Below are 57,671 nucleotides of genomic sequence, written 5' to 3'. Positions count from 1 at the left end.
ACGATCACTTCCTGGTCCATCGTCGGCGGTCCGCCGGACTGGGAAAGCCATTTTCCGGTGGACGTGTCGATCAAATCCCACTTCAGGACGAACGCTTCCCGCTTGTTCCCCTCGTCGCTCTGGATCGGGGTTTTGACCTGTGCCCGGACGGTGATGGTCTCGCCGGGAGCCACATCCACCGGCTCCGTCGCCACCGTCCCATCACTTTTCACCGGTTTCAACTCGGTTTCCACCCGGTTCCCCCCGGTGGTCACGTCGGTGCCGTCCGGAAGGGTCCAGTGGTAGGAGAGTTTGACGTTGGTCCCGGACCAGGTGGTGGACGTGGTATTGGTGAGGGTCACGTCGACGGTGTAGGTGTTCCCCGGCACCATCCGCGACGGCGTGTACGGGGCGTGGTAGGTCCCCTGCGCCGGGGTGTCGGTGTAGTAGACCACCAGTTTCGGACTCAGCTCAGGTTCTTCGGCCTCCTCGCTCAGGAAGAGGACATACCCGTTCGGAGCGGTGGCCTCATCTTTCTTTTTGAGGAGGAAACCGTAGTTGTCCTTCTCCCCTTTCACCCAGTCCTGGACGATGGAAGTGGTGTCCCACACCCGCCACTTGGGATCGTTGGTGATGCCTGAAACGGTGTCGGAGGGCGTGCCGGCATAGTCGCCGCCGGGACTCGTCCAGCTCACGCTGCTGTCCGCCTGGTTCCAGGTGGCGGTCTTCTCCCCGAAGGCGCGGTTTAAAGGATAAACCTCCAGGGTGCCGGAGTCGCCGTATTCATACCAGGTCCAGAGATTGAGCTCCGCCAGGATGACGTTGGCGGTGTCGGGAATTTGGGAGGTGTCGAAGCGGATCAGGCTGCGGGTGGTGCCGTAGGTGGCACTGCCCGTCCCCGCCTGCAGCCAAGTTTCGTCCCCCCGGTTTTGTGTCGGAGCGCCGCTGGAAAGGATGGTGTCCGGAGCAGATCCCTGCAGAATCCGTTTGACAATCCCCGCCTTGGGCAGGCGCGTCAAAACCGAGTTGGAAGGAATATCCCCGTCCTTGGTCTTGACGACGATTTTGTAGTAATAGGCGTTGCCGTCCGGATCGTCGTTGTCCCAACGGGTCGGTTCGGCCGTCGTATCGGTAAAGGTCGTTTGGTTGACATCTTGGATGGGCGCCACCAAGGTGGAAGGCGACGGAGTGAAGTTTTGGTAAATGCTCCGGTGAACCTGGTATTCGACAAAGTCGTTGTCGGCATTGTCATAAGGGGTCCAGTGGAGCTCGGCGCCGGTGCCGTAGACGGTGGTCGGCTCCTCCAGGACCACGCCGGGTTTGCCGTAGACCAAGACCAGTTTGGGCCGGATGGCGTTTTCATCGAAGTTCTGGCTGGCCGCGTAGCGGACACCCCCCTGCCCCAGGGTTTCATCGCGCATCTTGATGAGGACCCCGTGGTTGGCTTGGGTGCCGTTGATCCAGTCCTGGGCCAGGCTGCGGATGCTGTAACGGTGCCAGGTGTTGCTCTGTTCTCGGTTCCAGGTAGCCGTTCCGTATTTGATGAAACGGACGGCGTCGGCGATCACGTAACCGTCGGCGTTGTCATTGAGAACAACGCTGTGGCTCGTTCCGGCGGAAAAGGAGTGAGATCCCAACTTATGCCACTTTCCGCCGCCCGACTGCTGGTTGACGGTATAGGTTTTGCTCCCCCCATTGTATCGGACGGTATAGGGGGCGTTGGTCGCCCGGTCGCTCGCCGACGTGTACCAGACATCGACCTGGTAAGTGCCGCTTTCCGTCAGACGGGGTACCCAGGTGTAGGTGTCGTCACCGCTCCCTTTGTCGTTGGGTTGGTAGTTGCTTCCGTAATAACCGGAAACATTGGTGGAATAGGGCCAGCTGCCGACATAGGCGGTTTGGCCGGGGGTGTCATTGTCCACGATCACTTCGTTGTATTCCAGATCCGATTTGAAGTCTCCACCGGGTTTGGACCAGGCTTCGCCCGCCCGGGCCTGATTCCAGGTCACCTCGGAGGCGTTCCAGTCGCGGGTGACGCGGTGCAGATCCATGGCCACCGTGGCGGGGGGGGTTGGACATGGTCGCGTCGAAATCCTGATCGTAGTACAGCTCCACCCGGGCGGCGTCCAGTTGGGTCCCCTTTTCGATTCCGGACAGGTTGAACTTGACCAGGCTGCGGGCGACATAGGTGCTGGTCGTCCCCACGGAAAGGCGCCAAGAGGTGTCAAAGTTGCTGTCGGCGTCCGCGCCGCTCAGGATCATCGCATCCTGGCTTTCGGTCGGCGTGGGCTGGATGATGATGGTGGGATCAATGGTGACTGGATATTTCCGTTTGGGATCCGTGAGCCACTCCTTGTCCGCTACGATGGTCAGGGTGAAGTTGGCTCCCTTTTGTTCGACGGTTTGCGTCACCTTGTCGCTCCATGCCTTGCCGTAGGGAGATTTGGGGTCGGGTTGGCTGTCCGTCATGAAGGGTTTGGGCATGACAAAGCGAACCTGTCCGTCTCCCTTGCCCACAAAGGCGATGGAACCGTCCTTTTGCGGTTTCGCTTCCACGCCCCCCCATCTTCAGGGTGAAGGTGAAGACGGGGTTGTCCGGCGCTTTTTTCAGGATGATGTCCTCTTTCAGAGATTTGGAGGTGATCGTATATTTCACGTCTGCATCGGGGAAGAGGTCCGAATATGTAACCGTGTTGCTCTTTACGACGGGCGAGAGATTTTTGTCCTCCGCTCCGTCGACGCCCAGTTGAATCAAATGCTTGTCCAGACGAAACTTCAGGAGTTTGTCCGCTTTTTTCCCGAAGAAAGTGTGGAAGTTGTTCTTTTTATTGCCGAAGGCGTATCCGGACTCATCGGTGGTGGTGACGGTGGGATCGATGTTTTGCCACTTGCCCTTGGCATCCTTGTAGTGGATCGGATCGGAGGCGATTTCCGCCTGGATGCGCCCGTCGGAGAGCTCGTAGAACTTGGCGTTCTTCGTCCGCTTCTCCGTCAGCTCGCGCACCTTCTTGGGAGAAGCCTCCTTTTTCCCGACAGGAGCTTTTTGGTTGGCGGGAATGGTGCTGTTTTCAAGGGATTGTTCTTGGCTCTTTTTGCTGTCCGATTTAAAGAGGCCGGTAAACGCGTCCAAAAGCCCCTTTTCATCCTCAGTGGATTGAATCAGAAGGGGGCTGATGCCGAGAATGCTTTGTGCGAAGGGCCTGGAGGAGGAGTCGGCCCGGGAAAGGGTGACTGCACCCTCCTTCAGCGCCTCGGCGGCATACAGCGGGGTCGGGAAAAGGCCGGTGGACAAGAATGTGATGAGGATTAAGTGAAGAAGGCCTTTCCGCATCCATTTTCCTTTCATCCTGGATTCTCCCCTTCCTTGGCACAATTGATGCCGGAAAGATGGCAATGGATATTATTCGGCGATTAATCAATAAATTCCTTCGAGTTTATAAAATAATTTGTCATTTCACCAATTTGTCATTTTTCGTTGTGTATCATTCGATCATGAGATCAATGATTTTTATTATCACTTTAAATCAATAAACTGATAACGCTCCCAGGAATAGGAGGAAATGCAAGCACTAAATCAGCCCGGGATAAACGGGGCTCTCGGGTTATTTTCCAGTGTCGGAAGAGAACGATTTTTCGCAGGGGGATTTTCCACTCTTTGGAGCGAAAGCAAAAACCGCCCCGGTCAATCCACCAGATTTAATTCCGATTTCCAATCCGGGGTTTCAACCAAAAAAGCCATTGAGCCCACGAGGGAGGATCCCTCATAGTCCCAATGGCTTTTCGATTCGATAGCGCCCGTCAGTCGAGGAGCTTCATCACTTTGCGGACCGATTCGGCCGACTTGTCCAGGGCCTGCTTCTCTTCGTCGGTCAGCTCCAGCTCGATCACCTTTTCCAGACCGTTGCCGCCGAGGAGGGTGGGAACGCCGAGGAACATGTCGTTGTACCCGTACTCTCCCTCCAGATAGGCGACGGCGGGCAGGATGCGCCGCTTGTCCTTCAGGATGGCTTCGGCCATCTGCACCAGGGAGGCCGCCGGGGCGTAGTAGGCGCTGCCGTTGCCCAGCAGGTTGACGATTTCGCCTCCGCCCTTGCGGGTCCGCTCGACGATGGCGTCGATCCGGTCCTTCGGCAGCCATTTTTCCAGGGGAATGCCGCCGACGTAGGAGTACCGCACCAGGGGCACCATGTCGTCACCGTGGCCGCCCAGCACGAAGCCGGTCACATCTTCCACCGAAACGTTCAGCTCCTGGGCGACAAAGGTGCGGAACCGGGCGGTGTCCAGCACCCCGGACTGACCGATGACCCGGTTTTTGGGGAAACCGGAGGTGCGGAACACCTCGTAGGTCATGGCATCCACCGGGTTGGTCAGGACGATGATGATGGTGTTGGGGGAATGCTCCACGACGGATTTCGTCACCGACTTCATGATTTTGGCGTTGGTGCTGACCAGATCATCGCGGCTCATCCCCGGCTTCCGGGCGACGCCGGCGGTGATGATCACCAGATCGGAACCGGCGGTGTCCGCATAATCCGTGGTGCCGACGATGTTGGAATCCACCCCCTGCACCGGCGTGGATTCCAGCATGTCCAACGCCTTCCCCTTGGTCGGCCCCTCCGCCTGGGGAATGTCCACCAGAACCACATCGCCCAACTCTTTCTGCGCCAGCATCAGAGCGGTCGTCGCTCCGGTGAAGCCGGCGCCGATGACGGAAATTTTCCTTCTCCGGATGGTCACTTCAACCTTCCTCCTTTTGGGGTCCCGTGTGACGAATCGGGTTAGGTCTCCTTCTCCGTGTTTCACAGGTGCCCCTCCCCGCGCCGGAATCCGGCGCGGGGAGGGGCGTGGCCTTTCATGCCCCAGTGTCGCGTGTGAAGACTTCACAGATTTTCGATCAACTTATTCCCGAACTCGGAGCACTTCACCTCGGTCGCCCCTTCCATCAGGCGGGCGAAGTCGTAGGTGACGGTCTTTTGGCTGATCGTCTTGCTCATCGAGGCGTAGATCAGGTCCGCCGCCTCCTGCCAGCCCAGATGCTCCAACATCAGCACGCCGGACAGGATGACCGAGCCCGGGTTCACCTTATCCAACCCGGCATATTTGGGGGCGGTGCCGTGGGTCGCTTCGAAGACGGCATGCCCGGTGTCGTAGTTGATGTTGGCTCCGGGAGCGATTCCGATGCCGCCGACCTGGGCCGCCAGGGCGTCGGAGATATAGTCCCCGTTCAGGTTGAGGGTGGCGATCACGTCGTACTCGGCGGGGCGGGTGAGGATCTGCTGCAGGAAGGCGTCGGCGATCACATCCTTGACGATGATCTTGCCGGCCTCTTCCGCTTCGGCCTGGGCGCGGTTGGCCGCTTCCTTGCCCTTCTCCTCCGCGATCCGGTCATACTGGGCCCAGGTGAACACCTTGTCGCCGAACTCCCGCTCGGCCAGAGCGTATCCCCAATTCTTGAAGGCGCCTTCGGTGAACTTCATGATGTTCCCCTTGTGGACCAGGGTGACGCTCTTCCGTCCGTGATCCAGGGCATACTGGATCGCCGACCGCACCAGCCGCTCCGTCCCCTCCCGGGAAACGGGCTTGATGCCGATGCCGGAGGTTTCCGGGAAGCGGATCTTCTTGACGCCCATTTCCTCCTGCAGGAAGCGGATCACCTTCTTCACTTCCTCCGACTCCGCTTCCCACTCGATCCCGGCGTAGATGTCCTCGGAGTTCTCCCGGAAAATCACCATATCCACCAGTTCGGGATGTTTCACCGGCGAAGGTACGCCGTCAAAATAGCGAACGGGACGCAGGCAGACGTACAGGTCCAGTTCCTGCCGCAGAGCCACGTTCAGGGAGCGGATCCCGCCGCCCACCGGCGTGGTGAGGGGACCCTTGATGGCCACCTTGTATTCGCGGATCGCCTTCAAGGTATCCTCGGGCAACCATTCGCCGAAACGGTTGTAGGCCTTCTCCCCGGCAAACACCTCAAACCAGGCGATTTTCTTCTTTCCTCCGTAGGCCTTCTCCACGGCGGCATCCAGCACCCGCTTCGCCGCCGCCCAGATATCGGGTCCCGTGCCGTCCCCCTCGATGAAGGGAATGATCGGATGATCGGGAACGCTGAGCTTTCCGCCTTCAACGACAATCTTTTCCCCGGATTGCGGTTCTCCCCATTTGAACGCTGCCATCCTGACACCCCTTACTGTATATTTATTCACAACAAAACAGGGGACAGGATCTCCCTCCCCTGTCTGAAGATGTTAACGCTGGTCGATCGGTACGTAGGATTGGTTCTTCGGCCCCACGTATTCCGCACGCGGGCGGATCAGGCGGTTGTTCGCATACTGCTCCATCACGTGGGCGGTCCAACCCGTCACCCGGCTCATGGCAAAGATGGGAGTGAACAAATCGCTGGGAATTCCGAGATAATTATAGACCGAGGCGGAATAAAAGTCCACATTGGGCTTGAGGCCCTTCTTCTCTTCCACCAGCGCCTCGATTTTCCGGGACATTTCATACCACTTGCTGTCTCCGGTGAGCTCGGCCAGCTGGCGGGACATCTCCCGCAGATGCTTCGCCCGGGGATCGCCGTCCTTGTACACCCGGTGACCGAAGCCCATGATCTTTTCCTTCCGGTCCAGCTTGTCTTGGATGTAGGACTCCACCCGGTCCATCGAACCGATTTCCTTCAACATGGCCATCACGCGCTCGTTGGCTCCGCCGTGCAGGGGACCCTTCAGCGTGCCGATCGCCGAGGTGATGGCGGAATACATGTCGGACAAAGTGGCGGTCGTCACCCGGGCGGCGAAGGTGGAAGCGTTCAGCTCGTGGTCCGCGTGCAGGATGAGCGCCTTGTCAAAGGCTTCCACGGCCACGTCTTCCGGATCCTTGCCGTTCAGCATGTAAAGGAAGTTGCGGGCAAATCCCAGTCCCGAACGGGGAGCGACCGGTTCCAGTCCGGACCGCAGACGGAAGAAGGAAGTGATGATCGTGGGTATCTTGGCCGTCAGCCGGATCGCCTTGCGGCGGTTGGCTTCCGCGCTGTTGTCGTCGGCCTCGGGATCGTACACCGCCAGCTGGGATACCGCCGTCCGCAGCACGGCCATCGGGTGCACATCCTTCGGATACCCTTTCAGCGAATTCAAAACCTCGTCCGGAATGGAGGCATTTTCGTCGAGGTCCCTCTGCAGCTCTTCCAGTTCCTCCTTCTTCGGCAGCCGCCCGTTCCAGAGCAGGAGGATCACTTCTTCAAAATTGGCCTTTTCGGCCAGCTCGTCGATGTTGATCCCCCGGTAGGTCAGCACGCCGTCGATGATCGAGCTGACTTCGGAAGTTACCGCAACTACGCCCTCCAATCCCTTGGCTACCGTCATATGATCTCTCCTTTGCTATCTGATCTGCGACCCAGGGCACGACCGGTCGGAGAGTGCTTTCAGCATTCGACTGAAAATACAGGAAAGACTTTTTCTTTCCCCTGGGGTGGTGACCCACTTTGTTCGGTGTTGCGCAAGATTCACAATCTTGGTCCGGGAAAGGGTCGCCGAAACCCGAGGTCCGCCCCGCGATTCCGACCATGACCGGATGTGCCCTTCTTATTCCGACAATAGTTTACCACAAAAACCGACGGATATCACCATGGTGCCGATCCGGATTGTGATTGAATTAACGTTCTATTATGTCCCTTCCCTTTTTTAAAACCGCTAAAAATGGTATAATGTCAGCGCCAAATAAACGGCGGAGGCGAAACAATGAATATCAGTTCATCTCAATGGATCGGAATCCTAATTCGTCTCGGGCTGCTGGTGTTGATCGGGGTCGCCACCTATTACGCCCTGTCGTTCGCCCTGCCGCTCCTCTATCCCTTTTTGATCGGTTGGCTGATCGCCATGGCCATCGAGCCCGCCGTCCGCTTCCTGGAGCGCAGACTTCGCCTTCCGCGCTGGGCCGGCGTCTCCCTCATGCTGATCATCGTGCTGGCAGTGGTCTCTTCGCTGCTGGTTTTGTTGATCACGCAGGTCGTCGTCGAGCTGACCCGGCTGGCCGAATTTTTGCCGTCAAACCTCGACCGGTTCAACCAATATCTTCTCGATGTGTTCCTCGATGAGGACACCGGCATATCGCAGCTGATCCACAACGTGCAGACGTATCTTCAGAACAATCCGGAACATCAAAAGGAAATCGTCAGCAGCATACGGGAAAACCTGGGAATCATCACCCAGAAGGGGACCGAGATGATTACCGATATCATCGCCGGCATCGGTTCCTTCCTCACGGACCTTCCCTATATCGTGGCCGTCATTGTCATTATCTTCCTCGCCGCCCTGTTCATCGGCCTCGATTGGCCGCGAATGCGGGCCACCATCAACCGGGTCCTCCCGGAGCGCGTCCGCAGGACGGGAGGGATTGTGTTGAAGGACATCCGGGTCTCCCTGTTCGGGTTTGTGCGGGCTCAGCTTACGCTGATCACCATCACGGCCATTCTGGTGCTGGTCGGCCTGTGGATCCTCGGTGTCAAGTACGCCCTGACCGTGGCGATCATCGTCGGGGTGGTGGACCTGCTCCCCTACCTCGGCGTGGGAGCGGTGCTGGTTCCCTGGTCCGCCTACTCGTATTTCTTCGGCGGAGACACGAAGCTGGCCGTGGGCCTTTTGATCCTTTACGGTGTGCTTCTCGTGGTTCGCCAATCTCTGGAAGCCAAATTGGTCTCCAGCAATGTGGGGCTGGACCCCTTGACCACCCTGATCGCCCTGTTCGTGGGACTCAACCTGTTCGGTTTCATCGGATTGATCATCGGTCCGGTCAGCGTGGTAATCATGATCGCCCTTTACCGGGCCCACGTCTTCCGCGATCTGTGGCGCTTCATCAAGGGAGATTCCTTCAACCGTTCGTAAAATAACAAAGGAGCCGTCTCCGTTGGTCACGGAGACGGCTCCTTCTTTGTTCAAAAAAGGGGCGGAACCCCACCGATGAAAAAGGCCTCCTCCTCCTTCACCAGCGGCGGGTGATTCGGATCACGCGCCCTTCACGGGCCATTTTTTCAAACCAGCGCTTCACCAGCAATCTCACGATTCCCCGTATGTAAGGAATCAGCAGGAGGAAACCGACGGCATCCGTGAAGAAGCCCGGAGCCATCAGCAACAGTCCCCCCACGAGGATCAACAAACCGTCCAACAACGTATCGCTGGGAAGCTCACCGCGATTCAGCTGCAGGATCGTCAATCGGTAAACCTCCAGCCCCTGCCGGTGGGCCAGGACGACGCCGATGACGCTGGTCACGATGACGGCCAACACGGTGGGAAGAGCGCCGATCCACTTTCCCATCTGGGCCAGCCCCCATATTTCCAGGAGGGGAATGAGGATCAGGAGCAGGATGAAGATCCGGAACATGCCCCCGCCCCCTCCTCTTGCCGGACCGCCGTCAACATCTCGTACAGCTCCGGGTAGGTCCGCCGGATGTTCATCCGCTTCATTTCGCGGTTGACCCACAGGTGGGTGGTGGTTCCCCGCGCCAGCCGGACGTCATCCGATTTCCGCCGGATTTCGTACGAAAAGACGATCTTCCCCGGGTTGAGATCCGCGATCCGCGTCAAAACCCGGATTTCATCGTCATAGTGCGCGGCTTCCGCGTAACGACAGGAAAGATCCACCACCGGCAGTAGGATTCCGCGGGCCTCCAGATCCCGGTACGACAAGCCCAGCTGGCGGAGAAGGTCGGTCCTTCCCACCTCAAACCACACGATATAGTTGGTGTGATGAACGACGCCCATCTGATCCGTTTCCTTGTAGCGCACGCGAACAGATGTTTCAAAAACTCGTTCTCCCATGGACTTCAACTCCGGGTTGGTTTGTGGAATCAAACTCATTATACCAAACAAATTTCCACGCCCCCACGGAATCCGACACTCTTTGCGAATATATACATATTACAAGGGATCATCACACATAATGGGAATAGCAAAACCTCCGCTTTCACGGTAAAATAAAGAGCAAAAGGCGTACAGATCGGGAAGGGTTGTCAACCCTCCGTCCAAGACGGCGTCACAGGGGACGGGCCGTCGGGCGGAGATTCCGGTCAGAGGGGGCTTTCGGGGATCGTCAAGAACAGATCAGGATGAACCGAAAACTCCCGTCGACAGCCGCGGGAGTCACTCATCTGGTATCCCCTGAAACGCGGACGGTTCACGCATATACCACGTTTTGGGAAAGGAGTTGGTTCCAGATGAAACTGCGGCGAAGAAAAAAAAGGCGCAGAAAGCTGCGCTGGTGGATTTATCCCCGTTTGCGAACCATCTGACCGCCAGTGAAAACGCGGTTTCCAAATATCGGTATCACCCTTCCGCATCATCCGTCAAAGCGCCGGTTCTTCCGGCGCTTTCCATTTCTCCGAAATCGTCTTGCCGGGGGGTTGTCCCTCTCACCCCCGAGCGATCCCGCCGGCGGCGGCGTGAACGCCGCCATCATCCCCTGACAAAAAACCGGCGGGTGTACCGCCGGCAAGCTATCGACCAAGTATCGGGAGGGACCGATTTTCCGCCGTGACCCCTGCCGCATGGCGCCGAAGCGAAAAATCGCATTCACGACCTTTTTAGAAGCGTCGCAAAGCCACCCACATCATGCCGAAAGGGGTGTGTGCCGCTTCGACTCGCACAGGCACTCAGCGGCACATCCCTTCTCCCAACATCATTTCGTCAGCAGGCTCAACCGGCGGGTGTACCGCCGGTTTTTCAAGCCGCGGTGCGAAGCGGCGTCCACTCCCGGAAACCTGTCACCTTTTCAAAACCCATCCCTGGTGTCCCGTCATCACAGCACATTGGCCCGTCCGGAATAGATGTATCCCCGTTCCGAATCGACGGTGATCTCCATGCCGTCCTTCAGCATCTGCAGGGCTCCTTCCACCCCGACGATGACGGGAATCCCCAGGCTGATACCGACCACGGCGGTGTGGGAAGTGAGGCCTCCCTCTTCCGTTACCACCGCTTTGGCCCGCTCGAACAGATCCATCATGTCCCGATCGGTGGACCGCGTGACCAGGATGTCCCCATCCCTCATCTTTTTGCGGATCTCCTCCGGGTTGACTCCGACGACGGCTCTCCCTGTCACCACCTGTCGGCCCACCCCCTGGCCCTTGGCCAGAACGTCGCTGATCACGTGGACCTTGATCAGGTTGGTGGTGCCGGGCTGACCCACGGGAACCCCCGCGGTGATCACCACCAAATCCCCGTGGCGGACGGTATTGGCGGCAAGGGACGAATCGATGGCCGACTGCAACATTTCGTCGGTGCTGTTCACCTCTCGCCCCTTCACCGGATGCACTCCCCAGACCAGGGTCAGCTTCCGCATCACTTCCTCGTGGGGAGTTACCGCCACGATGGGCGCCCGGGGCCGGTACTTGGACACCATCCGTGCCGTATGGCCCGACTCGGTGGAGGTGATGATCGCGGCGCAATTCAGGGCCTCCGCCGTGTGCACCACCGCTTGGCTGATGGAATCGGTGATGCTCACTTCCAGCTCCCGGCTCCGCTGCCGGAACAGATCCCGGTAGCGAAGGGCCGACTCCGCCCGGGAGGCGATGCGGGCCATCGTCTCCACCGCCTCCACCGGATATTTCCCCGCGGCCGTTTCTCCCGACAGCATGATCGCATCGGTGCCGTCCAGAATCGCGTTGGCCACGTCGCTGGCCTCCGCCCGGGTCGGACGGGGATTCCGCTGCATGGAGTCCAACATCTGCGTCGCGGTGATCACCGGTTTGCCGAGGAGGTTGCACTTGCGGATCATCCGTTTCTGCACGAGGGGAACCTCTTCCGCAGGAATTTCAACCCCCAGGTCCCCGCGGGCGACCATCAACCCGTCGGCAACCTCCAGGATGGAATCCAGGTTGTCCAGCCCCTCCTGGTTTTCGATCTTGGCGATGATCGGGATGTCCGCTCCCCGGTCCTCCAACAGCTTGCGGATCTCCAACACATCCTCCTTTTTTCGCACGAAGGAGGCGGCGATGAAGTCGATCCCCCGCTCGAGGCCGAAGAGGATGTCCTCCGCGTCCTTGGAGGTGATCCCGGGCAGCTGGATCCGAACCCCCGGAACGTTGACCCCTTTTCGGTTTTTCAACAATCCGGAGTTGACGACCCGGCAGACAATCTCTTTCCCCCGGACTTCCACAACCGTAAGCTTGATCAGTCCGTCATCGATCAGGATGGTCGAACCGGGGTGAACATCTTCCGGCAATCCCGCGTAGGAGACCGAAACCCGGGACGCATCCCCCTCCACCGGCTCCGCGGTGAGGATGAAGGTCTCTCCCTCCTTCAGCTCCACCTCCCCGTCCCGCAGGTCGCCGGTGCGAATTTCCGGTCCCTTGGTGTCCAGCAAAATGGCGACCGTTTTGCCCGTCTCCTCCGCCGCCCTGCGGATCCGCTCAATCCTCCGGGCGTGTTCTTCGTGGGAGCCGTGGGAAAAATTGAGGCGCGCCACATTCATTCCGGCCTCCATCAACCGCTTCAGCACGGACAGCTCTTCACTCGCCGGCCCGATCGTGCAGACGATTTTAGTCTTGCGCATGACCTGCCCCCCTAAATCGCCAGTATTCCGGCCAACTGATACATCGACAAGTCAGGACGATGTTTTTGCTTAAACGCTTCCTCGAAGGGGATGCCGCGGATTTCGTTCTTCTGGATCGCCACCATCTGATTTCCTTCCCCGTCCAGGATCAGGTCGACGGCGGCGGCTCCCATGCGGCTGGCGAGAACCCGGTCAAAGGCCGTAGGGGATCCTCCCCGCTGGATGTGCCCCAGCACCGTCACCCGGGTTTCCCATCCCGTACGGCGACGGATCTCCTCACCCACCTTCACGCCGCTCGCCACACCCTCGGCCACGAGGATGATGCTGTGCTTCTTGCCCCGCTTGTTCCCGCGGCGGAGCCGTTCCACCACCTCATCCAGATCGTAGGGGGCTTCCGGAATCAGGATGGACTCCGCCCCATCGGCCAAGCCCGCCCACAAGGCGATATCCCCGGCATCCCGCCCCATCACCTCCACGACGTAGGTCCGCTCGTGGGAAGTGGCCGTGTCCCGGATTTTGTCGATGGCTTGGATCACGGTGTTGATGGCCGTGTCGAAACCGATGGTGAAATCCGTTCCCGGGATGTCGTTGTCGATGGTTCCGGGCACGCCGACGGCGGGAATTCCCATTTGGGTGAGCTTCATCGCTCCGCGAAAACTGCCGTCCCCTCCGATGACGATCAGCCCTTCCACCCCGTGTTTTTCCAGCATCTTGACCGCTTTGGCCTGCCCTTCCTCCGTCTTGAATTCCTCGGAACGGGCGGTGTACAACATCGTTCCGCCCCGGTGGATGATGTCCCCGACCGACCCCAGGGAAAGGGGCCTCAAATCGCCGTGGATCAATCCGTGATAACCCCGATATACGCCGATGACCTCCAGACCGTGATAAACCCCTTTCCGGACGACGGCGCGGATGGCCGCATTCATTCCCGGTGCGTCTCCCCCGCTGGTCAACACTGCAATTCGCTTCACCTTTCCCACCCCATTTTCACATATTTTCCTTCCCCCGCAGGGACAAATTTTGTCCACGCGGGACAAAAAGAGAAACGCTGACGATGGGTTTGTCAGCGTGAAAGGCAAGGTGAACCCCTCAGTCTCCGCCGGTAAACACGCCGATCCGGGCATATTTCTGATACCGGTCTGCGACCAGCGCCTCTCGGTCCATTTCCAGAAGGGGCTTTAAGGTTTCGAGAAGGGCTTCTTTAATCCAAGCCGCCTGGGCATCGGGATCCCGGTGGGCTCCCCCCTTCGGCTCGGGGATGACGCGATCCACCACGCCCAAATTCGACAGATCCTGGGCGGTGATGCGCAGAGCCTCCGCGGCCTGCTGGGCTTCGGCCGCATCCCGCCACAAGATGGCGGCGGCGCCCTCCGGTGTAATCACCGAATAGTAGGCATGCTCCAGCATGAGCAGGCGATTGCCGACGCTGATGGCCAAGGCCCCGCCGCTTCCTCCTTCGCCGGTCACCACGCAGACGATGGGAACCGAAAAACCGGCCATCTCACGCAGGTTGCGGGCGATCGCCTCGCTTTGACCCCGCTGTTCCGCCTCGATTCCCGGATGGGCACCCTGGGTGTCGATGAACGTGATGATGGGACGGCCGAATTTGTCCGCCTGCTGCATCAGGCGAAGCGCCTTCCGGTATCCCTCCGGGTGGGGCATTCCGAAGTTGCGGGCGATTTTGTCCTTGGTGTCCTTCCCCCGTTCGTGGCCGATGACGGTCACCGGCATTCCGTCCAGCTTGGCGATGCCGCCGACAATGGCGGGATCGTCGCCGTACAGCCGGTCCCCGTGCAACTCGATGAAGTCGGTGAAAATGCGCTGTATATAATCCAACGTGGTCGGCCGGGAAGGATGGCGGGAGATCTGAACCCGCTGCCAAGGGGTCAGGTTGCCGTATATTTCCTTCTCCAGGCGCTCCGCCTTGGCTTCCAGCGTGGCGATCTCATCAGACAGATCGATCTCTTTTTCCTTGGTGAATTTTTTCAGTTCGGCGATCTTTTGCCTTAGCTCGATAATCGGTTTTTCAAAGGGCAGATGGCCGTTTGCCATCGTCATTTCCCCCATTCGCGTGCAACTCCAGGATCTTGATCAAGGTTTGGCGCAGTTCTGTCCGAGGAACGACCATGTCCAACTGCCCGTGCTTCAGCAGAAACTCCGCCGTCTGAAAGTCATCCGGCAATTTTTGACGCACGGTTTGCTCGATCACCCGCCGGCCGGCAAAGCCGATCAGCGCGCCGGGTTCGGCGATGTTGATGTCCCCCAGGGAGGAAAAGCTGGCCGACACCCCGCCGGTGGTGGGATTGGTCAACACCGAGACGAACAGCACCCGCTCCCGATGCAGACGCTCGAGCGCCGCGCTCGTCTTGGCCATCTGCATCAGGGAGAGAACCCCTTCCTGCATTCGGGCCCCGCCGGAGGCGGAGAAGAGAATGAGAGGATACCGCTTCGTCGCGGCCTGTTCCACCGCTCTGGCGATTTTTTCGCCCACAACCGACCCCATGCTCCCCATGCGGAAGCGGGAATCCATCACGCCGATGACCGCCGGAAAACCGCCGATGGTTCCTTCCCCCGTCACCACCGCCTCCTTCAGGCCCGTCTTTTCCATGTCCTTCTTAAGCTTGCTTTTGTAGTCCGGAAACTCCAGCGGGTCGAGGGATTTCAAATCGGCATCGTACTCAAAAAAACGCCCCTCATCCACCGTGACGGCGATCCGCTCCGGGGCACTCAAAGAAAAATGATAACTGCAGGATTTACAGACCTTCAGGTTTTTTTCCAGCTCTTTGGCGTAACTGATGGCCCCGCAACGGGGGCATTTCTGCATGATGCCCTCCGGGATTTCCCGCTTGACATCCTGCGAAGGGATGGTTGCGTATCGGCGTTGTTTCCTGAAAAAATCCTTTAACAACGATAACACCTCATCCGCTTGTAAAAACTGAAGCGTCCGATGCTCAGAGGATGGAAGGAAGAACTTCCTGCACTTCCTTCAACTCCACCTTCGGAACGAGGATTTCATACTGACCCTTGGAAAGGTTCATCGGGCGGATCCGGACCAAAAACCCTTCATCGGTCAAGCGTTCCTTGATCCGCTCCGCGGTTTTCGAATCGGGCGCAATGTAGATCACGGTCCACATCGTTGTTCCTCCTCAGCCTGAAGCAGCCTCGTCCAACGTCAAACCATCGGACACATGATAGCATATTTGCGAAATCGACTGCAACGATATAAGAAGAAGCTCGGCTCCGATTCTTAAACCTTTCCTTTAAACCTCTCCGGCGCCTCAGAGGGAATTGCGCCGGTTCAGAAGGCGCTCCGCTTCCTCCGCCGGAATCCGCTTGTTCATCTGCATCGTTCGCTCGTAGATCTCCTTGGTGTCCACATGAATGCGGGCCATTCCCGTCTCCATCGCCGCCTTGGCGACCGCGGCCGCGACATTGGGCGCCACACGCGGATCGAAGGGAGCGGGAATCACGTAATCCGGCCTCAGTTCATCCTCGTCGATGAGTTCGGCGATGGCGCGAGCCGCGGCGATCTTCATCTCCTCGTTGATTCCCCGGGCGCGCACATCGAGGGCGCCGCGGAAAATCCCCGGAAAAGCCAGCACGTTATTCACCTGGTTGGGAAAATCCGAACGTCCCGTCCCGACCACTTTGGCCCCGGAGGCGTAAGCATCCTCGGGCATGATTTCCGGAATCGGATTCGCCATGGCGAAGATGATCGGATCCCGGTTCATGGAGGCCACCATTTCTTTTGTTACCGCCCCTTCGACGGACACGCCGATGAACACGTCGGCACCGCGAATGGCGTCGGCCAGGGACCCCTGAACGCGGTCGCGGTTGGTCAAGCCGGCGATCGATTCCTTGATCGGATTCATTCCGTAGGGACGCCCTTCATAAATGGTTCCCCTGCTGTCGCACATGATCACATCCTGCACGCCCATGGAGAGCAACAATTTGATGATGGCGATCCCTGCGGCTCCCGCCCCGTTGGCCACCACGCGAATTTCATCCATTTTTTTGCCGACGACCTTCAGGGCGTTGATCAAACCGGCCAGGGTGACGATGGCGGTTCCATGCTGATCATCGTGAAAGACGGGGATGTCCACTTCCTTCTTCAACCGCTCTTCGATGATGAAGCATTTCGGAGCGGCGATATCCTCCAGGTTGATTCCCCCGAAGGTGGGCGAAAGCAGCTTCACCGTCTCCACGATCTTATCGATTTCCGTCGTGTCGATGCAGAGGGGAAACGCATCCACTCCGGCAAAGGCTTTGAAGAGAACCGCTTTCCCCTCCATCACCGGCATGGCGGCGTGGGGACCGATATTCCCCAAACCCAGCACGGCCGTTCCGTCGGAAACGACCGCAACCAAATTCCCTTTCATGGTGTAATCGTACACGGTCTCCTGATTGGTATGAATCTCCTTGCACGGCTCCGCGACGCCCGGCGAATAGGCCAAACTGAGATCGCGGGCGGAATCCACGGGCACTTTCGATTGAACCGTCAGTTTTCCCCGGTGTTCACGGTGCAGTTTGAGAGATTCTTCGCGCAAAGTGGACAACGCCACTCACTCCTTTGCTCCGTTCGCGGGCGTCTCATAGGCTTGACCGCCCGGAGTAGCATTAATTATATCAGAAGGAAGACGGGAAAGGAACGGCGCCGCCTTCGATCAGGACCCGGTCAGGAATACCTGCTGCCCGACCTCCACCTCACCGGGTCGGATCACCGCGGCGTAAACTCCGAAACAGTTGTCCCTTTCATTTACCAGCGTCCTGAGCAACGACGGATCACGGCTTGCATCCTTCGGGTCGACGGTGACGATCATGCAGCGCTCACAGGGCCTGTTGACCGCCAACTCCACCCCGCCCGCTTTCAACGTTCGACCGACCCAGTCATCCTCGGCAAAGGGTACCGGGTCATGCAGGGAGATCAGCAGATTGGGGCGGAACCGCTCCAAAGCGACCTCCCGCCTCCGCCACTTCCCGAGTTCCCGGAGGGAGGCATCGGTGACGATCAGAACCGGCGCTTCCTCGATCGCCCGGTTCGGCCCGCCGTTGGGATCGTGCATCACGGGCGAAACCTTCCGTTTGGCCAACCCTTCGATGCGGCGCTGAAGTTCGTCATCGCCAAAGCGGTAAACCCGGCCTTCGGGAGCCGTCACTTCCACGGGCGGATAGCGGTCCGGCGACTCCTCCCCCCGAAACCGCGCCCGATACCGGGCCATTTCGGGGCATTGGGTAATCGTGAGAAAGTTGCCCGGCCTCGATTCATCCAGAAAGGCATGGCTCCGGTCCCCGTAGAGACCTCCTTTCAACACCCGGGTCCTTTGAACCCGCTCCCCTTGGAACGATTTAACCGGGTACCGGATGATCTCCTTGATTTCCCCGATCGGTTTCATCGAATCGTCACACCCTCGAATCGCGGATTCCGGAAAACGGATAATGAAGAAGTAGTCAAACCTCATCATCCGATGATCATTTCTCGAGATGACGAGTCACGCCCTTACGGGGCGGATTGGAAGCCATCAGGACACCGAGCAGCACAAAGGCCGCGCCCACCCCCTGGGCCAGCGTGGGCGTTTCCCCGAAAAAGAGCGCGATAATCACCGCAAAGGGCATGATGAGATGGAGAAACACCCCCGATTTGGCCGGACCGACGAGCTGAATGCCCCGCGACCAACACAGGAAAGCGACAACGGCGGGAAAGATGCCGAGATAAAGGACGCAGAGCCACTCGAGCGGGGACACTTCCGACCAGGGAAGGGGACGGTAGATTTCCTCCACCGCGCCGAGCAAAAGCGAAAAGGGAAGGCCCACGGCCATCAGGATCCAGAAGGTGCCCTTTTCTCCGGCAACGGTTCCGAAACGCTTGGACAGGATGGAATAGATCGCCCAGGAGAGAACGGCCACGATCATGATCAGATCGCCCGCGTTGAACTTCAGGGAAACCAGCACTTCCCAGTCTCCACGGGAAACGATCCAGACGACGCCGATCAGCGAGATGAAGACCCCCGCGACCTGGACGGGCCGGATCTTCTCCCGCAGGAAGAAATAGGAGAGCAGCATGATGAAAACAGGGGCAACGGAATTGAACAGGGAGGCGCTGATGGAAGAAGTGAATTGGACCGCCAGATAAGTGAGGGCGTTGAAGCCCACCACACCGGTCATCGCCATCCAGAAAAGGGGCGCCCGATACGTTCGCCAGAGGGCTTTCGCTCCCTTCAGCTGGCTGCGGGCAAAGGGCCAGAGGGCGAGCAATCCGATGGTCCACCGAAAGAGGGACAAGTGCAGGGGCGGGATCGTCTCCACCATCACTCGGCCGAGCACGAAATTGCTCCCCCAAAAGAGCGCCGACGAAGTGAGGAGAAGGTAAGGGTTGTTCCAGAGCCTATCCAGCACCTGTTTCATGAAATCCCCCCGATCAGATGCCATTTCAGCCTGCGATCCCTTCCGAAAACCTCCCCCCGCCACCGGCACGGGAGGCTCAGACGCCCCCAATGACATAATTATATAACATTTCGGATGAGGACATCGGAATGGATTTTGGGGCGAAAACCGATGAAAGCGGGAATTTCGAAAGCCCTGGCTTGCATGGTTTGTTATAGAGACGAAATACCGACCCTATAACAGCCGGCGAAAACTCCGCCGGCGCGACTTTCTTTTCTCATCGACAGCACCTTTGCCCGGAGATCACCTTCACGCTTAAAGGCGCGGAAAGGAAAAAACCCCGCCAAGGCTTGGCGGGGTTTTTCCTTTTTCATCAGATGTCACCGGACCCGCGGATAGCTGATCAGGTTGACAAACATCCGGTATCCGCCGGGCACCTGGCTTTGGATCTGGCGGTACCAGACCAGGCTGGTGTAAATGTACGACCCCTCTCCGTAGTCGGCCACCAGCAAACCGCCGGTGAAGGGCTCCTCCCCGGGATCGGCCATGGACAGGAGGGGCTCATAGGCGGAATCCCACTCGGAGGGGAAATACAGCCCGCGCTCCTGAACCCACCCGTCGAAATCCTCCGGTGTGATGGCGTTCGGCGCGTTCAGCAGCGGATGATCCGGCTTGAGGAACGTCACCGGGGCGTTTTCGTCGGTCACCCGCCATTTGATGGAGGGACTGCCCGGTTGGAGGGGATAGGGAGCCAGTTCGGGACTCCAGTTGTCCTCGGGTTTGTGATACTGCATCACCACGTGACCGCCGCCTTTGACGTATTCCAGCAGTCGGCCGTTGTGCTCCAGCAGATCGGAGCGGGAAAGATAGGCGCGGATTCCGACCACAATGGCGTCATATTGCCCGAGATCGCCGGATGCCAGGTCCTCCTCATCCAGGAAGGTGACATCGACACCCACCTGACGCAGCGCATCGCCTACCTGATCAAAGCCGCTGTCCACATAACCCACCTTCAGCCCCGGAACCAGCTCGAGGGGGAAGGCCTGGACGCGGAGCTCCGCCGGCCTCATCCAATAGCTCGTTCCGATGTGATCATAGTGGATCGGCTGCACCTGCAACGATTGAGAACGTCCGTCCACCACCGCTTCCACGGGGACGGTGTAAGCACCCGGCTGGACGGCCGAGCCGGGCTCCAGTGTAAAGGTGACGCGCTTCGTTTCTCCCCGGGTTGAAAACGCCAGCTGTTCGGACGCCGGTTCCGCCCGCCATCCCTCGGGAAGACGCGGCCGGATCCTTCCGGAGGAGGGACCGTTCCGATAATTGGTCACCTCCACCGTCACGGAGAGCCGCTCTCCCGGCTTTTTCGTGTTCAGAACCATGGCCTCCGGCAGCAAACGCATCCCCCAATCGGGAAGGACGGCGACGGTCTGCTGCGTCGGCTGAGGAACGGCGGCGCGCGTCACGGTTTCCCCCCGAAGCTTGTAGGAGACCTCCGCCCGAACGACGGGGGGCGCATAGGGATCGAAGAAGGAAGCATCCTCCGGCACTTTCACCTCAAAGGCGATATTCCGGCTTTCTCCCGGCTGAATCGTCCGCGGAAGGGATCCCCGCTTCACCCGCCAATCACCGGGAACCTTCAGGTCAACCTTCAGATGAGTCAAGGCATCTTCGCCCCCGTTGTCAACCGTCACGACAACGTTCCCGTTAGACCCCCGCGTCAACACCGAAGGGGTTGCCTTCACCGCCACGTCAACCCGGGAGGCGACGGCACTCGCTTCCAACAGCTGCCGCTCCTTCACCCGGAGACGAAACAGCAGATCCTCTTTCGCCGAATCCGGCAAACCGCTTTTCTCGGTCAGACGGATTATTTGCCGGGTTTCCTTCAGTGCCTGTTGCACCCTTTTCGTCACTTCGCGGCGATCCGGATACGCGCCGATCACCCCGTCCAACCGGCTCTGCAACCGGACGAGCCGCTTCTTCAACCCGCCCTGAGGCAGGTCGGCGGCATAGTCGGCAAGGGTCACCGGCAACCCGTCAAAAAGGGATTTCTCCCGCTTGATATCTCCGACCGACGACTTCACCAGTTCCAGCGACACGAAGTAATCCTCCACCGGCAGGTCGCGTCCCATCCCCTGGCTTTTGTGCAGCTTGCGGGACTCTTCTCCCAGCTGGGGATAGGTCTTCCCGTACACCGGGTCCACCGTGCCGATGTTGAATCGAAGCGTTTCCTTCCCTTCTTCCCCCGGGAGGTACAATTTTTTCACCTGCCAGGGGGTGAGGCCCTCCCGCAGATGCTGCGGAAACACCTTGGGATTCGCGGCATCGGCGAAGGCGCGGAGGGTCAGCTGCGCCACCGCCCGGTGGTGTCCGTGCTGTGACGGCACATCCCGAAAGGAGGGCATCAGGATATCCGGCCGCTCCTGCCGGATCAGGCGGATCAGCCGTTCATACACCACCTCTTCTCCCCACTTCTCCAGCGTCTCCTCCGGAGACTTGGAAAAGCCGAAGTCATAGATGGGGTCGTCCAGCTTCCGGCTGAGGAGGAAGAGATCCACATCCGTCACCCTGGATGCTTCCTGCAACTCGCGGCTGCGGATAATGCCCAGTCCGTTCCCCAGCTCGTCGCCGATCTCGTTTTGCCCTCCCTCCCCCCGATTGGCGATCACGCTGGAGGTGCGAACCCCCTGCCCGAGGGACAGCCAGGCCAGCAGTGCGCTTTGCTCGTCATCGGGATGAGCCCCCGTATTCATAAAACTGACGATCGTGGACAGTGTTCGAACCGCCTGCCACAGGGCCGGATCCTCTTTCCCGCCGGCCTCGGCCCCCAAGGGGGGAAGCCCCAGGGAAAAGGACAGAACAACCGCCAACAGCATCGCCAACATCGCCTTGCCGTTCCTTCTCATTTCACAACCCCCGAACGGTGAGATTCGGACATCAATCCCCCATGTCCTCATCTTCAATTAAACAAAATTTCGAAAAAAATTTCCAGAGCCGATGGATTCGCTCCACCTTTTCTGCAGGCGATTTCATTGTTATTTTCTTGAACCGCATCCATTCTTCAATTTTCTCCCGCGCAGCGATATTTATCAGCTTCCATGCCTGCTATCCCTTGTCTGTTCCATAACCCGCAAGCCCACTCGCTGACGAAAGGCATTCCCGAGGAAAAAAAGAGGAAAACGAGAGGAAAACGCGGCGGATCCTTCAGACCGCCGCCGTCAGGCAGCTTCATCCCTTGAAAAAGGAAATGACCAATTCGACCTTCCCCGTGATCCCTTCTTCATTTGTGCGGATGTCGCCAATGCCACCCCGGGCATCCGGGGGAGTGCTTCGTCAAGATGAAGGTATAATAAAAAAATGCCCTTTATTCTCGGCTTCGCGGGCAGAGAAAGGGAATAGCATTCGATCTGTGGAATGGTTTTTTCAAAGATGGTTCGCTTGAGTCCCCCGGAAATTCCTTGCAGGATGTGATGGTGATGGCGACAATCCTGATCGTTGAAGATGATGCGAAGATCAGCCAATTGTTGAAGGACCACATTGAAAAATACGGGCACAAGGCAGTCATCGCCACGGACTTTTCACAAGTGCTGGAGCAATTTAAACAGGTTGCCCCGGATCTGGTGTTGATGGACGTCAATCTGCCCAAATACGACGGTTTCTATTGGTGTCGACAAATCCGCTCGGTATCCACCTGCCCCATTCTGTTCATATCGGCCCGGGATGGAAAGATGGATCAGGTGATGGCTCTTGAAAACGGTGCGGATGATTACATCACGAAACCCTTTCACTATGAAGTGGTGATGGCCAAAATCAGGAGCAGCCTGCGCCGGGCGTATGGAGCCTATGCAAAACAGGTTGAGCGTGTGGTGAAAGTGGATGACCTCGCCTTGTATCCCGAGCGGTTGGAATTGGGCTTTAAGGAAAAGAAAGTGGCGTTGACTCATAAAGAAACCATCTTGCTTGAGACCTTGATGGAGAATCCCATGCGGGTTGTGAGCCGCGATCGGCTGTTGGAAAAGTTGTGGAGCGATCAACATTTTATCGATGACAACACGTTGAACGTATATGTGACCCGGGTTCGAAAAAAACTGGGCGAACTGGGGATCCCTTGCGCGATTGAAACAGTAAGGGGCGTGGGTTACATGTTGAAGTGTGTATGGAGGGAAAACACATGAACCTGTTCTGGAGGGAACAAACGCCCTTATTCATTTTTTATCTGATCCAATTGAGTCTGTTTCCCCTCATCTATTGGCTGGAGGGCTACAAAGAATGGTCGGCCCCGCTGTATTCCGCGTTTCTGAGTTTTTTTCTGCTGGTTTGTTATCTGGTATATCGCTATGCCAGTCATCGCTCCTTTTACCGCTGCCTGACACGCGACGCCGATTCCCTGGAGAGCACGCTGCAAAAAACCGGAAACGCTCCGCTCCCCAAAGCCTTTGACCAGTACGTGGAGAAGCAATTTCAGCTATACAACAGGGAAATCATCCAATATAAAAATCGAATCGAAGACCACATCAACTTTATCACGCAATGGGTCCATCAGATGAAGACGCCGATCTCCGTCATTCATTTGACGGTTCAGGGGGAAGAAAACCCCAAATTCCGCAGCATCCAGGACGAACTGGACCGTTTGCGCAAAGGGTTGGAGATGGTGTTGTATGCTTCCCGCCTGAACCGGTTTGAACAGGATTTTCTCGTGGAGCCGATCAAACTGGCTCAACTCGTGCAACAGGCCATTTCGGAAAACCGCCGCCCCTTTATCGGCAACCAGGTGTATCCCGAATTGCTCGTTCCGGAAAACCTGTTCGTTTATTCCGATGAAAAATGGCTATTGTTTGTTCTTAATCAACTGATTACCAATGCCGTCCGTTATTCCGCCGGAAAAGGGAAAAAAATTGCGTTCTATGCGGATCGTCAAGGTGAAAAGGCCTTCCTGGAGGTGCGAGACGAGGGAATCGGAATTCCCAAACAGGATTTGCATCGTGTATTCGAACCTTATTTTACGGGGCAACGGGGAAGGGAATTCCGGGAATCAACGGGAATGGGGCTGTACCTCGTACGCAAGATATGCGATCAGCTGGGGCATCAGGTGGAGTTGGAATCAGAAGAAGGCGTCGGAACGACCGTACGCATTTTTTTTCGCCAATCCCCTTCGCATCTTACTCCATCGTAAGGCTTGTACCATGCATCTCGAGAAGCCGTACTTCCCGAGCGCGCGGCTCTTTTGCGCTTTCACGCAAAAGGGCCTGTTTATTTTTTCTACTCCATCTTTCCCTTACAAAAATGTAAGGATCCCTTAATCTCAATCGATGGCAACAAATCCGGATCCCGGATAAGAATAAAGGTGGTCGGGGGAAGCACGTTACAAAACGGGAAGGAGAGAATGATCCGATGCTGAAGGTGAAACAATTGAGCAAGATTTACCCGGGGAAAGTGCCGACGCGCGCCTTGTCCAATATCAATCTGACGATCGAAAAAGGAGAATTTGTGGGGATCATGGGACCTTCCGGGAGCGGGAAAACCACGCTTCTCAACATGGTGTCGACGATCGACACGCCCAGTTCGGGGGAAGTTTTGATCAACGGCCAAAACCCGCACCGCATGAAAAAAAATCAGTTGGCGCGTTTCCGGCGCCGCCACCTGGGGTTTGTCTTTCAGGATTTCAATCTCTTGGACACGCTGACGATCGGGGAGAATATCGTGCTGCCTCTCACCCTCGATCGAAAGAGCGTCAAGGAAATGGAACGGAAGCTGATGGAAACGGCCGGGAAGCTGGGGATCGAGGACATCCTGAACAAGCGAACCTATGAGGTGTCCGGCGGGCAGCGCCAGCGAGCGGCGATCGCGCGGGCCATCATCCACTCGCCGTCTCTGCTTTTGGCCGATGAACCGACCGGCTCCCTCGATTCAAAATCTTCCCGGACCGTCATGGAGACCTTTGAAAAAATCAATAAAACCGATGGTACGACCACGATGTTGGTCACCCATGACCCGCTGGCCGCCAGTTACTGTGACCGGGTGCTCTTTATCAAGGACGGGGAGTTGTACAACGAAATCCGCCGCGGCGAAAACCGGCAATTGTTCTTCCAAAAGATCATAGACATGCTGTCGTTCTTGGGAGGGAACGCCCATGACCTTTCTTCAGTTCGCTTTTAACAATGTTTATCGGAATTCCCGCGCCTATGTCGCTTACTTTTTGAGCAGTTCCTTCGCCGTAATGATTTTTTTCACCTATCTGGTATTTATCTTCCACCCGGATATTGTCAACAGCGAAATGGGCGCGCTGACGAAGGCGGCGATGACCGCTGCCTCTTATATCACCTTTGTGTTTTCATTCCTGTTTGTATTGTATTCGATCGGCGCTTTTTTAAAGGTGCGAATGAAGGAATTCGGCATTTTGACGGTTCTGGGGGCCGCCGGCAGGCAATTGAACCGCCTGATTTTTCTTGAAAACATGATCATCGGAACCGCTGCGGTTGTGGCTGGAATCGTCGGAGGTCTCGTCTTTTCCAAGCTGTTTCTCATGCTGGGAACCCAAGCGTTGGAAATGAAGGAGCTGTCCATGTATTTCCCGGGAAAGGCTTTGGGCATCACCCTTTTATCCTTTTTCGCCCTGTTTCTGGCAATCTCCCTGATGACCTCCGTCATGGTCCGGCAAAGCAAGGCGCTGGAGATGTTGCAAGGCACTAGCAGGCCGAAAAAGGAACCCAAGGCTTCCGTCTGGCTGGCGCTTTTGTCCGTTGCGGCTTATGCCGGCGGCTTCTACATGCTCCGGAAGGGAGTGGGTCCCGATGAAGCCAATCTGCTTGTCACCCTGCTGTTGGACATGATTGGAACCTATTTCTTCTACACCCAGATCAGCGTTTTTGTCACCCGCTTTTTGAAGAGGAAGCGTTCCTTTTCCTGGCGGGGGTTGAATCTGTTATGGGTGTCGGAGCTGACCTACAAGATCAAGGATTATGCGCGCATGTTCTTCATGATTACCATCGTGACGGCCATCACCTGCACGGCAGCCGGCGCCGTGCTGGCCTTGAACAAGCAGATGGAAACCGTGTACAAAGAAGACCCCTTCGCCTTCAGTTTCTATCCGCTGGCGGATGCGACGGGCGAAAGAGAGATGGCCCGGCTTGAACAGGAATTGAAGCAGGCGGGGATCCATTTTGAAAAGGTGGGATTTAAGCAGATCCACGTCGAAATCAACGAGTCCGACAGTCCGATGATCCTGATCAGGCAGTCCGATTATGAACGATTGCCGCGATCCCTTTCATTGCCGCAGGTGACCCTGCAACCGGGAGAGGTTTTGTTGATCCATTCAACGCTGGCGAAGCACAAATTGCCGGACCTCACCGCGTTGACCCTGAAGGAACCGGAGGGCATGGCATTCACCAAGAAAGATGAAACGACAAAAACGCTCTTTGGCAGTCAACATGCGGCGGTGGTGACCGACGCGGATTTTAGGCTGGTCATGCAGAAATTGCCGCCGGTTAAAACGGAACAGTATTACGGGTATCTCGTTCCGGAATGGTCCAACCGCACCGTTCCCGCGAAGGATTCCGCCGAAGTCCGGTTGGGAACGAAGTTGGACGGGATGAACAAGGATCGGCTCCGGGAAGGAAAAGCGGATGGTGTCGTCGTATCCCGCGCCAGCAACTTTGTGAATCTGAAACAGGTAACCCGCATCATGATCTTCGTGGGTCTGTTCATTGCGGCCATCTTTTCCGTGTTCACAGCCAGCTTCCTCTACTTCAAACTGTTTAATGACTTGCAGCAGGATCAGCGCCATTACCACAGCCTGTCGAAAATCGGTCTGAGTGAAAAGGAGATGAAACGGAGCGCAACCATCCAAATTGCCCTCCTCTTTTACATCCCCTTGATCTTTGCTGCACTTCAGACGCTGGTGGGGCTCTGGGGGCTCGCATCGCTGTTCTACTTCCCGACCAACATGATCATGGTCGGATTTACGGCGATCGGAGCGTATCTGATCCTTTACACCATCTACTTTGTGATGGTCCGTTCCCGCTTCCTGTCGCAACTGAAACGGGTGATGGTGTAAATCTGAAGCGACCGCCGGTAACCGGTGGAGCCGCCTGACCGCAAAGGGCCCGAATGTCCGGCCGTCCTGACGGCAGGCGGCTTAAGCCGTTGATCCGCCACCTCTCCCCTCGACATCGTCTGCTCCGAACTTGAAAAAACCCCCTCCGGCTGAGGAGGGCCGATCCGCCGCCTCGGATGCTTTCAACAACCGCTCCGACCGCGACTCCTCCATTCTCCAACGGCCGGTTCGGGCACCGACAACCCCCTTCACCGGACAAATAAAATCCAGTATTCCAATTTTTTTGTCACTGGTGTATATTGAGAATTGGGAGATCCCTTGTTTTTTTGTTTCCCTTGTTTATTCGAAAAGCTTACAAACCAACTCGATAGTGAGGATGAAGTCATGCGCCATCGAAACGCAAAGACCTCTCCCCATCAGCCGCAGGTATTGAAGCAGTTGAACAAACGGCTGATTCTTCAAACCATCCGCCGCAGGCAACCGGTATCCCGCGCGGAAATCGCCGAGGAAACGACGATCAGCCGAACTACGGTCTCCCAGCTGACCGACGAACTCCTCCGGGAAGGATGGATCCGGGAAGTGGGACAAGGGGTTTCCGGAGCCAAAGGAGGGCGGAAGCCGATCACCCTTTCGATCAACGATGATGCGGCTTGGGTGGTGGGCGTGGACATCGGAGGATGCGGGACCACGATCGCTCTCTGCAACCTGGCCGGTCAAATCAAGCAAAAGCGGACATTTCCCAGCCCCCGCACCTCCATGTTGGACACCCTCAGCGAGCAGTTACAACGCTTTCTTTCGCAGGTGGATCCGGAAATCCGCATCATCGGATTGGGGATCGGGGCGCCGGGAATCACCCGCTCCTCCGACGGGGTGGTACTGTCCGCCCCGGCCCTGGGTTGGACGGATGTTCCCTTGAAACGGTTGCTTGAAGAACGCCTCGGCCTTCCGGTCTACGTCGACAACGACGTCAATGTGGCGGCTCTGGGAGAGTGTTGGAAAGGAGCGGGTAAGGACAAGCAAAACGTGATCATGATCACTGTCGGCACCGGGATCGGATGCGGCCTGGTCCTGGACGGAGCCCTGTACCGGGGATCCGGATGGGCCGCCGGCGAGATCGGATCGATGGTGACCGATGCCGATGCCGTCGACCAATGGACCGATCCCGTCTTCGCCGGATTCGGTTTCCTGGAGAGCAAGGCGGGAGGCCCCGGCATCGTCCGTCAGATCCTCGGGCGAATGGAGAAAACCGATTCGTCCTCTCCCCTTCGCAGGGATGCCGACCGTCTGACGGCCAAGGAGGTATTCGATGCGGCCCGAAAGGGAGAGCCGCTGGCAAAATCGGTCGTCTCTCAATCCATCCGCCATTTGGCCGCGGGGATCATCAACGCCGTCGTCCTGTTTGATCCGGAAGTGGTCATCCTGGGCGGCGGATTGATGGGATCCGCCGATCTGATGCTGCCGAAGATCCGGGAGGCGGTCAAACGCCTCTCGCCGACTCAACCGGAAATCCGAAAAGCCCAGCTCGGAAGCGACGCCGGTGTGATCGGCGGAGCCGCCCTGGTCCTCAAGGAATGCAGCGAGCCGATCGGCGGCGTCCTTTAACTCAAAGATCAAAACCAAAAGGAGGGCATCACCCATGCGCGTGAACAAAGGATGGCTGCTGGGTCTGATCCTGGTTCTCACCGGATCGATGCTGTCCGGCTGCCTGGCGGGCGAGGAAAATTCCACCTCCGACCAGGGCCTGGAAGAAAAGGTGGTCGTCTATTCCCCCCACGGCAAGGACATCCTGAGCGAATTTGAAAAGCAATTTGAGAAAAAGTACCCGGGCGTCGACGTCCAGTGGCTGGATATCGGCTCCCAGGAGATCCTGGACCGGATCCGTTCGGAAAAGGCCAATCCCCAGGCGGACGTCTGGTGGGGCGCCCCGTCGGTGATGTTTGAACAGGCGCGAACCGAGGGACTGCTGGAACCCTATGAGCCCAGCTACAAGGACTCCCTTCCCGAGGAGTTCCGGGCGGAGGATTTCTCCTGGACCGGCACCAGCCAGACCCCGGAGGTGATCATGTACAACAGCAAGCTCCTCTCCAAAGAGGAAGCCCCCAAGGATTGGGACGACCTGCTCGACCCCAAATGGAAAGACAAGATCATCATCCGCTACCCCCTCGCCTCCGGAACGATGAGGACGATCTACTCGGCGATGATCTACCGCACCTACAAGGACACCCGGGATCCGAAAGAGGGATATGAGTGGCTGAGGAAACTGGACGCCAACACCAAGGAGTACTCGGCCAATCCGGAGATCATGTACAGCAAGGTGGCAAAAGGGGAAGGATTGCTCACCGTCTGGAACATGCCGGACACGGTCATGTTGAAGGAAACCAAGGGCTATCCCTTTGATTTCGTCATTCCGGAAAGCGGAACCCCCGTGCTGACCGAGGGCATCGCCCTGGTCAAAGGAAGCAAGCACCCGAAGGCGGCCCAGGCCTTCTATGAGTTTGTCAACTCGACGGAAGCGATGAAGCTGCTCGCCGAAAAGTATTACCGGATCCCGACGCGGACCGACGTCACCGATCTCCCCGACTGGATTACCGAAACCGAAATCAAAACCATGGAGATCGACTGGAAATTGCTCGAAGAGAAGTCCGACGAATGGATGAAATACTGGGATGAAAACATCAAAAACCGGGCGAAGGAAACAACGGAATGAGGCGAGGGAAGCAAAGCCCCCGGAAAAGCCTCTGAAATCGCCTCCGCAACAAACGCCAAAGAAGCATTCCAACAGTTGGAGTGATCCGTTTTGAGTCGAGTGGAATTAAAGCAAGTGGTCAAGCGGTTCGGTGACGTGACGGCCGTCAAGCGGCTGAACCTGTCGATCTGCGAGGGGGAATTCTTCACCCTGCTGGGTCCCAGCGGTTGCGGAAAAACCACCATTCTCCGGATGATCGCCGGGTTTTACCAGCCGTCGGAGGGCCAAATCTTCTTCGACGGCAACGATGTCACGCACCTTCCCCCGCACCGGCGGGACACGGGCATGGTTTTTCAAAATTATGCCCTTTTCCCCCATATGACCGTGATGGAAAACGTCGCCTTCGGCCTACAGGTCCGCAAACGCCCCCGGGAGGAGATCAAGCGGCGCGTCGAAGAGGCCCTGGCCCAGGTGAGGCTGGCGGGCTACGGGGAACGGCGGATCAGCCAGCTGAGCGGCGGACAACAGCAACGGGTCGCCCTGGCGCGCTCCCTGGTCATCCGGCCGCGGATTCTTCTTCTGGACGAGCCCCTGAGCAATCTGGACGCCCGCCTGCGGGACGAGATGCGAACGGAAATCATCAAACTTCAACGGTCCCTGGGCATCACCACGGTGTACGTCACCCACGATCAGACCGAAGCCCTGTCGATGAGCGACCGGATTGCCGTCTTCAACCAGGGAGTGTGCCAGCAGGTGGGCACGCCGATGGAAGTCTACAACACGCCGAACAATTCCTTCGTGGCCACCTTTGTCGGGGAAACCAACCTGCTTCCCTGCACGGTGCGGAGCGTCACTCCGGAGACAGTGACCGTCTCCTGCGGAGAATGGGTCCTCAGCGTCGACAACCGTCCGGAAAACGTCGCTTCCCTCCCTTCCGATCCCGCGGGGAAATCGATCTTCGCCTCCATCCGGCCGGAGGGGATTCGCTTGACCGACGAACCCGCTCCCAATGCGGTAAAGGGAACGGTCACCCTGGTCCAATTCACCGGATCCGCCCTGCAGTGTACGGCCGAATTGGAAGGGGGCATCACCCTGCGGGCGCTCTTCCTCAACCTTCGCCGAGGGATGGAGCGTATCCGCAAGGGGGAGACGCTGTGGTTCGATCTGCCGAAGGAACAAATCCGCCTGGTCCCCCCGGCCGCCGGAGGTGAGACGGATGGCTGACCGCCTGCTGAAGTCCCTGCGATCGGAAAAGGCCTTCACCATCCTTCTCCTGATCCCGATCCTGGCCGTCCTGTTCGCCTATGTCCTCTATCCCAGCTTTCGCACGCTGACGGAAAGCCTGACCGCGGAGGGGCGGTTTTCCCTGGAGCACTACCGGAAGTTTTTCAGCCCGGAGACGCTGACCAACCTGGAGGCTTTGTGGAACAGCCTGTACATCTCGATACTGAGCGTGCTCCTCAGCGGATTGGTCGGTGTTCCGCTGGCCTTCATCTTCAACCGGTACGATTTTCCCGGGCGATCCTTCTTCGCCGCCGCAGCCGTGTTGCCCATCGTCCTCCCGCCCCTGGTCGGGGTGATGTCCTTCCTGTTTCTTTACGGGGAATCGGGGCTGATCACCCGCACGCTGCAATCCCTGCTGGGCCTGGATGAGCCCCCCTTCCGGCTGGGGGGCGTCTCCGGCATCCTGCTGGTGCACACCTACACGATGTACGTCTACTTTTACATGACCGTATCCGCGGCCATCCACCGGATCGATCCGGCGCTGGAAGAAGCGGCGACCAACCTGGGGGCCGGGCGGTGGACGGTTTTCCGCCGCGTCACCCTGCCCCTCCTGACGCCGGCACTGGTGGCGGCATCGCTGCTCGTGTTCATGACCTCGATGGCCTCCTTCAGTGCCCCCTTCCTCCTCGCCGGAGGCTTTCGGGTGCTCAGCCTGCAGATCTACATCTCCAAGCTGAACGGGGATCTGGAGATGGCCGCCACCCAGTCGGTGATTCTATCCATCTTTTCCATCTCCTTTCTCCTTCTGATGCGCTGGTACCAGGGGAGGAGGGACTACGGCATCGCCGGCAAGGGGGTGAGCGCTCACCGGCGGGAAGTGCAGAACCCGTGGATCAAATGGCCCCTCGTCGGTCTGGGAATCCTCGGGGTGATCATTCTGCTCCTCCCCCATATGACGCTGATCGTCCTCTCCTTCGTTCCCGAGGGGGCTTGGACCTGGCAGACATACCCGACCCGGTTCAGTTTGGAAAACTACCTGCTGTTGATGGAGGACCCGAACATCTGGGAACCGGTGAAAAACAGCCTGAACATGGCCGCTTTGGCCACCGCGGGCAATTTTCTCTTCGGAATTCTCGCCTCCTACGTCCTGGTCAAGCGAAAATTCGCCGGAAAAAATCTGCTCGACATCCTGGTCATGCTTCCCTGGGCCCTGCCCGCCACGGTGGTGGCGATGAACATGATCCTGGCCTTCAATCAGCCGACACCCTTTACCTTGGGGAACATCCTGGTGGGAACCTATTGGATTCTCCCGCTGACCTACTTCGTCCGCGACATCCCGTTGGTGGTGCGGTCCACCAACGCCGCCCTGGAACAACTGGACGACAGTCTGGAGGAGGCGGCCCGCAACCTGGGAGCCGGATGGTTCACCGCCTTCCGCCGGGTGGTCCTCCCCCTCATCCTGCCCGGGGCCCTGGCGGGAACCCTGCTCGCCTTCGTGACGGCGGTCGGAGAGTTTGTCTCTTCCGTGCTCCTCTATACCATCGACAACCGGCCGATCTCCATCGAAATCATGAACCAGCTCCGGATGTTCAACCTGGGGCAGGCCGCGGCGTACGCCGTTTATCAAATCGCCCTGATCGGCATCGTGATGTTTATCTCCCAGCGGTTCCTGGGGGTAAAGGCCCATCAAACCCTGTAGATGAAGAAATCTCCGCCCGGAGGAAAAGCAATCCCTCCCAACTTTCGCAGAAAGGAGGATGCCGATGGAGCGTGAAAGGCGGAACCGGGAGGAGTGGCTCCTGTCGGAGGGCACTACCTTTCCCGGAAGAACCTACGTGGAATGCCTGCTGAAACCGCTCTTCAACGACCAGCGGGACACCCTGTTCCACGCCATGATCCAGGTGCACCGCGCCCATGTGCTCATGCTGTACGACCGGCAGATTCTGAAAAGATCGGAGGCCGCCCGCATCCTCCGGGCAGTGGAAGAGGTGGCCCGCACCGATCCGCGCAAGCTACAGTACGACCCCCGCTATGAGGATCTGTTTTTCCTGGTCGAGGGCAAAATCGCCGAACGGATCGGGGAAGAGCTGGCGGGAAACATGCACATCGCCCGCAGCCGGAACGACATGGGCGTGGCCATGTATCGCATCGCCCTCCGGGAGCGGATTCTCTCCCTGATCGACAAAACCCTGTCCCTGCGGGAAGCGCTCCTCGAAACCGGCGGGCAGCACCTGGAGACGGTGATGCCCGCCTACACCCACACCCAACCGGCCCAACCCACCACCCTGGGTCATTATCTCCTGGCAGTGCAGGATGGATTGGCCCGGGATACGTCGCGGCTCAAAAACGCTTTTCACCAGGTCAACAGGAGCCCCCTCGGTTCGGCGGCCATCACCACCACCGGCTTCGACATCTGCCGCGACGCGGTGAAGGACGCACTGGGATTTGACGATCTGGTGGAAAACTCCTACGACGCGATCGCCGGAGCCGATTACCTGGGGGAAACCGCCACCGCAGTGGCACTTATGATGACCAACCTCGGGCGCTGGATCCAGGATCTCCTCCTCTTCTGCACGCGGGAATTCCAGGCGGTCCGGGTCGCCGATCCCTATGTGCAGATCAGCAGCATCATGCCGCAAAAGCGGAATCCCGTTTCCGTGGAACATTCCCGTTCCCTGGCGAGCAGCGCCGCAGCCGACGCCTTGGCGGTCTTGACGATGATCCACAACACCCCCTTCGGCGATGTCGTCGACACGGAGGACGATCTCCAGCCCCATCTGTATCGGGCCATCGACAAGAGTCAGCGCGTTCTCGGTCTGATGACGGCGGTGATTCGCACCCTGGAGGTCAACCGGGAGCTCCTCGGGCGACGGGCCCGGGAAGGGGCCATCACCATCACGGAGTGGGCGGACACCATGGTACGGGAAAAGGGAATCCCCCTCCGGACGGCCCATCGCATCGCTGCCCGGATCTCCCGGAGCGCCTGGCGGGAAAACCGGGAGCTGGACGAGCTGACGCCGGAACAGGTCCGAAAGGAAGCCCTGGAGGCGGCGGGCGTCGATCTGCGACTCACCGAAGAAGAACTGGCCCGCCTTTCGGATCCCCTTCATTTCATACGGGTGCGGAAGTGCCGGGGAGGCCCTCACCCCGCGGAAACGCGCCGGATGCTGGAAGCGAGGAACGAGCAGTTGACCCGGGAACAGCGATGGCTGAAGGATACCCTGAACCGGCTGAACCAGGCCCAAGCCCAAGTGATGCGCAGAGTCGGGGAATTGACGGGAAAAAGCTAAGGGACCGTAACACGGGGGAGCATCCACCCGCCAAAGCGTCGAAGCGGTAGATCGAGAACAAGCCTTGGTCATGAAACGACCAAGGCTTGTTCTCTTGGACGAAATAAAAGATCCCATCGGATTCCAGAGAGAGCGTATGCCCCCTTGCCGCGGGGGCGAATCGGAAGGGAACAATCCCCTTCAGCCATCCGACAAGGAATTCATCACCGAAATTCAATGGTGAGAGCGAATTGCGCCGGTTTTTCCGTCCAAGTTTCTTCAAATATCATCGGCCCTGGCCATCGTTCATTTGATGGATCCGGGCCGGCCCTGCGCATGATGTGGAACAGCCTCTATGCATCAATCGGAATCGTATTCGGAAGAATCCTGTTTTCTCCCCTCCTTGTGTCCGCTACGCAAAGCGAAGAAGCCGCCTCTTTTACGGTCCGCTCGTTTGCATCCCCCTTCACCTTCCTGTCAACAGGTAGCTGTACGGGAGCCGGCGGAGCAGAACTGACGCCCCGAAGGAAAGTCCGATCACACAGACGAGCATAAAGGCGAATTCCGCCCAGGAGGCAGGTGAAAAGAAACCGGGCGTGAACTTGCTGAGCAGATTGAGTACAAAGGGATGGATCAAATAGAGGCCGAAAGAATGGCGACCGAGCAGTGCGATCCAGGAATTGGGCCACCTTTCCGCCAAATGAAACCACAGCAGCAGGGAGGCGACGGAATAGGCGATCACGGAAACCTGGAAAAAACCCGTCTGTTTTCGAAGAAACGCGTCCAACAGCACGAGCAGGCCCGTCGCGCAGAAAAAGATCAGGACAGCCGCCAAGGGAACCCTTTGAAGCCATCTCCGGAGGGACCCAATATGAAGGCCCATCCATCCTCCCAGGCAAAAGTAAAAGAACCAGACGGGAAAGAACCGGATCGTGTTTTCCGAGTAGGGCAGCACCCACGGCAGTTGGGCCTTTATCTCCCACCAGGTGGTGCTGACGGCCGTCAGGCTGATCAAAAAGGAGAAGGAAACGACCGTGAGACCCCCAAACCGGCGGAAGGCCCGGATCAACAGCGGAAGAAGGAGATAAAACTGGACCATCACCACGATAAAATAGAGGTGATAGTACACTCCTCCCGTAAACAGGGCCAAAAAGGCCTCGCCCGCCGTGCCCGGACCGGTTTCCGGGTGGGCCAGCCTCCCGTAAATCCAGTAAAAGAGGGACCACACCAAATACGGCACGAGAATGTACAACATCCTCCGGCGATAAAAACGCCTGGCCGGAAAGGATTCTTCCTCAAAATACCGGTAAAAGAGAAACAAACCGGACAGCATGAAAAATACGGGAACGCAGAACCGCCCCAGCTGATTCATCGCAAAAAACAGCCCGCCTTCCGTCAGCGGTTGGGTGGTGCGCAGGCTGTACGCGGTCACGTGAATCAAAATCACGCCGAAGATGGCGACACCTTTGATGAAGTCCCCTTCTTCGATCTTTCCTCGCATCGATCCCCTCTCCCACAAATAAAAAAGGGCATCAAGCCCCGAAAAGGATCCCTTTTATCATTGAGAACGAAATTCAAAATTTCATGGTTTCAAAAAGGAATATGAAAAATCAGGAAAACGCCTCCCCGCTTCGGTCACCCCGCCTCTCTCTCCTGGACGCGATGCAGTTCTTTCTCCAGTTTTCCCGTCAGCATCAGCCAAAACATGTGAAAATCGGCCCGGAGAGACCAGAGGGGATGCCCGAAGGTGGCCGGCTTGTTCCCTTCGATGAAAAAATGGCTGAACCAGGCCAAGCCGTAACCCAGGACCGGAGCCGCCAGGAGAAACCAGCCGTTCATCAAGAGGACCGACAAAATCAGACAGAGAATCACACAAGCCGTGCCGGCGAAATGCCAGGCGCGCGTCGACGGTTTGCTGTGCTGCGACAGATAAAAGGGCCAAAATTCGCCATACGTGCGGAAATCCATCAAACCCCCCCGATCAAATCAGTTTGTCTCCCGCGTGACGTTGCGATAGCGCTCCTTTTTCGGGATTTCGCCACCGTTGGCGCGTGGATCGGGCGTTCAGCGGCCAACCTCCCCCTTTCACCCTCATTTTTTACCGGCTTCCTAAAAAAAGAATATGATTAATCTATAAAATATTCAACGTTATTTGTGATTTCACATCGGATTTCGTACCCACAAGCGTCATTTTCACCCATTGTATTATTACATATGGAAGAAGGAATTTCCCGACTTCGCGAAGAAGTCGATATACGACACTTCCTTTACCCCCTTTGTGTCCTCTTGACGGAATCCGACCGATTCCGACGTTTTTCGAGATCCTTTCCCGTTCACCTTTTTCCGTGAGAGATTTTGCGGGAACTGTCCCTTTTTAGGAAGCGGCTTTCCTGAAGGACACACCATCTTTCACGAAAGGAGTGAAACGTTGGCGGAAGGAAACTTCCTCACCCTGTTCGGCGTACCCTTGGCAATCATCGTTCTGGCCGTCATCTCCTATTTCCTCGTCGGAAAGGAGGACACGGAAGACGAATCCTACGACGAGAAGGAGCTGTCGTAGTTGCTTAATAGGGGGTTCGCCACGGACCCCGAAAAGAAAGGCGACGGGACCGTTTCCCGCCCGCTTGCCGGATCACCGAAGGCATCCGGGCATGGAAAGACGGTCCCGTCCGTTTGTTGCAAAAATCGCCCAAAGAATCGAGCCGCCCCAACTTGACGCAGCGGGGCCGCTCGCGAGATGCCTCCCCCTCTCACACCGCCTCGACCACCATGGCGATTCCCTGACCGCCGCCGATGCAGAGGGATGCCAGGCCGTATTTTTTGTTCCGCCGCTTCAGCTCGTGCAGGAGGGTGAGCAAGATGCGGGCACCGCTGGCGCCGACGGGATGGCCGAGGGCGATCGCCCCGCCGTTCACATTGAGGAACTCGCGGTCCAAATCCAGCTCCTTCTCCACCGCCAATACCTGTGCGGCAAAAGCTTCGTTGATCTCCACCAGATCGATTCGGGACAGGGAGAGGTCCGAACGCTTCAGCGCCAGCCGGGAAGCCGGAACCGGACCGATGCCCATGATCGCCGGATCGACGCCGGCCACGCCCCATCCGACCACCCTTCCCATCGGCTTCAGCCCGTGCCGGTTGACCGCCTTGTCCGATGCGATCACCAGACAGGCCGCCCCGTCGTTGATTCCGCTGGCATTTCCCGCCGTGACGGTTCCGTCCGGTTGAAAGGCCGGTTTTAAGCCGGCTAGCTTCTCCAGGGTGGTCTGGGGGCGGATGTGTTCATCGGCATCCACCTGAACCGGCCCCTTTTTCTCCTTTTTCACAACCGGAACGATTTCTTCCGCCAGCTTGCCGCTCTCCGCCGCCTCCGCCGCCCGCCTCTGGCTGGTCAAGGCGAACCGGTCCTGATCCTCCCGGGTGATTCCGTATTTTTCAGCCAGGTTTTCCGCGGTGATTCCCATACCGAGTCCGCAGTAACGGTCGGTGAGGGTTTCGGTCAGGGTGTCGGCCAGAGCTCCGTCCCCCATCCGCATTCCCCACCGGGCTCCCCGCACCGCGTAAGGCGCCTGGCTCATATTTTCCGCACCGCCGACGAGGCCGATCTCCGACTCTCCCAGCAGAATCGACTGGACGCCGGACACCACCGCCTGCAATCCCGATCCGCACAGCCGGTTGACCGTCAGGGCGGGGGTCTCGATGGGAACCCCGGCTCTGAGCGCCACATGGCGGGCCAGATAAGGCGCCCCATTGTGGCTTTGGATCACGTTGCCCATCACCACGTTGTCCACCTGTTCCGGTTCCACTCCCGCCTTTTCCAGCGCTCCTTTGGCGGCGGTCACTCCCAACTCCTCGGCGCTCACATCCACAAAACTGCCCCCGAAGGAACCGAAGGGCGTCCGGGCGCCGGCGACGATCCACACATCAGCCATCAGTCCACCTCCCAAATCATCCGTTCGAGCTCACCAGGCCGTCATCCCGCCGTCCACCACCAACACCTGTCCGGTAACGTAGGCGGCGGCGGGAGAGGCCAGAAAGAGGACCGCCCCCTTGAGATCATCGGGGCCGCCGAACCGGCCCAGGGGGATGTGGGAGAGGATCTTCTCCCCAAACCGCTCCAGCAGGGCGCGGGACATCTTCGTGGGAAACCATCCGGGGGCGATGGCATTCACGTTGATCCCATGGCGGGCCCATTGGACGGCCAGATCCCGGGTCATGTTGATCACCGCCCCTTTGCTGGCGTTATAACCGACGGTCTGCATGTAATCGGGATGGCCCCCGAGCAGACCGGCCACAGAAGCGATGTTGATGATCCGTCCGCCCTTTCCTCTTTCGATCATCTCCTTTCCCGCCGCCTGAGACATGAGGAAGGTCCCCTTCACATTGACGTCCATCACCCGCTCAAACTTGTCCAGAGGCATCTCCTCGGGCGGCGCCCCCCAGGTGGCCCCGCTGTTGTTGATGACGATATCGACTCCGCCGAAATTTTCCTTGGCTGCGGCCACCACCCGCTCCACATCCTCCGGCCGGGTGACGTCACAGGAAAGGGCCAGGGCCTCTCCTCCCTTTTGTTCGATCGATTCCTTCACCTGGCGGCAGGCTTCCACCTTGCGGGAACAGATCACCACGCGGGCACCGGCGTCCGCCAGGGCTTCCGCCATGTACTGACCCAGACCGCGGCCGCCCCCGGTGACGATGGCCGTCTTTCCATCCAGGCGAAACAGATCGAGTGCGCTCATCAACCGCTCCTCCCCTCCGGGCCGAAACCTATTTCCGCTTTTTCTCCAGGTAATCGATGATGCCCAAGGCGGAGACGAAGAGATCCATTTTCAACTGCCGGTACACGGGGTGGTCTTCCGGGACCTTCCGCTCCCTCAGGTGTTCCCGTACTTGTCCCATCAGGCGCTCCTCAACCTCGGAGGGACCCCCGCCATCGGCAAATACCGACTCTCCGGCCCGGACAAACCGGTCCAGCCAGCCGAGCACTTCATCATAGATGTCCTCCGGCTGCTCTTCCATGCCGAAGTGACCGAAGAAGATGCGTTCCGCTTTCATCTTCCGGAACCGCTCGATCGAACGGCGCATGGCCTCCGGATCAAACTGGTTGGGCGACGTGACGGGCAGATGGAGAACAAAACCGCAATCCTCCAGCTCATGGTAGCGAATGCCCGCGGTGTCGCCGGTGAACAGCCCTCTGCTCACCGGATCATAGATACTGAAATGGTGGGCCGCATGCCCCGGCGAATCCATGAAGGTGAGGGTGCACTCCGGTCCGATCTTCAGCGTATCCCCTTCGCCTTTCACGATCAGTCGGTCTTCGGGAACGGGGACAACCGGATCAAACAGCGCATCAAACTGGTCTTGATAGATGGCCCTCGCCCCCGCGACGAGCCGCGACGGATCCGCCAGATGGCGGGCTCCCCGGGGATGTACCACCACTCGGGCATGGGGGCAGCTCTCAAGCAGAAGCCCCGCCCCGCCGGCGTGATCCAGATGAATATGGGTGACGATCACATACCGGACATCGGCGGGATCCAGGCCCAATTCCTCCAACCCCTTCAGAATGCGCGGCACGGAGGGGCTCGGACCGGTATCCACCAGCGTCAGCGCCTCCTCCCGGAGGACGTACGTCCCCGTCCTCCCCGGAACCCCCAGGTCAAAACCGTCAATCATCGCCATTCGATGTCCCAACTCCACAGGCGGCCGCGTTTCCATCTTTCCAACTCCTTCAATTATGGGATTCTTTCTTCGACAAAACCGATGACCGAAAAGCGTTCCCGCAGCGCGCCATCGGCGGCGAACTTGAAAAATCAATCCCGATAGACGAGAAACTCCACCTTGCCGGAAGCCACCGTCTCCCCCTTCTGATTGCGGGTGAACACGTCAAAGGAATACAGATCGCCCTGCTCGGCGGATTCCACGCCGAGCACCTTTCCCCCGACCGTCAGGACGTCGCCGACAAGCACCATGCCGGTGAAACGGGTTTGAAATCCCTTGATGAATCCGTGCTCCAAATAGGGGGAAAACAGGCGGCCCATCACCGCCATCGTCAACATGCCGTGGGCGATCACCCCGGAAAGCCCCGCCCGGGCCGCCTCCTCGTCGATGGTGTGGATCGGGTTGAAGTCGCCGGAGGCGCCGGCATATTTGATCAGATCCAGTCTCGTCACCGGCGGAAGGGTGATGGAGGGAAGCTCATCGCCGGGTTTCCAGGAAATCGGCGCTTTGGTCGTCATCCTTTCCACTCCTTCATAACCGTTTCGGTGACGATGATCACGTCCTTCGTCGTGAAGAGGGTCCGCCCCCCGCTGTCCTGGCCCACCCGGGAAAACACCAGAAAGACGAGCTTTCCCCGGCTTCCCGTTTTTTCGTACATATCCTGAAACACCCGGCAGCAGGTGATTTCCTCCCCGACGAACAGCGGACGGACGTAGTCGAAGCGCTGTTCGCCGTGGATCAAACCGCTGTCCGGAAGGCGAAGCCCCTCGATGGTTCCGTAGTCGAAGGTTTGCGGAAAGGTGGGGGGCGCGATCAATCGCCCGTAACGGCTTTTTTTGGCGGCTTCCTCATCCAGGTACAGGGGATTCGGATCCCCGATCGCCTCCGCGAACTTGCGAACGGCTCCCCGTTCCACCCAATTGACGACCGGACGGGAGCGACTGCCAACCAGGGATTGCCACATGAAAACCCCTCCCCATCCTCAGGCTTTGGGACCGCCGGCCACGTAGAGCACCTGGCCGTTGACGAAGGATGCCTCTTCCGACGCGAAGAACAAAAGCGCCGCCGCGATATCCTCCGGTTGACCGATCCGACCGACCGGAATCTGCTTCGTGACCTCCTTGACAAACTGATCGAAGTCCACGCCGATCCGCGCCGCCGTGGCCCGGGTCATCTCCGTCTCGATAAATCCGGGGGCGACGGCGTTCACCGTGATCCCGAATTTGCCCAGCTCGATCGCCAGGGTCTTGGTGAAGCCCTGAAGTCCCGCCTTGGCCGCCGAATAGTTGGCCTGTCCCCGGTTTCCGAGGGCCGACGTGGAAGAGATGTTGATGATCCGGCCGTAATTTTGCTCCACCATCACCTTCTGGGCCGCCCGGCTGCAATAGAAGGCGCCCTTCAGGTGGACATCCATCACCGTCTGCCAATCTTCATCGGTCATCTTGAACAGCAGATTGTCCCGGATCACCCCGGCATTGTTCACCAGGATGTCAAGCCGACCGTAGCGCCGGACGGTCTCCTCCACCGCGGATTCCACCTGGGCGCGATCCGTCACGTCGACGCGAAGGCCGAACACCTCCAACCCCTCGCCCCGCAGGGATTCCTCCGCACGGCGGATCCCCTCCTCATCGATGTCGGCCATGCACACCCGCGCCCCTTCCCGGGCAAACCGGCGAGCCGCCGCGAAGCCGATTCCCCGGCTCGCACCCGTTATCATCGCCACTCGATTTTCCAGACGTCCCATCGCGCTCCCTCCTCAAAGACGGAAAATGCTGCGGTCACTTCCGGACCCATCTCCGGCCGCCGCGGCCTTCGGGTTACAACCTCCCCCGCTCGGCCAACTCCGCGGCGTGTCGGATCAAGCGGCGCACGCGTTCACCGAAGGAAGCGAAACGCCTGTCCCTGGTCTGGCCCCGCTTCCAACGGAAGTAGATTTGCTGAAGGATCACCGCCAGTTTGAAATAGGCAAAGGTCATGTAAAAATGCATGGACGACAGATCGCGGTCGCTCAACCGGGCATACAGCTCCATCATTTCCGCGCGGGTCATGAAACCGGGAAGCGGCGTCACCGTCGGCAAAATGTCCTTCATCTCCTCCGGGTCATCCCGCTCCACCCAGTAGGAAAGGGAGACGGCCAAATCAAAGAGGGGATCCCCCACCGTCGTCATCTCCCAGTCCAGCACCGCGACGACCTTTGTCAAATCCTCCGGATCCAGCAGCATGTTGTTCAGCTTGAAGTCGTTGTGGATCATCGTCGGCGCAGGGCTTTCCGGGACATGGTCCGCAAGCCACCGGGTCAAAAACTGGATTTCCGGAATTTCGTCCGTCCTGGAACGGTGATAGCGATCGATCCATCCGCCCACCTGCCGTTTCAGAAAACCGTCCGGTCGTCCGAAACCGTCCAACCCCGCCTCCCGCCAGTCGACGGCGTGGAGCTTCACCAGCGTTTCCACCACCGTCCGGGATATCCCCCGGCAAAGCTCTTCCGTCGGTTCCACCTCCGGGGGAAAGGCGTCATCCAGAACCACTCCTTCCCGGCGCTCCATCACGTAAAAGGGAGCGCCGATGACGGAGGAATCCCGGCAAATCACAAACGGTTTGGGGGCCAGCGGAAACACCCGGTGCAACTTGGACAACAGGGTCGCCTCCCGCACCATGTCGTGGGCCTTCGGCGGAACCGGCCCCAGGGGCGGGCGGCGCAAAACCGCTTCCCAATCGCCGATGCGGACAGAATAAGTCAGATTGGAAGCACCGGCTGGAAACTGACTCACCTCGAGGGGCTCCGGGCCAAGATCCCTCAGGTTCTCCCGGAGGAACCGCTCCACCTTTTCGCGGTCAAAATCCTCCCCTTCCCTGACGGGGATCGTCCGATTGGCTTCCGCTTTTCCGCCCATGATTCACCCCTCCCCCAGTTTGGCTTCAGGCCTCTGAACACGCCTCCCCTCTCCAGACAAACCCAGCAAAAATCATGCCAACATTCCGATGAAAACGGACGCAAAAAAACGGAAACAAGGGAGAGATTCTCCCTTCTTCCGACATAGGGGTCATCCTCTTCTTCTATCCATTTCGACAAATGTGTCAATTTTCCTCCGCCGTTAGCGGATAAGTCAATCACGACTTACGGGAGCCAGCTCACGTGGGTGAAGAATTCCCCTTGAGCACACGAATGGAAAGAGCCCCATGCATCCAATTCCGATGGATGAAAGCCGCTTCGTTCCCGGCTCTCGTGTCACGGGCGGGGATCCATCCTCCCGTCCTCTCAATGGGAAAACAGCTCCCGCAGCTCCTCCAAGTTTTTCGGGCGAGGATCGGCAGCCAGGGCCACCATCAATTTGATCCGCGCTTTGTGAGCCGGAATGCCCCGGGCAAAAATGGCTCCCCGTTCAGCCAGTTCCCGTCCCCCGCCTTCGAAGTCGTAAACCGGCTCCACCGCCCCTCCCGGTGAGCGGCTGGTGATCACGACGGGCACCCCCTCTTCCAGGGCCCGAACGATCCCCGGCATCATGGCCGGCGGCAGATGTCCCATTCCCATCCCCTCCACCACGAGGCCGGGCACGGATCGTTCCAGAGCGTGTTGAACCAAGGAATCGTCGGTGTCAAAGCCCGCCTTGATCATCGGAATTCGGCACGTCAGGGCCTCGGTGCGAACCGGTATGCATTCTCTTTTCACCGCCCCCATCAAATAGCGGATCCCGGTCCTCTCCACCCATCCGTATGGACCGAATTGGGGAGACTCAAACGCTTCCACGTGGCTGGTGTGCATCTTCTGGACAAAACGGGCGCCGTGGATCTCTCCGTTCATCACCACGAGCACCCCCTTGTTTTCAGATTCCGGAGTCGCCGCCACCTGTACCGACTGCAACAGGTTGAGAAAGCCGTCGCTGCCGGGTTCGTTGGAGGATCGCATCGCTCCGGTGAGAATTACCGGTTGGGTCAGCGGCAGGGTCAGGTCGAGAAAATAGGCCGTCTCCTCCAGGGTATCCGTTCCGTGAGTGACGACAATTCCGTCATATTCTTTCGCTTTGTCCAGGATCAACTGGCGCAAGCGGATGAAATGATCGAGGGTCAGATGGACGCTGGGAAGGTTGGAAAAGGTGAAAAAGTCGACGTGGGCGATCGAGGCCAAGGTCGATTGCTGCTTGACCAGAACATTCTCATCAAGCACCCGGACCGCACCGGATTCGTCCCTTCCCATGGCGATTGTTCCTCCGGTGGTGATGATCAATACCCGTTTCATGGCGCGCCTCCAGAACTCAGTTTCGAGCCGATCCGTTTCCGGATCCCCCGCTTAGTATACCGCGCAGCCCCGCCCCCAGTCCACCTCGCCCCGCGCGCACCGATCGCGGGACCGCACGGCAACTTCCGAGGTCTGTTCTCCGTCGGCTGCAGGAGGCAACGCAGGCAAAGGCACGAAGAAAAGGGCTCCCCCGAAGGGACGGGTGAGCCCATGTATGATCAAGGCCGCTCCCGAAGAAGAAAAACGGGGATTTCAAACTCGCCGCGGGAAGCCGGAAATTCGGCCGCCCATGCCGTGGCGAGACTCTTCACTCCGTGCGAAGTCCTTCCCCTTCCTTCACCCAGTCCTTAAACTGCTCCCGCAATTTCGCTTTCAGGAATTTCCCGGCGGAAGTCCGGGGGATTTCCTCCACGAAGACCACCCCGTCGGGAAGCCACCACTTGGCGAATTTGGGCGCCAAGAACTGGATCAATTCCTCTTCCGTGGCCTGGGCTCCCTCCTTGAGCACCACCACCGCCAGCGGGCGCTCCTGCCACTTGGGATGGGGAACGGCGATCACCGCCGCCTCCGCCACGGCGGGATGCCCCATCAGGGCGTTCTCCAGGTCGACGGAACTGATCCATTCGCCGCCGGATTTGATCAGATCCTTCGTTCGGTCGGTGATCTTCACAAAACCCTCCGGATCGATCGTCGCCACATCGCCGGTCCGGAACCAGCCGTCCTCCGTGAAGGAATCCCGGGAATCGGGCCGGTTGTAATAGTCCGCGGCGATCCAGGGCCCCCTCACCTGCAGCTCGCCCATGGTTTTCCCGTCATGGGGGGCAAACCCATCTTCCGTCGCGATCCGCACCTCGACAAACGGAAGAGGCAATCCCTGCTTGGCGCGATACTCGTACTGTTTTTCCTCCGGCCATTCCTCCATGTGGGGTTTCAATATTCCCAGCGTTCCGACCGGAGTGGTTTCTGTCATCCCCCAGCCGTGAACCACCCGGAGATTGTGCCGGTCAAAGGCCCGGATCATCGATTCCGGCGCGGCGGATCCCCCCACCATCATCCGCATCCCCGGAACCAGGTCCCATTTACCGGGGTTTTTCTCCAGCATCTGCAAAATGCCGAGCCAGATGGTCGGAACCCCGGCGGTAATCGTGACCCGTTCCTTTTCGAAGAGATCCAGCAGACTGGCGGGGTCCAGGTGCGGACCGGGAAAAACCTGCTTCGTCCCCACCATGGTGCAAGTAAAGGGCAGGCCCCAGGCATTGACGTGGAACATGGGAACCACGGGCACGACGACATCGCGCCGGGAGATGCCCAATACATCGCCCAAAGCGGTGGCAAAGGAATGGAGCACCAGGGCCCGGTGGCTGTAGACCACTCCCTTGGGCCTGCCCGTCGTCCCCGAGGTGTAGCACATCCCGGCGGCGTCCTCCTCCTCGAGCTCGGGGTAAACGAAATCCTCGGCGGGTTCCGCGATGAAGGACTCGTATTCCTCCATCCCCTCCGGAACCGGCTGACCCGTGAGGGAAACCACGATGATTTTTTCGACCCGGAGCTGATCCCGGAATTTTTGCAGCAGGGGCAAGAGCACGTCGTCAACAATCAAAAAGCGGTCACCGGCGTGGTTGGCGATGTAAGCGATTTCATCCGGATGAAGACGAAGGTTCAGGGTATGGATCACGCCTCCGGCGGCGGGAATTCCGAAATAGCTCTCAAGATGGACATAATGATTCCACATCAGGGTGCCTACCCGGTCACCCCGCTTGAGCCCGGCCTTTTGCAGGGCCTTGGCCAGGGAACGCGCTCTGCGGTAAAAATCGGCGTAAGTGTATCGATGCAGCGACTTGTCCGGCATGCGCGAGACAATCTCCACCGATCCATAGAGCATGCCCGCCCGCTCCAAAATATGCATCAGCGTCAATGGGTAATTCATCATGGTTCCTTTCATACCCGTATCACGCTCCCATAAATAATCGGACCTACTTGCATTGTAATGGATTATTGACTCAAGATTCAATATAATCCGATGATACTTTCCTTTCCCTTTGAAAGCGGGAGCGCAAACCTTGTCAGTTTCTGGGCCCGTGCATAAGCGGATCGGCCCCCACTCATAATGAAGGTAACGGGCACGTAACGGTCGAGCCCAGATCCATAGGGGCTAAAAAAGGTTCCTACGGATCGGCCGCAGATTGCATGCATATCTCAAGCTTGCATGCAGTCGGAGGGAAGATTCCGTCCGGTCGGGAAAGTCTTTGTTGCAGTCGGACCTAAGAACTGGATTGCAACAGGGTCCCAACCGATCGTGCGGTCGAGCGAAGATCGTACAGAGTGCCACAGGCTCCATCTAAAGAACTGCGCTCTGAAAGGGAGGCCTTCAACCTCACCTCTTAAAGAGCGATTCGGAGTGAACGGTTCCATGCAGCCGAAAGGGTTGCATGGGACTGTAAAGGGATTCTGTACGGTCGAACGAACACGATCATGGGTTGTGAACTGCCCGCTCACGGTCGAAAGATCGTGGGTGGGTAATCAGCGATCCATGATAGTGAAAAGTAGACCGTTACGTGCCCGTTTTATTTTTGAAAAAATGCGCGCGACCGCCTCCGTTGCTTCTGCGCGGCCGAGGTGTACCGAGGACCGAAACCGTTCCGAAAACGGGCGCGGCATACCCCCTTCTGCCGCCCGTCGCGGGAGATGGAACCCTACTTTTTGGTGAGTCGAAGCTTGTCCCTCCTTCGGACCATCAGGGACATAAACCTGCGAAGGCTGAAGCCGCCGACAATCCCCTACTCCTGCGGGAAATAAATCCCCTCCTTGCTCCACACCTCTTCCATGACCTCGAGACGGCGGGAAACATCGGCTTTGTTTTTTCTCCCCACCGCCGTGATCAGGGCGTTGATCAGACTGAGGGGCGCCACGTACGAATCCACAAAGGAAGGGAGCCTGCTGGAAGCAACCAAGTAGACCTCCGCCTCGCGGGCCAAGGGCGAACCGTGGGAATCGGTGATGGCCAGCGTCTTCACACCCCGGCCCCTCGCGTACTGGATGGCCTGGATCGTGCGGGCGGTATACCGCGGAAACCCGATTCCGATCAGCAGATCATCGGCGCGAAGCGGAGAAAGCTGTTCAAACATCGTATCCGAATGCTGAATGAGCTTGGTGTTTTCCAGAATCAAATTGAGGTAAAAGGTGAGGAAATAACCCAAGGCGTGGGAGCTGCGGAAGGCAACAACGGAGATCATCCGCGCACGGCTGATCATGCCGACGGCTTCGGCAAAAGCGGAGGCGTCCAACATGTGCATCGTCTGCTGGAGGTTTCCCAAATCGTCGTGAAGCACTTCGTAGACGACCCGCTGTTCCTCCGGGTAAGCGTCTTCAGCCAGATCAAGCCGTTCCACCGTGGTCAGCCGTTCGCGGATTTCCTCCCGGAGGTGTTTCTGCATCTCGGAAAAACCGGAAAATCCGAGGTAAGTGGCGAACCGGATCACCGTCGCCTCGCTCACCCCGGCCAATTGGGCCATTTGCGCCGCCGTCAGAAACGGAGCGCGATCGGGATGAGCCTCCATGTAGGCCGCCACCTTTTGATGGGCTCGGCTCATCCCGTCGCTTTTTTCACGAATCCGTCGAAACACGCTCACCTTCTTCTTTTTCACGACATCACCTGCCCTTGATCGTTAATTTCACCCCCCTCTCGAAACGGTCCAGCGTTTCTTCAATCACGTCCGGCGTATGGGCGGTGGAAAGACTGAACCGGTTGAGAGGCTTCACGTAGATTCCCTGATCCAACAAGGCATAGTCGATCCTCCGGCGGAGAGTGAGTTCGGAGCGCAGAATATCCTGAACCTGGCTTACCGGACCTTCTCCGAGCACCAGGTTGAAAATGCTCCCTACTCCCACAGTTTGTCCCGGAATCCCGTTTCTTCTCAAGATCTCTTCCATTCCCGCGCGAAGAGCCCCCGTCGCCTTCTCCACTTCGGCGTACACACCGGGCCTTCTGAGGGCTTCAATGGTGGCCATGCCGGCAGCGAGCACGGTGGGATGGCCGTTGTAGGTTCCGCTGTGGAACAGGGTGTCCGAAGCCGCGCGACCCTTCCTTTGGGAACCGATGGAAAGGATATCCGCCGCACGGGGGGGAGGCGCGCAGATGTCCATGATCTCCTTCCGACCACCCACGGCGCCCACGGGAAAGCCCCCGCCCAACACTTTGCCGAGAGCCGTCAGATCGGGAATCACCCCGTAACGGCCCTGGGCTCCCGACAACCCGACACGGAACCCCGTCTTCACCTCGTCAAAGATGAGGAGAGCCCCGCAGGCCCGCGTCAACTCCCGCAGCCCCTTTAGAAATTCCATTTTGGGCGGGATAAATCCTCCCTGAACCGGCTCGATGATCACCGCAGCCAGCTCGTGTCCGTGACGCCGGAGGATCTCTTCCGTCCCGTCCAGATCATTGAAGGGAAGCACCACGGTGTTTTCCAGGTAATAGTCGGGAATCCCCATGGAATCGGGATGTGCGGAGGGAAGCTGATCCGCGCTTCTCCGGTCGGGGTTGACACTGATCAACACCTGGTCGTATCCTCCGTGATAATGACCTTCGAATTTGGCCAGTTTCGGCCGGCCCGTCCAGGCCATCGCCAACCGGATGGCCAACAGGGTCGCTTCCAGGCCCGAATTGGTGAAGCGGACCGTGTCGATCCCCGGATACAGGCCGACCAGCGTCCGGGCCATGTCCACCTCCAACCGATGGGGCGTTCCCAAAACGGTCGTACCCATCCGGTTCATCTGCTCCAGCACCGCCTTCTTCACCCGCGGATCGCCGTGTCCCAGCATCAGGGCTCCGTAGCAGAGGTTGTAGTCGATATACTGATTTCCGTCCACATCCCTCATGCGGGCGCCGTTCGCCGATTCCATCGCGATCGGATACGGATCGAAATATTTGATGTTGGCTGTCACTCCCCCGGGCAGATAATTGGCCGCTTCCTCGTGAAGCTCCGCGGAACCCGCCGTCTTGCCCACGAGCGGATGAACCGGATGTGCCGATGTTGCCATGGAATTCATCCCCTTCGAAGTATTTCATTCATAAAAATCATCTTCTTGAATGATTTACTTCATTTTACGGCACCCCGGAAGAAATGGCGACGGCGGGTTCTTCCCTTTTTACGGAGTTTTGGTCCTTCCGGGCCCCTCTGACAAAAAAAAAGGACCCTCTCGAAGGGTTTTTCGGATTTGCTCGTAATAACTGCTCGATTTAATGAAGGAAATATTTCTCTATCGACCTTTAAATAAAGGATTTCCTTCACCTCACTCATCCATCCTTCACCATCGCCAAGGAAGCGCTTCGGTAAAGCTCGCTTTCCCGGACGCCGTTCACAGATCTCCCTCAAACCGCTCCCCTTCGGGCAAACGGTGCGCGATGCGCGCCGAAGCCGCGGCGGCGATGCCCGCCACCAGGTCGTCCAGAAATACGTGCACCCCCGCCTTTCGCCGATTCAGACGGCCGAGGATCATCGGTTTCCGCTTGTCCAGATACCCGAAATTGGTCAGGCCGATGCTTCCGTACACATTGGTGATTCCGAGGGCGAGGATCTCGTCCATCCCGTACAAGGGCTCATCGATGGCCAAGATCGTCTGCAGCGGTTCGGGCAATTTTTTCTCCTCCGCCAGCATGTCCAGGGAGACGCCGGTAATGACGGCGTGTTGAACTTCCCGTTTCCGCAGAACGCGTTCCACGCTCTCCCTGCATTCGTGAAGGGTCAGATCGTCATGGTACGGTTTTTGCAGTTTCAGAACGATCTCCGCAATGGAATCAAGGGACACTCCTCTTTTTTCCAACAAGCGAACGACGTAATCGTAAAACACGGGCTCCTCCCCTGAATATGCATCCGCGCAATCCTCACCCACCGCCCGAGGGAGGCTCCTTCAGGCGAAAGGTGCGTTCTCCTAGGATTTCCTCAATGCGCGCGCGGCATTCCTCCGACGGGCGGATCCCGTACTTGGAAACGGGCAGGGCCAACACTTTCTTCGTTCGCTCATAATAGAGATACACGGGAACTTCTCCCCGGTGCCGGAGGAGCACCTGTTTCAGGGACTGAAGCGCTTGGCCGTCCTCGTGCCGGGGAGAAATCCGTATAAACGCCGCGGGACGCTCGCCCCCGCGATCTCCCCCGTCCCGGCCGGGCGCAACCGCCGCCTCCGAGCCCCGGGATGAATCCCCCGTAGCGTCAGGCAGTTCTTTTGCCAACCGCTCCAGGTCCTCCAGGGTATCGGCCAAGACCTTTACGCCCTCTTCATGGTGGTTGATCCGGCCGGAGATGCGAACCGGCCGGTCCGTCTGGAGCAATGTCCGGTATTGGCGATAGGTTCGGGGGAAGAGGATCACTTCCACCTGCCGGGACCAATCCTCCGCCGTGACGAAGGCCATCGGTTCCCCCTTCCGGGTGGTGATCGGCTTCACATGGGTGATCATCCCCGCGATGGAGATTCGCTCCCCATCCCGGCATTCCTCCAGTTCGGCAAGGCTGTGGGTCGCGAGGCGGGGCAGCTCCTCCCGATAGCCGTCCAGGGGATGGCCGGAAAGATACAGCCCGAGCAGTTCCCGTTCCATTTCGAGAATTTCCCTTCGGGTAAAGGGAACGGTGCTGCTGTAATCGAAACGGGGGGAAGAAATGGTGAGCGTCTCATCCTCGAAGAGGTCCAACTGGTCCTCGGAGCGCAGCTGTTGAAAAGCGCTCCCCCGCTCCATCGCCTCATCCAACATGGCCAATTGCAACGCCCGGTGACCCTCCAGGGATTCCGTGGCCCCGCACTGGATCAGGGATTCCAGGACCCGCCGATTCACATGTCGCAAATCCACCCGCGCGCAGAGGTCGAACAAATCGCGGAAAGGACGTCGCTTCCGCTCCCGCAGGATGGCTTCGATCGCATGGGTTCCCACGTTTTTGACCGCTTCCAGCCCGAAGCGGATCGCTTCGCCCTCCACGCTGAAAGAGCGTCCGCTCCGGTTCACGTCCGGGGGCAGCACCTCAATGCCCATGCGGCGGCACTCCTCGATGTATTCGGCCATTTTCCCCTGGCTGCCCATCACCGTCGTCAGGAGCGCAGCCATGAAGGCCAACGGATGATTGGCCTTCAGATAGGCGGTCTGATAAGCCAGCACCGCATAGGCGGCGGAGTGACTGCGGTTAAAGCCGTAATCGGCGAACCGGACGATCAGATCATAGACCCGGCGCCCCGTCTCCTCATCGTAGCCGTTGGCCCGGCAGCCGGCCAGGAACGCATCCCGCTGTTCGTTCAACAGTTCCCTCTTCTTTTTGGACACGGCCCGGCGCAGCAGATCGGCTTGGCCGAGAGTGAAACCGGCCATCCGGGAGGCGATCTGCATGATCTGCTCCTGGTAGACGATGATGCCGTAGGTGTCCTTCAGAATCGGCTCCAGATCGGGATGGGGATAGGTGACGGGCTCCTTGCCGTGCTTCGCCCGGATGAAACGGGGAATCTGTTCCATGGGGCCGGGTCGGTACAGCGCCAGCACGGCGATGAGATCCTCGAAGCAGGATGGTTTGAGCTCCCTGAGCACCCGGCGCATTCCCGCCGATTCCAGTTGAAACACGCCGATGGTATCCCCCCTGCCCAGCATCCGGTAGGTTTCCTCGTCCTCCATATCCATCCGGTCGAAGCGGATTTCCTTGCCCTCCGTCTCCCGGATGATGCCGATGGCCCGCTCGATCACCGTCAGGTTGCGAAGGCCGAGAAAGTCCGCCTTTAACAGGCCGATCGACTCCAACACGTCCATCGGATACTGGGTGAGGCTGTCTCCTTCGCTCCCTCGCATCAGGGGGACGTATTCCGTCAGGGGTTTCTCGGAGATCACCAACCCGGCGGCGTGGGTGGAGGCATGCCTGGGCATTCCCTCCACCTTTTTCACCACTTCCATCAGCCGGGCCATCCGCGGGTTGCTTTCGCACAGCTGTTTCAACCTGGGTTCCGCCTGAAAGGCCTTTTCGAGGGTCATGCCCGGAGAGGCGGGGATCAACTTGGCCGCCCGATCCACTTCGGGATAGGGAAGCCCCATCACCCGTCCCACGTCGCGCACCGCCGCCCGGGGAGCCATCGTTCCGAAGGTGATGATCTGCGCCACCCGGTCCGGCCCGTATTTCCGGGAGACGTACTCGATCACCTCATCCCGCCGCTCGTAATTGAAATCGATGTCGATGTCCGGCATGCTGATCCGCTCCGGATTGAGAAACCGCTCGAAGAGAAGCCCATACCGGATCGGGTCGATGTCGGTAATGCGGAGAACGTAGGCGACCAGGCTGCCCGCGGCGGAGCCCCGTCCGGGGCCCGTGGCGATGCCCCGTTCGTGGGCGAACCGGACGAAGTCCCACACGATGAGAAAGTAGTCGGCAAAACCCATCCGCTCGATGATATCCAGTTCGTATCTCAGCCTTTCCCGCACTTCGGGGGTGATGGAACCGTAGCGCTGTATCGCTCCCATTCGGCACAGCTCCCGCAGATAGGAGGAAGACGTGTGGCCGTCGGGAACGGGAAAACGGGGCAAGAGCCGCCCCCCCAGAGGGATTTCCACCCGACACCGCTCCGCGATCCGGACCGTGTTGCGGATCGCCTCCGGAACATCCGCAAACAGTCGGGCCATCTCCTCCGGCGTCTTCAGATAAAATTCATCGGTGGGGAAGCGCATCCGATCCTCTTCATCGAGGCGTCGGCCGGTGCCGATGCACAACAGGCAATCCTGGACATCATGATCCTCCCGGTTGACGTAGTGGACATCATTGGTGGCCACCAGGGGCAATCCCGTCTCCTCCGCCAGGGCGATCAGGTGCCGGTTCACCTTCTGCTCCTCCGGCACCCCGTGGGACTGGAGCTCAAGGAAAAAATTCCCCTCCCCGAACAATTCCCGGTACTCTTCCGCGATCCGGCGCGCATCTTGAAACCTGCCCTCCAGAATCGCCCGGGGAATTTCTCCCGACAGGCAGGCGCTGGTGGCGATCAGCCCCTTTCGAAAGCGGCGGAGCAAGGCCTTGTCCACGCGGGGTTTATAGTGAAAACCCCGAAGATGGGCCTCCGACACCAGCTTCATCAGATTCCGGTATCCCTCGGTGGTTTCCGCCAAAAGCAGGAGATGGTAAATCCGATTTTCCCGCGGAGAAGGCCTTTCCTCCAACTCTCCCGGCGTGAGATACACCTCACAGCCGATGATCGGGCGGATCCCCCGTTCGCGGCATTCCCGGTAGAAGGGGATCACGCCGTGCATCACCCCGTGGTCGGTGATGGCCAGGGCATCCATGCCCTGCGCTTCGGCTTTCCGAACCAGCTCTTTGATCCGTGCCGCCCCGTCCAGCAGGCTGTATTCGGTATGGACATGAAGGTGCACAAAGGTCGATTTCATCGTCCCCACCTGTCCTTTGGCCTCTCTCCCTTCATTATAGCGGAACGGACGGCCGGAATGCGAACAGCCGATCGGTTTTCCCTTGTCCACATAATCGACCGGGCCCCGTCATAGGGTGTATTAGAAACCTCGGCGAAAGGCGGATGGCAACATGGGAGGATTCTGGTCCACAACCGTTCTCGATTTTTTCATCGCCCTGGGTGTCGTCCTCGGGGGAAGCCTGCTGGGAGGGATCGGCTACTTGTTCGGGGACGAACCGCCGATGAGCAAAATGGTCTACCTGGCCGACCAACTGAAGATCTGGGCCATGGTCGCCGCCATCGGAGGAACCTTCGACGCCATCCGAGCGTTTGAAATCAACCTCCTCGGAGGTCAACTCGAAGAGGTCGCCCAACAGCTGGTATTCATTTTCAGTTCCTTCATCGGTGCCCACACCGGGTATCTGCTGATCCGCTGGCTGATCCAAGGGGATTGGTAGAATGATGACCGCTCGCTTCTTTCGTTCAAGGGTGATGATCCGCGTGGCCGTCTCCTTTTTTTTCGGCCTGATCACCGGGATGGTGGTCATGCTCCTTTGGACGGGACAGAAGTTGGACGGCATGTATCTGGAGCGATCCGCCCTCTATTACGCAAACAACCAAAAAAACAAAGAAATTCTCCGCCTGCAGGAGGAGCTGGACAAAGACGCCCGGCGACAGGAAAACTCCGAGCAGATCCACAAAATCCAGGTGGAAGTGATCAGTCCCCTCCGATACGGGCAGGAAGAGATCAAGGCACAGGTGGAAACCCTGGTGGACCCCTTCATCGGAAAATCGGTCACCTGGATCAGCAACAATCCCGACCTCTTGGACACCATCCTGCGGAACCGGACCATCTTTCTTTCCGACGACAACAACCGCAAGACCGAAATCCGCCTCCGCCTGAAATACATCGCCTTCATCGAATCGACGCTGAAAATCTGGGTGGAAGCCCTTGAAGCGGCGGAGCCCGAGAAACCCGCCAATTAGCGGGAAAATGTCATGGACTCGACACACTCGCAAGATTCACAATCGACCTTTTTCTGGTATTATAGTTTATGGGAGGGGGTTTTAAGAAAGGGGGAGTCACCGTGATCATCAACCGCAAAAGCCTGGCCAGAAAGAAACTGGAAAGCCTGAAGCGGGGTTATTCCGCCTACGCCGAGACAGAAGAAGTGGCCCGGCTGATCGAGAAGGAACTGGCCCATTTGAACATGCCCGTATACATCGACCGGACTCCGATCGGTTGGTGGTTCATCCCCGAAAAAACGAAACAAACCACTCTTCATTGATTCGGCTGTCTCCAATATTGCATGATTTCGCGCCTCACCCCCAGAGGGTGCGGGCGTGTCGCATACATAGCCCCGTTTTAAACGGAACATACGGACGTAGCAGCAGTTGCGAAAACCGGGAAAGGGGTGTGCCGCGCCACATGCCCGCATTGCAAAGCGCTCCGCGGCACACCCCTAGCCGTTCTTCACACGCGTTCCGGTTTTCACCGAATTCCCGCTTTCGGAAGATGTCTCGAAAACGATGGGAGGATACAGATGATTTCCCTTGTTCTGTTCATTGTCGTGATCATCGCCACCATTTTCTTCTTCGCCAACAGTTACGCTACCCGCAGGACCGAAGGAGTCAAGAGGAAACAGTACCAGGCGAAAACCAACATCAGCATGGGCATCCTGTTCGTCGCCATCGGCGCGTCCCAATTGCTTCTGCCCGTCCAGCACTGGTTTCGCGCCCTGCTGATCACCTTCATCTTCGCCGTCGGGCTGATCAACCTGTTCTACGGCATCCGCAACTGGCGAAAATTCCGGACCGCGGCGGAAGAAAAATAAAACAAAGCCCCAGACCCGGCCGACCGCCGGGTTTTGACGTGTCCGGGGAACGTTTTCAAAGGCAGGGGAGGGGGACTCGTCGCTTCCCAACATGTTGACTCACACCCGACTCCCCTCACAATTTGTCCATCTGCGGGGAAGGCGCCCTCCCGGAAATTGTGCGGTAGATCTCCTCCAGGGTCGTCTCGTGAATGTGAAGGTCCGCCAATTTTCTTCCGCCCTTCTCCAAAGAACGAAGAATCCTCACCTTCTCTTCTCTCCGGCAAATCAATTCGGCCCAATCCCCCATCCGGTTGACGGCAACTCCCAATTCCCGGGACAACCCGTCCGGATCTTGGGGGACCTCAAACCGAACCCGGATCCGGATTTCGGTGGGATGCCTCGCTTTGAGGCCGTCCAAGGTTCCCAAATAGTAGAGTTTTCCCTCATTCAGGATGGCGATCCGATCCGCCAAGGACTCCACCTCATAAAGATCGTGGGAAGCGAACAAAACGCTGATACCTTCCCGCTTTTTCCGACGGATGATTTCCTTGAACCGGGATGACCAATAGGGATCCAATCCGGAAGTGGGTTCGTCCAATATCAGGAGCGGCGCCTCATCCAAAAGCGCGACCGCCAATCCCAGGCGTTGCCTCATTCCCTTGGAAAAACCGCCGATTTTCTTATCCTTGAACCCCAACAGTCCCACGACATCCAGCACTTCCTCGCACCGGTGCCGGGGAATCCTCTGCAGTCTGGAGAAGAAGCGCAACGTCTCACCCGCCGTAAGATTGGGATAAAGGGACATCGTCTCCGGCAAAAAGGAGAAATATCTTTTGACTTCCTTTTTGAAGGGCAGAACCTGTTCTCCGTTCATCCGAATTTGTCCGGAATCGGGTTGAATCAGGCCGGTCATCATCCGAATCAGGGTGCTTTTTCCCGCTCCGTTGGGTCCCAAGAGCGAAAAAATTTCTCCACGTTTGATTTCAAAGGATAGATCGTTCACCGCTTTTTTTCCGTTATATTTTTTGGAAACATGTTCCACCACCACACAGGAAGTCACACTCCTCCCCTCCTTTGAAAGACAGAAATGGCAAGGAACAGTGGGACAATCATCCAGACCGCGATCCCCGACAGCAGAAGAATTTCGCTTGAAACGCCGCTCAACAGCCGTGTCAACGACACCAGGCTGGGCCCGAAAACCGTATCTCCTCCCAGATGCACGATTCCCAGGATGCGGACGGAGTCGACGGGGTTTGCCAACAGGCAAACCAGTAGAAAATAATCGACCATTTTACCGGTAAATAACTTCGCTCCCCCCATGACGGCAAAGTCATACAGCATCACCGCGACCGACCAGACGACGATGCCGCCGACCACGGAGGTCACCCGCCTTTTCGCCGCAGCGGAGATCAGGATGGCCAAGCTGAGAAAAGAGAGTGTCAACAGGATGGAAAGCAGTACAAACATGAAATACGCTTTCGCCTCGGAGGGGGACAAGAGGAAGGCGGTGAGGATGCCGATCAGACCAAAACCGATCATGATGGCAAATACCATGGATGCCGCAAGGCCCAGATACTTGCCCAAAACCAGTTCAGCGGCCGTCACCGGTTTGGACATCAGCAGCATCAACGTGCCCTGCTCACGTTCCCCGGTGATGGACGATCCGCCTAAAATCAGCGTGAACAAGGGAATGACAAACAAGATCAGATTTAAAAGGCTGGCCGTCGTGCGATTAAAACTCTCAAAACCGATCCCGCCGCTATCCGCCAACCCAAAATAGGAAATGGAAGCGGACAGCAGGAAAAAGAACACCACAAACACGTGAAACCAACGGTTGCGAACGGCATCCAACATTTCCTTCTCGGCGACGACACCCACCGTTTCCAGCTTGATCTTCCACGCCGGCTTCAATGTTTCGCCTCCTCATCCCGGGCGTGACGGAGAATTTCCCCCCAGGTTGTCTCTTTCGCCCCGTTTTCCTTCCGGATGAACTCTTGCAGACGATTCGCTTCCCGGAAAGCAATAATGCCCGAATCCATCGGTGTGTGAAGATCGGATTCCGCAAAGAAGGCTTCGTCGGCCCGAAGCCACTCCTTGCTGTGAAAATCCCGGACATACGCCGCTCCGTCCGTGTCATTTTTGCGAAGGTAGCCGGCCAAACACCCGATATCGTCAAATTTGAGCACTTCCCCGTCCTTTTGCACCAATTCCGCAGCAAAGGGTCCGTCCGACACGCTCATGTTGCACGAGGCGCACGCGTCCACCGTTTCATCGATCGGTTGAGGACCCGAATCTCCGTTGCATCCCCCGACCACCGCCAGCATCAGGATCAACACCAACCCCGCCTTGGAAGAATGGGCGA

The 57,671-nt window shown here is 58.3% G+C and carries 50 protein-coding genes (2 of these 50 cut by a window edge); 16 read left to right on the top strand and 34 right to left on the bottom strand.

The genetic code is table 11. The features are described 5' to 3' along the window. Positions 1-1,901: the beginning of a DNRLRE domain-containing protein gene (locus tag CLV97_RS07580; protein WP_483878493.1), read on the bottom strand. It extends 2,425 nt beyond the left edge of the window; only the first 1,901 of its 4,326 coding nucleotides appear in the window; its start codon is at positions 1,899-1,901; its stop codon lies off the left edge, out of view. After that, complete coding sequence (locus CLV97_RS18570; protein ID WP_245891428.1) at positions 1,891-2,535, bottom strand: CBM96 family carbohydrate-binding protein; 645 nt, start codon at positions 2,533-2,535, stop codon at positions 1,891-1,893. Before CLV97_RS18570 ends, CLV97_RS07580 begins: the two co-directional genes overlap by 11 nt. Here CLV97_RS18570 and CLV97_RS18085 point away from each other — a divergent pair. Next, a complete protein-coding gene (locus CLV97_RS18085) occupies positions 2,504-3,289 on the top strand; it encodes a hypothetical protein (protein WP_170070401.1) in 786 nt (261 codons plus the stop codon). The two genes, CLV97_RS18570 and CLV97_RS18085, sit on opposite strands and share 32 nt — an antisense overlap. Before the next feature lie 488 nt (positions 3,290-3,777). Here the strand turns inward: CLV97_RS18085 and mdh are convergent, their stop codons facing one another. From mdh to citZ, 3 genes are all read right to left on the bottom strand, one after another. Then, positions 3,778-4,716 carry a malate dehydrogenase gene (gene mdh, locus CLV97_RS07570; protein ID WP_106344918.1) on the bottom strand — a complete coding sequence of 313 codons (939 nt, stop codon included), beginning with the start codon at positions 4,714-4,716 and terminating at the stop codon, positions 3,778-3,780. 143 nt (positions 4,717-4,859) lie between these two features. Further along, positions 4,860-6,152 carry an NADP-dependent isocitrate dehydrogenase gene (gene icd, locus CLV97_RS07565; protein WP_106344917.1) on the bottom strand — a complete coding sequence of 431 codons (1,293 nt, stop codon included), beginning with the start codon at positions 6,150-6,152 and terminating at the stop codon, positions 4,860-4,862. Between the two features lie 72 nt (positions 6,153-6,224). Then, positions 6,225-7,337 (bottom strand): citrate synthase, encoded by a 1,113-nt coding sequence (gene citZ / locus CLV97_RS07560; RefSeq protein WP_106344916.1) that lies wholly within the window; start codon positions 7,335-7,337, stop codon positions 6,225-6,227. 375 nt (positions 7,338-7,712) lie between these two features. Between citZ and ytvI the strand changes: the two genes are divergently transcribed. Next, on the top strand, positions 7,713-8,855 hold the full coding sequence (ytvI, locus tag CLV97_RS07555) for a sporulation integral membrane protein YtvI (RefSeq protein WP_106344915.1): 1,143 nt from the start codon (positions 7,713-7,715) through the stop codon (positions 8,853-8,855). A 97-nt stretch (positions 8,856-8,952) separates the two neighbouring features. On the opposite strand, the gene CLV97_RS07550 is transcribed toward ytvI, so the two are convergent. From CLV97_RS07550 to CLV97_RS07495, 11 genes are all read right to left on the bottom strand, one after another. Beyond that, complete coding sequence (locus tag CLV97_RS07550) at positions 8,953-9,351, bottom strand: FxsA family protein (RefSeq protein WP_106344914.1); 399 nt, start codon at positions 9,349-9,351, stop codon at positions 8,953-8,955. Further along, positions 9,324-9,788 carry an acyl-CoA thioesterase gene (locus tag CLV97_RS07545; RefSeq protein WP_106344931.1) on the bottom strand — a complete coding sequence of 155 codons (465 nt, stop codon included), beginning with the start codon at positions 9,786-9,788 and terminating at the stop codon, positions 9,324-9,326. The genes CLV97_RS07550 and CLV97_RS07545 overlap by 28 nt, the downstream gene beginning before the upstream one ends. A 976-nt stretch (positions 9,789-10,764) precedes the next feature. Continuing rightward, on the bottom strand, positions 10,765-12,516 hold the full coding sequence (pyk, locus tag CLV97_RS07535) for a pyruvate kinase (protein ID WP_106344912.1): 1,752 nt from the start codon (positions 12,514-12,516) through the stop codon (positions 10,765-10,767). Positions 12,517-12,527: 11 nt separating this feature from the next. Next, entirely contained in the window at positions 12,528-13,487 is a 960-nt protein-coding gene (pfkA, locus tag CLV97_RS07530) for a 6-phosphofructokinase (protein ID WP_106344930.1), read from the bottom strand. Between the two features lie 118 nt (positions 13,488-13,605). Continuing rightward, positions 13,606-14,568, bottom strand: coding sequence for an acetyl-CoA carboxylase carboxyltransferase subunit alpha (locus tag CLV97_RS07525; RefSeq protein WP_106344911.1), 963 nt, complete (start codon positions 14,566-14,568; stop codon positions 13,606-13,608). After that, the gene (gene accD / locus CLV97_RS07520) at positions 14,543-15,424 is read right to left on the bottom strand and encodes an acetyl-CoA carboxylase, carboxyltransferase subunit beta (RefSeq protein ID WP_106344910.1); all 882 of its coding nucleotides are present in this window, start codon (positions 15,422-15,424) and stop codon (positions 14,543-14,545) included. The genes CLV97_RS07525 and accD overlap by 26 nt, the downstream gene beginning before the upstream one ends. A 43-nt stretch (positions 15,425-15,467) precedes the next feature. Then, the gene (locus CLV97_RS07515; RefSeq protein WP_106344909.1) at positions 15,468-15,650 is read right to left on the bottom strand and encodes a glutamate decarboxylase; all 183 of its coding nucleotides are present in this window, start codon (positions 15,648-15,650) and stop codon (positions 15,468-15,470) included. A 144-nt stretch (positions 15,651-15,794) separates the two neighbouring features. After that, positions 15,795-17,072 (bottom strand): NADP-dependent malic enzyme, encoded by a 1,278-nt coding sequence (gene ystJ / locus CLV97_RS07510; protein ID WP_106344908.1) that lies wholly within the window; start codon positions 17,070-17,072, stop codon positions 15,795-15,797. A gap of 108 nt (positions 17,073-17,180) precedes the next feature. Beyond that, positions 17,181-17,909 (bottom strand): MOSC domain-containing protein, encoded by a 729-nt coding sequence (locus tag CLV97_RS07505; protein ID WP_106344929.1) that lies wholly within the window; start codon positions 17,907-17,909, stop codon positions 17,181-17,183. 76 nt (positions 17,910-17,985) lie between these two features. After that, positions 17,986-18,918, bottom strand: a complete 933-nt coding sequence (locus CLV97_RS07500; protein ID WP_170070400.1) for a DMT family transporter — start codon at positions 18,916-18,918, stop codon at positions 17,986-17,988. Positions 18,919-19,277: 359 nt separating this feature from the next. Next, entirely contained in the window at positions 19,278-21,800 is a 2,523-nt protein-coding gene (locus CLV97_RS07495; RefSeq protein ID WP_106344906.1) for an NEW3 domain-containing protein, read from the bottom strand. A 570-nt stretch (positions 21,801-22,370) separates the two neighbouring features. Here CLV97_RS07495 and CLV97_RS07490 point away from each other — a divergent pair. The 9 genes from CLV97_RS07490 (at position 22,371) to argH (ending at position 34,147) form a co-directional block, all read left to right on the top strand. Then, positions 22,371-23,069, top strand: a complete 699-nt coding sequence (locus CLV97_RS07490) for a response regulator transcription factor (RefSeq protein WP_106344905.1) — start codon at positions 22,371-22,373, stop codon at positions 23,067-23,069. After that, positions 23,066-24,067: a sensor histidine kinase gene (locus tag CLV97_RS07485; protein WP_106344904.1), complete on the top strand. Its 1,002-nt coding sequence runs from the start codon at positions 23,066-23,068 to the stop codon at positions 24,065-24,067. The genes CLV97_RS07490 and CLV97_RS07485 overlap by 4 nt, the downstream gene beginning before the upstream one ends. A 218-nt stretch (positions 24,068-24,285) precedes the next feature. Then, positions 24,286-25,050 carry an ABC transporter ATP-binding protein gene (locus tag CLV97_RS07480; protein ID WP_106344903.1) on the top strand — a complete coding sequence of 255 codons (765 nt, stop codon included), beginning with the start codon at positions 24,286-24,288 and terminating at the stop codon, positions 25,048-25,050. After that, the gene (locus tag CLV97_RS07475; RefSeq protein ID WP_106344902.1) at positions 25,025-26,947 is read left to right on the top strand and encodes an ABC transporter permease; all 1,923 of its coding nucleotides are present in this window, start codon (positions 25,025-25,027) and stop codon (positions 26,945-26,947) included. The genes CLV97_RS07480 and CLV97_RS07475 overlap by 26 nt, the downstream gene beginning before the upstream one ends. 384 nt (positions 26,948-27,331) lie before the next feature. Continuing rightward, entirely contained in the window at positions 27,332-28,549 is a 1,218-nt protein-coding gene (locus CLV97_RS07470) for an ROK family transcriptional regulator (RefSeq protein WP_106344901.1), read from the top strand. A 34-nt stretch (positions 28,550-28,583) separates the two neighbouring features. Beyond that, positions 28,584-29,654 carry an extracellular solute-binding protein gene (locus tag CLV97_RS07465; RefSeq protein WP_106344900.1) on the top strand — a complete coding sequence of 357 codons (1,071 nt, stop codon included), beginning with the start codon at positions 28,584-28,586 and terminating at the stop codon, positions 29,652-29,654. 90 nt (positions 29,655-29,744) lie between these two features. Continuing rightward, positions 29,745-30,857, top strand: a complete 1,113-nt coding sequence (locus tag CLV97_RS07460; RefSeq protein WP_106344899.1) for an ABC transporter ATP-binding protein — start codon at positions 29,745-29,747, stop codon at positions 30,855-30,857. Next, a complete protein-coding gene (locus CLV97_RS07455; protein WP_106344898.1) occupies positions 30,850-32,556 on the top strand; it encodes an ABC transporter permease in 1,707 nt (568 codons plus the stop codon). Before CLV97_RS07460 ends, CLV97_RS07455 begins: the two co-directional genes overlap by 8 nt. 64 nt (positions 32,557-32,620) lie before the next feature. Beyond that, positions 32,621-34,147, top strand: a complete 1,527-nt coding sequence (gene argH, locus CLV97_RS07450; RefSeq protein ID WP_245891427.1) for an argininosuccinate lyase — start codon at positions 32,621-32,623, stop codon at positions 34,145-34,147. 445 nt (positions 34,148-34,592) lie between these two features. Here argH and CLV97_RS07445 read toward each other — a convergent pair whose 3' ends face one another. Next, the gene (locus CLV97_RS07445) at positions 34,593-35,627 is read right to left on the bottom strand and encodes an acyltransferase (RefSeq protein WP_106344896.1); all 1,035 of its coding nucleotides are present in this window, start codon (positions 35,625-35,627) and stop codon (positions 34,593-34,595) included. 134 nt (positions 35,628-35,761) lie between these two features. Further along, positions 35,762-36,094, bottom strand: coding sequence for an Mpo1-like protein (locus tag CLV97_RS07440; RefSeq protein WP_106344895.1), 333 nt, complete (start codon positions 36,092-36,094; stop codon positions 35,762-35,764). A gap of 460 nt (positions 36,095-36,554) precedes the next feature. On the opposite strand from CLV97_RS07440, the gene CLV97_RS18780 reads away from it, so the two are divergent. Further along, positions 36,555-36,686: a hypothetical protein gene (locus CLV97_RS18780; protein WP_281257592.1), complete on the top strand. Its 132-nt coding sequence runs from the start codon at positions 36,555-36,557 to the stop codon at positions 36,684-36,686. A gap of 190 nt (positions 36,687-36,876) precedes the next feature. On the opposite strand, the gene CLV97_RS07435 is transcribed toward CLV97_RS18780, so the two are convergent. The 13 genes from CLV97_RS07435 to CLV97_RS07375 all read right to left on the bottom strand — a co-directional run bounded on the left by CLV97_RS07435 (position 36,877) and on the right by CLV97_RS07375 (position 53,472). Continuing rightward, a complete protein-coding gene (locus tag CLV97_RS07435; RefSeq protein ID WP_106344894.1) occupies positions 36,877-38,055 on the bottom strand; it encodes an acetyl-CoA C-acetyltransferase in 1,179 nt (392 codons plus the stop codon). Between the two features lie 30 nt (positions 38,056-38,085). Continuing rightward, positions 38,086-38,862 carry an SDR family oxidoreductase gene (locus tag CLV97_RS07430; RefSeq protein WP_106344893.1) on the bottom strand — a complete coding sequence of 259 codons (777 nt, stop codon included), beginning with the start codon at positions 38,860-38,862 and terminating at the stop codon, positions 38,086-38,088. Positions 38,863-38,890: 28 nt separating this feature from the next. Further along, positions 38,891-39,838 (bottom strand): MBL fold metallo-hydrolase, encoded by a 948-nt coding sequence (locus tag CLV97_RS07425; RefSeq protein WP_106344892.1) that lies wholly within the window; start codon positions 39,836-39,838, stop codon positions 38,891-38,893. Between the two features lie 95 nt (positions 39,839-39,933). After that, entirely contained in the window at positions 39,934-40,359 is a 426-nt protein-coding gene (locus CLV97_RS07420) for a MaoC/PaaZ C-terminal domain-containing protein (protein ID WP_106344891.1), read from the bottom strand. Beyond that, positions 40,356-40,805, bottom strand: coding sequence for a MaoC family dehydratase N-terminal domain-containing protein (locus CLV97_RS07415; RefSeq protein WP_106344890.1), 450 nt, complete (start codon positions 40,803-40,805; stop codon positions 40,356-40,358). Before CLV97_RS07415 ends, CLV97_RS07420 begins: the two co-directional genes overlap by 4 nt. Before the next feature lie 18 nt (positions 40,806-40,823). Next, positions 40,824-41,585 carry a 3-oxoacyl-ACP reductase FabG gene (fabG, locus tag CLV97_RS07410; protein WP_106344889.1) on the bottom strand — a complete coding sequence of 254 codons (762 nt, stop codon included), beginning with the start codon at positions 41,583-41,585 and terminating at the stop codon, positions 40,824-40,826. A 73-nt stretch (positions 41,586-41,658) separates the two neighbouring features. Then, positions 41,659-42,735, bottom strand: coding sequence for a phosphotransferase family protein (locus CLV97_RS07405; protein ID WP_106344888.1), 1,077 nt, complete (start codon positions 42,733-42,735; stop codon positions 41,659-41,661). Between the two features lie 365 nt (positions 42,736-43,100). Further along, the gene (locus CLV97_RS07400) at positions 43,101-44,078 is read right to left on the bottom strand and encodes an asparaginase (protein WP_106344887.1); all 978 of its coding nucleotides are present in this window, start codon (positions 44,076-44,078) and stop codon (positions 43,101-43,103) included. A 307-nt stretch (positions 44,079-44,385) separates the two neighbouring features. Then, a complete protein-coding gene (locus CLV97_RS07395) occupies positions 44,386-46,008 on the bottom strand; it encodes a long-chain fatty acid--CoA ligase (protein ID WP_211295704.1) in 1,623 nt (540 codons plus the stop codon). An 847-nt stretch (positions 46,009-46,855) separates the two neighbouring features. Beyond that, on the bottom strand, positions 46,856-47,722 hold the full coding sequence (locus CLV97_RS07390) for a MurR/RpiR family transcriptional regulator (protein ID WP_106344885.1): 867 nt from the start codon (positions 47,720-47,722) through the stop codon (positions 46,856-46,858). 4 nt (positions 47,723-47,726) lie between these two features. Beyond that, a complete protein-coding gene (locus tag CLV97_RS07385) occupies positions 47,727-49,115 on the bottom strand; it encodes an aspartate aminotransferase family protein (protein WP_106344884.1) in 1,389 nt (462 codons plus the stop codon). A 318-nt stretch (positions 49,116-49,433) separates the two neighbouring features. Beyond that, the gene (locus CLV97_RS07380) at positions 49,434-49,925 is read right to left on the bottom strand and encodes a phosphatidylglycerophosphatase A family protein (protein WP_106344928.1); all 492 of its coding nucleotides are present in this window, start codon (positions 49,923-49,925) and stop codon (positions 49,434-49,436) included. Positions 49,926-49,959: 34 nt separating this feature from the next. Continuing rightward, positions 49,960-53,472, bottom strand: coding sequence for a DNA polymerase III subunit alpha (locus tag CLV97_RS07375; RefSeq protein ID WP_106344927.1), 3,513 nt, complete (start codon positions 53,470-53,472; stop codon positions 49,960-49,962). A 151-nt stretch (positions 53,473-53,623) separates the two neighbouring features. Here CLV97_RS07375 and CLV97_RS07370 point away from each other — a divergent pair, with 151 nt between their 5' ends. The 4 genes from CLV97_RS07370 (at position 53,624) to CLV97_RS07355 (ending at position 55,327) form a co-directional block, all read left to right on the top strand. Beyond that, positions 53,624-53,950: a YtrH family sporulation protein gene (locus tag CLV97_RS07370; RefSeq protein ID WP_106344883.1), complete on the top strand. Its 327-nt coding sequence runs from the start codon at positions 53,624-53,626 to the stop codon at positions 53,948-53,950. A gap of 1 nt (position 53,951) precedes the next feature. After that, entirely contained in the window at positions 53,952-54,479 is a 528-nt protein-coding gene (locus CLV97_RS07365) for a sporulation membrane protein YtrI (RefSeq protein WP_106344882.1), read from the top strand. A gap of 101 nt (positions 54,480-54,580) precedes the next feature. Beyond that, the gene (locus CLV97_RS07360; RefSeq protein WP_245891426.1) at positions 54,581-54,781 is read left to right on the top strand and encodes a YtzJ family protein; all 201 of its coding nucleotides are present in this window, start codon (positions 54,581-54,583) and stop codon (positions 54,779-54,781) included. 255 nt (positions 54,782-55,036) lie between these two features. Continuing rightward, positions 55,037-55,327 carry a YtpI family protein gene (locus CLV97_RS07355; protein ID WP_106344880.1) on the top strand — a complete coding sequence of 97 codons (291 nt, stop codon included), beginning with the start codon at positions 55,037-55,039 and terminating at the stop codon, positions 55,325-55,327. Between the two features lie 115 nt (positions 55,328-55,442). Here CLV97_RS07355 and CLV97_RS07350 read toward each other — a convergent pair whose 3' ends face one another. The 3 genes in view from CLV97_RS07350 to CLV97_RS07340 are tightly spaced (each overlapping or abutting the next) and all read right to left on the bottom strand, a layout consistent with a single transcriptional unit that may run on beyond the window. Then, positions 55,443-56,369 carry an ABC transporter ATP-binding protein gene (locus CLV97_RS07350; protein WP_106344879.1) on the bottom strand — a complete coding sequence of 309 codons (927 nt, stop codon included), beginning with the start codon at positions 56,367-56,369 and terminating at the stop codon, positions 55,443-55,445. Further along, a complete protein-coding gene (locus CLV97_RS07345) occupies positions 56,366-57,220 on the bottom strand; it encodes an ABC transporter permease (RefSeq protein ID WP_245891425.1) in 855 nt (284 codons plus the stop codon). Before CLV97_RS07345 ends, CLV97_RS07350 begins: the two co-directional genes overlap by 4 nt. Further along, positions 57,217-57,671, bottom strand: the 3' portion of a protein-coding gene (locus tag CLV97_RS07340) for a nitrous oxide reductase accessory protein NosL (protein WP_170070399.1). Its footprint extends 7 nt past the window's final position; 455 of the gene's 462 nt are visible here — the last part of the coding sequence; its start codon lies beyond the right edge, outside the window — the gene reads right to left on this strand; its stop codon occupies positions 57,217-57,219. The genes CLV97_RS07345 and CLV97_RS07340 overlap by 4 nt, the downstream gene beginning before the upstream one ends.

The organism is Planifilum fimeticola, from assembly GCF_003001905.1.
Lineage (GTDB): Bacteria > Bacillota > Bacilli > Thermoactinomycetales > DSM-44946 > Planifilum > Planifilum fimeticola.
This window is presented reverse-complemented; position numbering and strand designations above follow the sequence as displayed.

What these genes read in the sequence shown, in the direction of transcription:
- CLV97_RS07400 (WP_106344887.1), bottom strand. Translation starts at nt 44,078, where the DNA reads ATGAAACGGGTATTGATCATCACCACCGGAGGAACAATCGCCATGGGA.
- CLV97_RS07385 (WP_106344884.1), bottom strand. Translation starts at nt 49,115, where the DNA reads ATGGCAACATCGGCACATCCGGTTCATCCGCTCGTGGGCAAGACGGCG.
- CLV97_RS07435 (WP_106344894.1), bottom strand. Translation starts at nt 38,055, where the DNA reads ATGGCTGATGTGTGGATCGTCGCCGGCGCCCGGACGCCCTTCGGTTCC.
- CLV97_RS07440 (WP_106344895.1), bottom strand. Translation starts at nt 36,094, where the DNA reads ATGGATTTCCGCACGTATGGCGAATTTTGGCCCTTTTATCTGTCGCAG.
- CLV97_RS07455 (WP_106344898.1), top strand. Translation starts at nt 30,850, where the DNA reads ATGGCTGACCGCCTGCTGAAGTCCCTGCGATCGGAAAAGGCCTTCACC.
- CLV97_RS07365 (WP_106344882.1), top strand. Translation starts at nt 53,952, where the DNA reads ATGATGACCGCTCGCTTCTTTCGTTCAAGGGTGATGATCCGCGTGGCC.
- CLV97_RS07420 (WP_106344891.1), bottom strand. Translation starts at nt 40,359, where the DNA reads ATGACGACCAAAGCGCCGATTTCCTGGAAACCCGGCGATGAGCTTCCC.
- CLV97_RS07445 (WP_106344896.1), bottom strand. Translation starts at nt 35,627, where the DNA reads ATGCGAGGAAAGATCGAAGAAGGGGACTTCATCAAAGGTGTCGCCATC.
- citZ (WP_106344916.1), bottom strand. Translation starts at nt 7,337, where the DNA reads ATGACGGTAGCCAAGGGATTGGAGGGCGTAGTTGCGGTAACTTCCGAA.
- fabG (WP_106344889.1), bottom strand. Translation starts at nt 41,585, where the DNA reads ATGGGACGTCTGGAAAATCGAGTGGCGATGATAACGGGTGCGAGCCGG.
- CLV97_RS07490 (WP_106344905.1), top strand. Translation starts at nt 22,371, where the DNA reads ATGGCGACAATCCTGATCGTTGAAGATGATGCGAAGATCAGCCAATTG.
- CLV97_RS07370 (WP_106344883.1), top strand. Translation starts at nt 53,624, where the DNA reads ATGGGAGGATTCTGGTCCACAACCGTTCTCGATTTTTTCATCGCCCTG.
- CLV97_RS07470 (WP_106344901.1), top strand. Translation starts at nt 27,332, where the DNA reads ATGCGCCATCGAAACGCAAAGACCTCTCCCCATCAGCCGCAGGTATTG.
- CLV97_RS07375 (WP_106344927.1), bottom strand. Translation starts at nt 53,472, where the DNA reads ATGAAATCGACCTTTGTGCACCTTCATGTCCATACCGAATACAGCCTG.
- CLV97_RS07550 (WP_106344914.1), bottom strand. Translation starts at nt 9,351, where the DNA reads ATGTTCCGGATCTTCATCCTGCTCCTGATCCTCATTCCCCTCCTGGAA.
- CLV97_RS07395 (WP_211295704.1), bottom strand. Translation starts at nt 46,008, where the DNA reads ATGATGAATTACCCATTGACGCTGATGCATATTTTGGAGCGGGCGGGC.
- CLV97_RS18085 (WP_170070401.1), top strand. Translation starts at nt 2,504, where the DNA reads ATGGAACCGTCCTTTTGCGGTTTCGCTTCCACGCCCCCCCATCTTCAG.
- CLV97_RS07485 (WP_106344904.1), top strand. Translation starts at nt 23,066, where the DNA reads ATGAACCTGTTCTGGAGGGAACAAACGCCCTTATTCATTTTTTATCTG.
- icd (WP_106344917.1), bottom strand. Translation starts at nt 6,152, where the DNA reads ATGGCAGCGTTCAAATGGGGAGAACCGCAATCCGGGGAAAAGATTGTC.
- CLV97_RS07500 (WP_170070400.1), bottom strand. Translation starts at nt 18,918, where the DNA reads ATGAAACAGGTGCTGGATAGGCTCTGGAACAACCCTTACCTTCTCCTC.
- CLV97_RS07405 (WP_106344888.1), bottom strand. Translation starts at nt 42,735, where the DNA reads ATGGGCGGAAAAGCGGAAGCCAATCGGACGATCCCCGTCAGGGAAGGG.
- CLV97_RS07425 (WP_106344892.1), bottom strand. Translation starts at nt 39,838, where the DNA reads ATGGAAACGCGGCCGCCTGTGGAGTTGGGACATCGAATGGCGATGATT.
- CLV97_RS07515 (WP_106344909.1), bottom strand. Translation starts at nt 15,650, where the DNA reads ATGTGGACCGTGATCTACATTGCGCCCGATTCGAAAACCGCGGAGCGG.
- CLV97_RS07475 (WP_106344902.1), top strand. Translation starts at nt 25,025, where the DNA reads ATGACCTTTCTTCAGTTCGCTTTTAACAATGTTTATCGGAATTCCCGC.
- CLV97_RS07430 (WP_106344893.1), bottom strand. Translation starts at nt 38,862, where the DNA reads ATGAGCGCACTCGATCTGTTTCGCCTGGATGGAAAGACGGCCATCGTC.
- CLV97_RS07545 (WP_106344931.1), bottom strand. Translation starts at nt 9,788, where the DNA reads ATGGGAGAACGAGTTTTTGAAACATCTGTTCGCGTGCGCTACAAGGAA.
- CLV97_RS07465 (WP_106344900.1), top strand. Translation starts at nt 28,584, where the DNA reads ATGCGCGTGAACAAAGGATGGCTGCTGGGTCTGATCCTGGTTCTCACC.
- pyk (WP_106344912.1), bottom strand. Translation starts at nt 12,516, where the DNA reads ATGCGCAAGACTAAAATCGTCTGCACGATCGGGCCGGCGAGTGAAGAG.
- CLV97_RS07505 (WP_106344929.1), bottom strand. Translation starts at nt 17,909, where the DNA reads ATGAAACCGATCGGGGAAATCAAGGAGATCATCCGGTACCCGGTTAAA.
- CLV97_RS07495 (WP_106344906.1), bottom strand. Translation starts at nt 21,800, where the DNA reads ATGAGAAGGAACGGCAAGGCGATGTTGGCGATGCTGTTGGCGGTTGTT.
- ytvI (WP_106344915.1), top strand. Translation starts at nt 7,713, where the DNA reads ATGAATATCAGTTCATCTCAATGGATCGGAATCCTAATTCGTCTCGGG.
- argH (WP_245891427.1), top strand. Translation starts at nt 32,621, where the DNA reads ATGGAGCGTGAAAGGCGGAACCGGGAGGAGTGGCTCCTGTCGGAGGGC.
- CLV97_RS07480 (WP_106344903.1), top strand. Translation starts at nt 24,286, where the DNA reads ATGCTGAAGGTGAAACAATTGAGCAAGATTTACCCGGGGAAAGTGCCG.
- CLV97_RS07355 (WP_106344880.1), top strand. Translation starts at nt 55,037, where the DNA reads ATGATTTCCCTTGTTCTGTTCATTGTCGTGATCATCGCCACCATTTTC.
- CLV97_RS07415 (WP_106344890.1), bottom strand. Translation starts at nt 40,805, where the DNA reads ATGTGGCAATCCCTGGTTGGCAGTCGCTCCCGTCCGGTCGTCAATTGG.
- CLV97_RS07525 (WP_106344911.1), bottom strand. Translation starts at nt 14,568, where the DNA reads ATGGCAAACGGCCATCTGCCCTTTGAAAAACCGATTATCGAGCTAAGG.